The organism is Burkholderia sp. L-4 (genome assembly GCF_056856535.1).
In genome coordinates this window covers 849,263-904,910 of the sequence record NZ_JBXEOX010000002.1, presented here as the reverse complement: position 1 = coordinate 904,910, position 55,648 = coordinate 849,263, and the positions used below count along the sequence as shown (strand labels likewise).

Here is a 55,648-nt window from a genome sequence, read left to right as displayed (position 1 = left end):
TCCTTTCGGCTTCGATCGTCAGCGCGCCCGTCGTGACGTCGGAAACCTACGTCGACATCCCCGGCCTGTATATCGACATCGCCAAGGCGGAGATTCGCGACGGCAAGCTGCAGGTCATCCTCAACGTGCCGACGCCGTACGCGACCGGCAACAACTTCCCCGGCATCTACTTCGCGATCGCGACCGATCGAGGCGTCGTCGCGGACGGCTGCTTCACGTATTCGTCGAAGGTGCCGGAAAGCACCGGCCGCATGCCGTTCACGCTGGTCGCAACGATCGATGCCGGTAGCGGCGTCACGTTCGTGAAAGGCCAGTGGAAAAGCGTGCGCGGCAGCGCGATGCATATCGATTCGTACGCGAGCCTGTCCGCGATCGGTGAAACCGCCGCGCAATCGTCGTCGCACGGCAGCGGGAATCCGGGCACCGGCAACATCGGTGGAGGGGCCGGCGGCGAACGCGACGGCACGTTCAACCTGCCGCCGAACATCAAGTTCGGCGTCACCGCGCTCACCAACGCGGCGAACGACCAGACGATCGACATCTACATCGACGACAACCCGACACCCGCCGCGACGTTCAGGGGCGCCGGCGTGCAGGACCAGAACCTCGGCACGAAGGTGCTCGACTCCGGCAAGGGCCGTGTGCGCGTGATCATGATGGCGAACGGCAAGCCGTCGCGGCTCGGCTCGCGGCAGGTCGACCTCTTCAAGAAGTCGTTCTTCGGGATCGTCGGCTCGGAAGACGGCGCCGACGACGACTACAACGACGGCATCGTGTTCCTGAACTGGCCGCTCGGCTGATCGGCGGCAGTCACGCAGCTTCGCGATGGCGACGGGGCCAACCACACATTGCGAAACTTTCAAGCAGTCCCACGCTTTGCGCCGCGCGCGGCACGGTGACCCCGGTCACCGGCTGCGCAACGCGAGATATTCCATCGAGACGAGGACGACATGTCACAACCGTTTACCCATGACGATCTGTATGCGCTGCTGCAACTCGCCGGCAACGACGCCACCGCCGTACAAGCCAACGGCGACCAGGCCGTGCTCGACCGGATGCGTCAGTTCATGACCGCGCAGCTGGTCGAGAAACTGCCGCAATACGACGTGTTCGTCGATATCGCGACGATCCCGTACAGCTTCGACGTCGGCAGCTGGCAGAACAAGGTGAAGACCGATGCGGCGGGCGAAGTCGTCGCCTGCACGGTCACGTGGGCCGGCGCGCCCGGCGTGCTGCCCGGCGCGGCCGCCAAGTTCGGCGTGGGCGCAGTCGTCAACTATTTCTCGAAGGCGACGCCGCAGCCCGTGCAGCCGGCGCCCGCGCCGACCGGCGGCGGCGAACGCGACGGCATCTTCAACCTGCCGCCGAACATCGCGTTCGGCGTGACCGCGCTGGTCAACTCGTCGGCACCGCAGACGATCGAGGTCTTCGTCGACGACAACCCGACACCGGCCGCGACGTTCCAGGGCGCCGGCACGCAAGACGCGAACCTGAACACGCAGATCGTGAACTCGGGCAAGGGCAAGGTGCGCGTGGTCGTGACGGCGAACGGCAAGCCGTCGAAGATCGGCTCGCGCCAGGTCGACATCTTCAAGAAGACCTACTTCGGGCTCGTCGGGTCGGAGGATGGCGGCGATGGGGATTACAACGACGGCATCGCGATCCTGAACTGGCCGCTGGGTTGAACCGCAGCAGCCCGTCGATCATCGCCACGCCGACCGGCGTGGCGATGTGCATTTGTGCAGCCGCCCGATCACGGCTGCCGCGCAAGAACGATCAAATGCCCCGGCCGCCGATACCATATAGTCCACCCGACACCCTCATTGGTACGCCATGCACCCGGTTGGACAAGCACTCTGGTTTATCGAAACCGAACTGGACAGGGAACTGACGCTCGACAGGATTTCCGCCGATTGCGACATGACGCGCTTCGGCTTCTCGCGCCTGTTCTCGATGAATACCGGCTGGCCGGTGATGCGCTATGTCCGGTCGCGGCGGCTGACGCGCGCAGCGCATGCATTGGCGCAAGGCGCGCCGGACATCCTGCACGTGGCGCTCGATGCCGGTTATGGCTCCCATGAGGCGTTTACGCGCGCCTTCCGCGATCTCTTCGGCATGACGCCCGAGGAGGTGCGGGCACGGCGCACGCTCGACGGATTGTCTGTTGTGGAGCCGCTTCGCATGAAAGAACTGAAGATCGTCGACGTGATGCCGTCACGTTTCGAGACCGCCGGCACGCGGCTGATTGCGGGCATGAGCGACCGCTATACGTTCGAAACCAACGAAGGGATTCCAGCGCTTTGGCAGGCGTTCATCCCCTACCTCGGGTCCTTCCCCGGCCAGCTCGGCGACGTCACGTACGGCGTGTGCTGCAATCCCGATGCGGACGGCAGCTTCGAATACATCGCGGGCGTGGAAGTCACGCGCGTCGACCGGCTGCCCGCGCCGTTTCGCTGGGTCGAACTGGCGCCGCAGCGCTACGCGGTGTTCGAACACGCCGGGCATATCTCGACGTTGCACCAGACCTTCCACAGCATCTGGAACGGCTGGCTGCCGACGTCGGGATTCAAGGCGGTGGACGCGCCCGAGTTCGAGCGCTACAGCGGTGACTACGATCCGGTGACGGGTGTCGGCGTGCTGGAAGTCTGGTTGCCGGTCGAACAGGCGGCGTAAGCGGTCGACTTTGGTATCCGCACCTTCGGCTGATCAGCGCCTGACGCCGGCGTGTTCAAGCGAACGAAATGACGAGCTTCTTGCCGCACGCTGCGGCGTACTTGCGCAGCGTCGCAAACGACGGCGAGTGCTTCTCGCTCGAAAACGAAGCTTCGAGCCTGGATACGGCCGATGTCGTAGTGCCCATTCGTTCGGCGACCTGAGCCTGAGTCAGGCCCGCGTCTTTACGCGCGTCGAGCAACGCACGAAGCGCGGTGAACTCCTCTTCCAGCGCATCGTACTCCGCCTTGATCGCCGGATTGGTAAGTAGACGCGCGGTGTCTTCGGCAGTGTGTCGGACCGGTGCATACCGCTCCTCGCTTGCATGCGCGCGGCGGGCCTTAGCCATTGTTACGTACCTCCTTCATTCGCCGGCGGGCGATTCGCAACTCGTCGCCGGATGTTTCCTGGGTCTTCTTGACGAAGGAATGCAGGACGACGAGGTCATACCCCACCTGCATGCAATAGAACACGCGCCCGATGCCCTCGCGACCTCGCGGGCGCAACTCAAACAATCCTTCCCCCATCGCGCGCGAATGCGGCATCCGTAGATCCGCACTGTATTCTTCCATCGTCTCGATCAGTCGGAGGTAGCCAGCCAGAATGCCCTTGGGCAAAGCGAACACATCACGTTTTACTCGTTCGTCGTAGTACAGGATCGTCCACTTCTTCATCGCAATGTTAGCAAATTTGCTAATTCTCATCAAGCTGTCGAGTCCTTCCGGTCAACGCACCACGTACACGTGACCACCCGCATGTATTGAGACTCCCGCGACAACGCGACGTGCCCGTTGCCGGTCACGAGCCCCGATCAGGTCACGCTCGTCAGGCCAGGTGAGCCGGGTATCTGGCTTCGGCATGTCAATGCGTCTCTACACGCTTCCTTCGGACTCTAAGGCGACCTCCTCGCGATTCGTCAGTTAGCTAAACGATCTAATTCTTGCGTTGCACGTACTCTGAAGAAATCCGCCGTCATCGACAATGGCAGCGGCGTGACCGGCTCGCACACGCTTACTGCTGAATCATCGTCTGCGCGGCCAGCTCGTCGATCAGCGCCGTTATCGCGTGCTGCGGCGCCCGCGCTCCAAGTCGCTGACACACCACTTTCTTCGCGGCATCGAAGGTCGGCACGACCATCGGGCACTTCTCGTCGAACTTCACGATCGCAAACGCATCGCCTCTCCGGATCGGGCTCGCTGCAACGAGCTTCAAATGCTGCATTGCTGCTAGTTGCGATACGCATGCCCCATGCGAGCATCGATTGCCCGCGCCGCAGCCGAATCGCTGCCACGGCGCGCCCTCACCACGCCCACCGCACACCCGCATTCCCCGTGATCGTGCGCTGGTGCTCGCCGCCCAGGTTCGTCAGATAGCTGACCGTCGCATACACGCTGCCGCGCTTCGTCAGTTGCGCGACCAGCCCCGCGCCGACCTGACCGGCCGTCTGCGCGACCTGCGTTCCGATCGTCGTCGAACCGCCGAATGTCGTCTTGTCGTCGCTGCCGAACGAACGCAGCACGTTCACGCGCAGGTATGGCTTCCAGCTCACGCCGTTCGAATCGAACGCGTATTGCAGGCGAGCGCCGATCCGGCCGAGGAATGTGTTGCCGTTGTTCCACGTGACATCCGACACGCCGTCGTTGAACTTGTCCAGCGACAGGTACTGCCACACCAGTTGCGCCTGCGGCTCCAGCGTCAGCCCGTAACCGAGCGCGATCGGGAAGCCCGCTTCGACCGAACCCGTGAACGCGTTGCCGTTCGTCGAGCCGCTCACGTTGTCGTTCGAATGCGTGCGCACCGTGAGTGCACTGCCCATCACGACCGCATCCGTATACCAGCCGCCCGGGCCGATATGCGTCCAGTAACCGCCGAGGTTGTACGCATTGACCTGCAGCGAGCCGACGCCCATGTCCTGCTGTGCAAGAGCAAAACCGTTCACGTCACCGACCGCGCGCGAGAAGCCGAGGAAGAAGCCGTAGTGATTGCGATGGCCACCGGCAGTCGTATCGGCGTAGAGATCCTGCCCGACCTGCATCCCCCACACCGTGCCGTCGAACGACGGCGTCACGTCGCCCTTCTGCTTGATGTCGCTCTTGCCGCCCCACACGCGTGCCCATGACGCGGGCACCGAACCGTTCTCGGCCAGCAAGCCCTGTTCGCCCTGCCGGTCATGGAACGTGTCGATCTGCAGCAGGCCGAGCTGGCGCGCGACGGCCGGCGCTTCCGCGTACAGCGGCACTTCGGGACGGTAGATCGGTTCCGGGTTACCGCCGGTGCCTGCATTGTCGACAGCTTCAACGATCGATCCCGGCGTGCCTTCGGCCGGCGTGACCGGCGGTTCGGTCGGCGGCGTCGGCTGGCCGGGCTCGACCACCGGCGGCTGCGGTTTGGGCGGTACCGTGTTGCGCAGGTACCAGTTGTCGCCGGTGCCGTTCGCCGTGCCGCCCTTCGCGAGGAAATACGAATACGCGCCCGCGCTCACCGTGCCGCCCGACAGCGAGAACGCGCCCGCGCCAGACGTCCCGCCATTGTTCAGCTGCACGACCTGGATGCCGTCGCCCGTTGTCTGCGCGCCGGGGCCGCCCACGTTCGTCACCTTCAGCATCGACGAGCCGCTGACACCGCCTGTGCCGACAATCAGCCGATCCGATGCAGCGCCATCCCCGGCCAGATAAGTATTCAGCGCAACCGTCCCGTTCTGCCCGATGTAGCCGCCACCGACGATCGTCAGCGTGTTGCCAACGCCGGCGCCACCCAGTTGCAAGAGCCCCGCGTTCGTCAGCAGCCCCTTGATCTCCAGGTTGCCGTTGCGGCCGCTCGCGAGGCCGGTCAATGCGTTCGCGACGGCAACCGTGCCATAGTTCACTACGTCGCCCGCCACACTGCCATAACCGCCGAATGTTGCACCGGGCTCGATCCTCGCCCCGCCGCCACCGGTCATCGTGGCAGGTCCACCCAGTCCATCGCCAAGCACCAGCGTTCCCGCCTTGATTTGGGTGAAACCTGTGACATTGCTGGGGCCGTTCAGCGTCAACGTGCCGCTGCCCAGCTTCGTCAGGGAGCCATTACCTGTGAAGTTCTGCGTCAGTGTCGTGTTGAAGCCCTGCGTATCGATCGTGCCGGTGCCCCCGGGCGTGATCGACACCATACGGCTCGACGACAGGTTGAACGAGCTACCAAGCTGCAATGTGCCGCCGTTGAACGTCAAGCCTCCCGACGCCGCACCGAGCGCGTTGTCCGCCGCGACCGACAGCGTGCCCTGCATAATCGTCGTGCCGCCCGAGTACGTGTTGCCGCCGGCAGAAGAAGGCGTGACCGTCAGCGTCCCCGCACCGGTTTTCTCCACCGCGCCCGAGCCGCCGATCGTACCCGTGTACGTGCCGGGGCTGTCCTGCTGGAAGCGCACGAGCCCGTTGTCGGTGACGGACAGCGGCAGGTTCGACGCATTCGCCTGCAGCGTCGCGCCCGCGTTGACGGCCGCGACGACCGACGCCGTCGTCGTGCCGAGCGTGCCGGTCAGGTTCAGCGTGCCGCTCTGCACCAGCGCGGTCGAGAACGTGCCGGTGCCGGCCCACGTCCAGTCGGTGCCGGCCATCGTCAGGCTCTGGAAGTTCGTGAACGCGTTCGACGCGGTGCCCGTGCCCTGCAGCGTCACCGTGTTGGCGCCGGCGCCGCCGTTCGCCGTGCCGACGATCTGCGAGCCCGTCTGCAGGATCAGCGCCACGTTGCCGTTGCCGCCCTGGATCGCGGTACCGCCGCCGCCCTGGATCAGCCCCGCGTTGGTAATGGTGGTCGCGCCGTTGGTCGACCGCACGCCGATCCCGTTGTTGCTGATGATCCTGCCGCCGGCCTGGTTCGCGATCGTCGCCGTGAACGAACTGCCGAGCGTGTTCGATACGACGGCGTCGACGCTGCCGCCGCTCGTCGCGGTACCGGTCGTCTGGATCGTGCCGCTGTTGACCAGCGTGTCGTTGTTGCCCTGCATGTAGACGGCCGGCGCATCGCGGCCGTTCGACGTCAGCGTGCCGCTGTTGGTGATCGTGCCGTTGCCGCCGAGCAGCGACGCCGCACGCGCGTTGTTGCCGGACGTCGTCACGGTGCCCGTATTGACGATCTGGTTGCCCGCCGCGCCCGGATTGCTCTGCCCCCACGCGGCCGTCATCCCGTACGCGTTGTTGCCGGTGGTCGTGATCGTGCCGTTGTTGACGAGTGTGTTGTTGTTGCCGTTCGCGGCCATCCCGTCGTTGTACTGACCGGTCGTCGCGATCACGCCGGCCGCGCCGTTGGTGAGCGTATTGCCGTTGTTCACGCCCAGCAGCACCGCGCCGCGGTTCGCGACGCCCGTGCCGTTGCCGGACATCGACAGGTTGCCGTTGTTGGTGACCGTGCTCGACGTGTCGACGGAGAACGGTGTCGGCGCGGACGACAGCACGTAGCTGCCCGTCACCGTCGAATCGAGATTGATCGTCACGTTGGTGCTGCCGGCCGTGGCCACGACCGACGGCGCGTTCGCGCCGGTACACGTGACGGTCGTGCCGCTGCCCGGCGCGGTGGCCGAGCATGTCGCATACGTACCGACCGGCATTGCGCCGGTCAGGATCGCCACTCCACCCAAACCCAGATTCCGCGCCTTTCTTTTCATTTTTCCGCTCGCATTTATTGGTGACGTTATTGCTGCAAATCGGTGCGTGAACCGGGTTATATCACCTGTCTCGAAATAATCGCAAGATGCGATTGCGTGATATCGGCAATCACGCGGCGATTCATTTCGGATTGGGAAACAAGCGAAACGGGATGGGCTGCTGCTTTGCAGCAACCCTTTGCGCGACGGCGCGGCGGCCGCGCGGCGGGGAAACCGGTTGAATTTGCCGGTTTGGACGAAAACGCTGAAAGTGCGGATGACGGATTTCGGGCGATTCGGAAATACTGACGCAATGCCGCCATTCGTTGGCCATGCATTGGCGATATGCCGCTCGACGATGCTGCTCTGCACGATGCGGACGACCAGCATCCGGTACACCCGCTCGCCGATTCGATTGTCGAACTGGCCGATACGTATTCCAGCTTGCCGGACGACTGTCGCCGGAGCCGTCATTCGACAGGCTCCGGCGACAGTCAGACACTGGGCCGCTTATCCGCGTCGGCGCTCGCCTCGTGCCATGCTCGAGAAAACACCGTCCCGGTAGATCCACGCATGAACCAGGGCAGCCGACAGATGGCCCACGACGACGACGAACAGCAGTCGCGCCAACAGGCCATGCGCATCGCGCAGCCATGCGAAGAGGGTCGGACTGGCCGGCACGATCGCCGGCAGGTTGACGCCCTTGAACAGGACGATCGGGAAACCGCCCGCCGACGGCAGCGCCCACCCGATCAGTGGAAGCGCCAGCATCAGCGCATACAACATCCAGTGCGATGCCTTCGCGGCCAGCCTCTGCCAATGCGGGAGATTCTCGGGCAGTGCGGGCGGCCGGCTGTGCAACCGGTTCGCGACGCGCAGCAGCGCGAGCACGAGGATTGCGATACCCAGCGGCCGATGCAGGTCGATCAGCCAGATTCGATGATGCAACGACGTCATCATGCCCGCACCGATGAACAGCATGGCCAGGATCATCGCGGCCATCAACCAGTGCAGACCTCTCGCCAGCGCATTGAAATGGCGCGGCACGCCGCCGCTCGCGCGCTTTTGCGTACTCATTTGACCTCCTGCTTGCCGACCGCCTCGGTCGCCTTGCCGTAGCCGATTTCCCGCTCGCGGCGATTGAACGAATGCGCGTATGCGCCCGAACGCGCATTCAGGATCGGATCGTTCGACACCTCGACGCCCGCGGGCACGATCGAAGGATCGAAGTTGATGTCCCGGCAGGCGCCCTCCGCCTGCTCGACGACGCCCGTCATTTCCAGCGTGCCGGCGACGATCTGCTTGCGATCGGCCGGCCACGGCTGCGATGCGTCGTCCACGGCATCGCCGGGCTGCGCGAGCTGCAGTACGTAGTCCCAATAGAGCGGCTTCTGCGCGAGCCGCGCGCGCACGCCTTCGAACAGGAAGTCGTGGTCGGCCTTCCGCCGTTGAACATCGCTCAAGGGCACGAACGGATCATGCGGGCGCATCATCCAGCGCACCGCTTGCCGGTGCCCGTCGGCGGCCACGAGATAAAAGGCGTTGACGCTATGGAACGTCGCGCCGGCGAAGCTGCCCGGTGCCGGTTCCCGTGCCGCCCATTTCATGAACTTCTCAGCCTCCGGGTACGCCTTCAGAAAAGCGGCTAACCGCTCCGGGTCGGGTTGGCCGGTGGCCGGATCGGGAGCCGTTGCCCGCTGCATCGCCAGAAAACCTTCCGGTTCGTGTGTCGCGAAGTACGGCTGGTTGTTCATGGCCATCCGCCATTGCTGCTTGTCGTCGGTCGTCAGCAGCAGGGCCATGCTCAGCGTCGTCGTGGAACTGTCCGCCGCATGCGGACTGCCGGTCCCGATCGAGAGCCGCCCGACGACGGGAATATCCGCCTGCGTGAAGACGCGCGCGGTCGACAACGGCACCGCCGCGCTGTCGGGACGAAAGGTGCCGGCAAAACAGATGCCCTTGCCGTGCGCGCGGCGAAAGCCCGGCGGAAACGGCTGCGGCGTCTCGGACACCAGCGATGCGCTCGTCGTGCGCGATCCGATCCAGCCCGCCGCCCACGCGAGCGCGGACGTCAGTGCGCCGGCCACGACCGCGATCGCCGCCAGTGCGCTCCAGGTGCGTTTCGATGTGAGGTCAAGTTTTGACATAGATGGTTTTTCATCCCGTTGTGTCGTCGCGCATTCCGCGCCGCGGCCGTCGACACATGAAGCGTCGACACGCCTGCGGACACCATCCGGCGCGCGCGATCGAGCCGATTGACGCGCGAACGCGACAGCGACGATCACCTGCGGAAATCGCCATGCGCGTTGCATACGAAAATCTTAGCGACGGGACGAAGACGGGTACATCGGACTGGGCTGAAAGCACCGGACGGACGTAGGCCCCGTCCTGCCGTACGAGCGCCGGCGACGCGCACATTCGGTGGCGACGGAGCACCGGTTGGCCCACGCAACGATGCCGGTCATTGCGACCGGCATCGACGGACTTCGGAGGCTGGCGGTCAACCCGCCCGCGGCGCATCGACCTTCGACATTGCCACCGGCTGCGCCAGCGCCGCCAACGCCAGTTGCGTGCGCGCATCGCGCGCCACGCGGCGGAACGCCACGCGTTGCTCCCCCTTGAGCTTCGCCGCTTTGGCCGCCTGCACCAGCGCGATCGGATCGACAAGGCGGGCATGCCTGCGCACCTCGAAGTGCAGATGCGGGCCGGTGGCCGTCCCCGTGCTGCCGACCGCACCGACGCGCTGGCCGCGCACGACCCGCATGCCGGTTCGCAACGCCGGGTCGAACGCCGACAGGTGCGCGTAGTACGACGCATAACCGCCGTCATGACGGATCACCACGTACTTGCCATAACCGCGCGGCTCGGTGCCGATGAACGTCACGACGCCGCGCTCCGACGCATGCACCGCGCGCCCGGCCGGCGCCGCGAGATCGACGCCGGAATGCACGTGACGCGCGCCGCTCACCGGATGCACGCGCGCACCGAAATGCGAGCTGATCCGCGTCGCGGCGACCGGCATGGCAAACCGCGAACCAGCGAGCGGCATGCCGTCGAGGTCGTAGTACGCGCCGGGCGCGCGCGCATCGGGCACGAACCATACGGCCGCGACCCGCTGCCCGCGAAAGCGGATATCGAGCGCCGTCACGCGTGCACGGCCCGGCTGCTTCGCCCTGCCGTCGGATTCGAAGGCGACGCGGAAGGTGTCGCCGGCCGCACCACGCTGCGTCGGATCGACGCGTCCGGCCAGCAAGCGGGTGATCTGCGCGGCGACGCCGGCCGGCAGTTCGGCGCGCGCCAGCGACGCCCGCAAGGTGCCGGTGATCGCGCCGGCACGGGTGCCGCGGCTGGGCGGCGCGAGCGTGAACGCCTCGGCCGATGCGAGATCGACGGCGGGACGCCCGGGCACCGATGGCGGATCCAGCGCGGGCAACGGCGACGCAAGGCCGTAATCGAACCGCGCTGCATAACTGCGTTCGACCGCGCCGCGTGCCGCCTCGCACAGCACGCGGTAAGCCACGCATGCACCGAAGCGGGCAACGGGGCCGTCGCGCTCGGCGGCCGGCGGCCCGTGCAACGCGTACGATGCGTACGCGACGTCGAGCGGCACGACCGACGCGCGCAAACCGCCCCACGTCGTTCGGGCGGAACTGAAAAAAGGCACGCCGGCAAGGTCGCTGGATTCCGCGGTCGCCGGTGCGAAGGCGGCATCGTGCACCGCTTGCGCCGCCGACCCGTGCGCGCCGGCCACGCAGGCCGCCGCGGCGACACCGCGCATCAGCGCGCGGAGCGTCGGAAAACATCGGACGCCGCGCTCGGCGGGTCGACCTTGTTCGCGTGCGAGACGGGAACGCAGGTCTAACCGCATGACGTCGTCACTCGCTATCAATGAAAAATCGGGAAAAAACACGGAAAAACCGGGCATCACGAACCATGATCGGCGCGGCCCGGCAACTTGAAACCGAGTGTATCGGCGTACCCACTTCGGCTAAATAGGACCAATCTTATTTTTGGAAAATGCCTTTTAGTACACGAACGAAATTGCGTTTCCACCGTCCGACCCCGTGCAATCGCGCGAACCGCCGTGCGCCGGGTAGAGTCGAAGGCTGCCTGCGCACGATATACCGCGCCCCTGTCTTCAACCCGGAATCCCGTCATGTTTCTCGATCAATTTCATCCGGAACGCTGGACGTTCCTGTGGAACGCGTTGTCCACGCTCTCCCTCCGGCTCTGCGCCGGCCTGGCGCTGCTCGTCGCCGGCTGGTGGCTGTCCAAACGCATCGGCCGCTGGCTGAACCGGCTGCTCGCGAACAAGGAACGCGTCGACGACACGCTGCGGCCGATCCTCTGCGACGTCGCCGTCTGGGGCATCCGCATCGTCGCGATCGTCGGCGCGCTGTCGCAGCTCGGCATCGAGACCGCGAGCCTCATCGCGGTACTCGGGGCCGCCGGCCTCGCGATCGGGCTCGCGCTGCAGGGCACGATGCAGAACATCGCGGCGGGCATCATGCTGTTGCTGCTGCGGCCGTTCAAGGTGGGCGACTACATCGACGGCGGCACCGGCGTCGCGGGCACCGTCGACGAGGTCGGGCTCTTCATGACGCGGCTGACGAAGCCGGACGGCATCTGCGAATACGTGCCGAACAGCGCGCTGTGGGGCAGCGCGATCCGCAACTACACGCGCAACCCGACGCGCCGCCTCGATCTCGAAGTGGACGTGTCGGTACACGACGATATCGATCGCGCGCTCGACGCGCTGCGCGCGCTGGCCGCGGCCGACCCCGACGCGCTGCAGGATCCCGCGCCCGACGTGATGGTGATGCGCTTCGACGACAGCACGGCCGTCGCGAACCTGCGCGTGTGGACCCATACCGACACGTTCTGGGCGATGCGCTGGCGCCTCGCGCGCCAGGTGCGCAAGACGCTCGCCGACGCGGACTGCGCGCTGCCGATCCGCACGCGTGAACTGCACATCGTGCACGACGCCGAACGCCGCACGGACGGCGCACGCGCGCAGCGGGTGTAAGCGGCGGGGACATCGCTCCGGAGCGATGCGCCCGCTGGCCGCGCTCAAATCAGACTTGTCTGATTCACTGCGCGTGCGACGCTCGCCACAATGAGCGTGCCGGATGAAGCGGTCATCCCGTCCGGCACACGCCAGTATCCATCTCCGTTCTTCGCCGCTCTTGCCGAGCGGCGTTTTTTTGCCCGTCGATTCGACACACGGGCATTCAATCGGGAAACCCGCATGAAAGAACGCGCCACCGTGCTGTGCCGACGCGGCGACCGGATCCTGCTGGTCGCCCGGTTGAATGCCCGCTGGGTACTGCCCGGCGGCACGCCGCGGCCCGGCGAATCGTTGCGCGACGCCGCGCGCCGCGAGCTGCTCGAGGAAACCGGGCTCGCGTGCGGCAATGCCCGCTATCTGTTCCGGATCGCAGGCGCGCACAAGGTGCACCACGTGTTTCTCGCCGAGATCGATCCGGATGCGATCGCGCGCCCGATGAGCGAGATCGCGCATTGCGTGTGGATCGACCGCGAGTCCGTCGGGTCGCTGCATTGCAGCCGGCCGACACCGCTCGTCGTCGAACTCGCGTTCGACTGGCTGCGGCAGCCGCGCCTCGTGCCCGGCGTGATCGACCACGACGTGTTCGCCGATATCGCGGCCTGAGGTCCGCGCGTGCGACGGGCGCACGATACCGGCGCGCACCGCGTCACATCTTCACGATGTCGAGCAGTGCCTTCTTGCCGCCCCTGTACGTGAATACCGAGATCCCGCCGTGCTTCAGGTCGCCCTGCGGCGTGAAGCTCGTCTCGCCGATCACGCCGCGATAGTCGGTGGCCGGCATCGCGGCCAGCACCTTCGCCGGGTTCGTCGAATTCGCGCGCTTCATCGCGTCGACGATGATGTACACCGCGTCGTACGAGAACGGCGCATACACCTGCATCGGCTGGTGATAGCGCGCTTCGTAGCGTTTCGCGAATGCCGCGCCGCCCGGCATCTTCTCGAGCGCGATGCCGGCTTCGGAGCACACGACGTTGTCCGACGCCGGGCCCGCGAGCTTCGGCAGGTCGGTCGAGCACACGCCGTCGCCGGCGAGGAGCTTCGCGCGCAGGCCGAGCTGGCGTGCCTGCTTCGCGAGCGGGCCGCCCGTCGCATCCATTCCGCCGTACATGATCGCGTCCGGGTTCTCGCTCTTGATCTTCGTGAGGATCGCGCGGAAATCGATCGCCTTGTCGTTGGTCGCGTCGCGCGACACGACCTTCATCCCGGCCGATTGCGCGGCCTTCTCGAACTCCGTCGCGAGTCCCTGCCCGTACGCGGTCGCATCGTCGACCACGGCGACCGTCTTGATGCCCAGGTGCTTCGCCGCATACATCGCGAGCGCCGGCCCCTGCTGCGCGTCGGTCGCGACGACGCGATAGGTCGTCTTGAACCCCTGCTGCGTGTACGTCGGATTGGTCGCGGCCTGCGAGATCTGCACGATGCCGCCGTCGCGATACACGCGCGACGCCGGGATCGACGTGCCCGAGTTGTGATGGCCGACGACGCCGACGACCCTGTCGTCGACGAGCCGCTGCGCGACCTGCGTCGCGGTGCGCGGATCGCCCGCGTCGTCCTGCGCGTCGAGTTGCAGCGTGACTTTCCGGCCGCCGATCGTCAGGCCCTTCGCGTTGATTTCCTCGACCGCGAGCCGCGCGCCGTTCTCGCTGTCCTTGCCGAGATGCGCGATCGCGCCGGTCAGCGGCGCGACGTGCCCGATGCGCACGATGTCGTCCGCATGCGCGGGCCATGCAGCCAGCGCGCACGTCAGTGCGGCCGCGGTGGCGAGTGCCGTCTTGTGATGCCGGTTCATGCCTGTCTCCTCTTTAATCACGCTTCGTTCGTGTCCGGATCCGTCGTTCGTCGAAGGCCGCGCATGCGCTCACGCGCGCCCTTCGAATCCCAGCAGGACGTTCACCGCGTTGATGCCGATCTCGTCGACCATGTAGCCGCCTTCCATCACGAACAGCGTCGGCAGGTTCAGGCGCGCGAGCGCCTCGCCGATCCGCAGGAAGTCGGGCGAGCGCAGCTTGAAATGGCTGATCGGGTCGTGCTCGAACGTGTCGACGCCGAGCGACACGACGAGCAGGTCGGGCGCGTGCCGCGCGATCGCCGCCGCGGCGTGGCCAAGCGCCGCCGAGTAGGTGTCCCACTGCGTGCCCTTCGGCAGTGGCAGGTTCAGGTTGAAGCCTGCTCCCGCCCCCTCGCCGCGCTCGTCCGGATAGCCGGAGAAGTACGGGTACGACACCGACGGCTCGCCGTGCAGCGACGCGAACAGCACGTCCGGCCGCGTGTAGAAGATGTCCTGCGTGCCGTTGCCGTGGTGGAAATCGACGTCGAGCACCGCGACGCGCGCGGCACCGCTCGCGATGCCGTGCTGTGCCGCGATCGCCGCGTTGTTCAGGTAGCAGTAGCCGCCCATGTACTCGCGGCCCGCGTGATGGCCGGGCGGGCGGCACAGCGCGAACGCCGCGCGCGCGCCGCCGCCCGACAGCAGGTCGGCACCGGTGAGCGCCGAGTTCGCGCTCGCGCTCACCGCGTCCCACGTGCCCGCGTTGATCGGCGCGCCGGCATCCATCGCGAAGAAGCCGAGCTTGCCGTCGATGAAATCGGGCAGCGCGGCCGACGCCGGCATCGCGCGCACCGGCCACACGAGCGGCAGCGCCTGGCAGGTGCGGCCGGTCGCCGTCCATTCGTCCCACGCGCCGGCGAGGAAATCGACGTAGCGCGCGCTGTGCGCGCCGGCGTAGCTTGCGCGGTCGAACGCACGCGGCGCGATCACGTCGCCGAGGCCCGCCGTGCGGACCTGCGCGAGCACCGTTTCGGCGCGAAGCGGGTTTTCGAACGACTCGGTTATCGCGCCGTCCTTCAGTTCGACGCCGCGATGCAGGTGGTGATCGCTGCTGTAGACCGTGAGCATGATTGACCGTTGCCGTGATGACCAGGGGAATGGGGTGGTAACAGTCTATTGACGCCGGCCGGCAATAACTTTGCTTTTCGCTTCTTCGTTTCGTACAATTTTGAGAAATCTGTCTACGAGACACCGGATATGAGCAAAAATCGCGCTTCGGTTGAACTGGACGGTGTCGACCGCGCAATGCTCCGCCTGCTGCAGGAAGACGGCGCGCTGTCGAACGCGACGCTCGGCGAGAAGCTGTCGCTGAGCGTCACGCCGTGCTGGCGCCGCCGCAAGCGGCTCGAGGACGAGCACGTGATCACCGGCTACCAGGCGAACCTCGACCGCCGCGCGCTCGGCATGAACGTGTTCGCGTTCGTGCAGGTCACGTTCAACATGCACTCGGATCAGGATTCGGATCACTTCGAGGAGGTGATGCGGCGTCACGACGAAGTCACGTCGTGCCACAAGATCACCGGCGCCGCCGACTACCTGCTGCAGGTCGTCGCGGCCGATCTCGACGCGTATGCGGAATTCGTCGAGCGCGTGCTGCGAAAGCAGGCCGGCGTATCGTCGATCCAGTCGAGCCTCGCGTTGCGCGAGGTGAAGTTCTCGTCGCGCGTGCCGGTGCCGGACGCGTGATCGATCACGCGTCCATGCGCCCGTATGCGGGCATCCGCCACCGATCGTCATCCCATGGAGCGCTACCCGATGAAACGCTACCTTCCCGCCGCGTCGTTGGCCGCCGCGATCGCCTGCGCATTCGCATTGAGCGCCTGCGCCGCGCAATCGTCCGCGCCGGCCAGTGCATCGGCGCCGGCCGGTCCCTCCGCGCAAGCGGCTCCGCCGATCGTCGGCGGCGATCGCGACGCACACGGCTGCATCGGCTCGGCCGGCTACGCATGGTGCGAGCATACGCAGCAGTGCGAGCGTCCGTGGGAACTCGCGAAGGCACATGGCTTCGCGAATTCGGCACCGGCCTACGCGCAGTTCTGCCGGAACGGCGAAGCGAAGTGAAGTGATTCGACGTGAACGGGGCGCGGTGCAACGCCGCGGCCCGATGACGTACCCGCGTGGCGCACGGCGTGTCCGTCGCCCGCATTTCGCGCTTCCGACCCCGCCGGTTTTCCCGCCTCGCGCGCCGTCATTCCGGAAACCCGGACACGCAAAAAACCCCACGAAAACAGGGGCATTCGTCGTCTGCGACACGTTGTCCGAGTTCGGTTATATTACGCGCCCCTTGCCACCCCGCCCCCGCAAAAACGCATCGCGCGCGGCGCCTTTCCACGCAGCCTGAAGCGCGTTCCGCCGAGGCTTGCCACAAGGGCCCGGGCACGTTGCGCACCCTCGCGATGCTGCGATTGCCTGCCCGCGGGAAGCCGATCCGAAGGTGTCCTTCCGAACGGCCGCGCGTGCGCAAATGCAACGGCGCATCGCGTCGATCCGGAATTCCGGATTCGCGATCCGGATCTCCGGATCCGCATGCCGGCGCAATGGAACCGCGCGCCGGGCGGCATGGCAAACCGATGTATCCAAGTTGAAAAAGGGATCTGCTGTGATCAAAACGTTACGGGTAATACTGTCGGCGCTCGCGCTGTGCGTCGCGACGTCGTCCGCGCACGCCGCCGATACGAAGAAGGTCGACGTCCTGCTGGTGGGCGGCGGCATCATGAGCTCGACGCTCGGCGTCTGGCTGCACGAACTCCAGCCCGACTGGTCGATGACGATGGTCGAACGCCTCGACGGCGTCGCGCTGGAAAGCTCGAACGGCTGGAACAACGCCGGCACCGGCCACTCGGCGCTCGCCGAACTGAACTACACGCCGGAGAAGGCGGACGGCAAGATCGACATCTCGAAGGCGATCGAGATCAACGAGTCGTTCCAGATCTCGCGCCAGTTCTGGGCGTGGCAGGTCAAGCAGGGCGTGCTGAAGAACCCGCACTCGTTCATCAACTCGACGCCGCATATGAGCTTCGTGTGGGGCGACGACAACGTGCGCTTCCTGAAGAAGCGCTACGAGGCGCTGCAGGCGAGCCCGCTGTTCCGCGGGATGCAGTATTCGGAAGACTACGACCAGATCAAGCAGTGGGTACCGCTGATGATGGAAGGCCGCGACCGCAACCAGAAGGTCGCGGCGACGTGGACGCCGATCGGCACCGACGTGAACTTCGGCGAGATCACGCGCCAGTTCGTCGGCTACCTGAAGACGCAGCCGAACTTCACGCTGTCGCTGTCGAGCGAAGTGCGCGAGATCACGCGCAATGCCGACGGCACGTGGCACGTGTCGTGGGTCAAGCTGCACTCGGATGAACCGCCGCAAGCCGTCGACGCGAAGTTCGTGTTCATCGGCGCGGGCGGCGGTGCACTGCACCTGCTGCAGGCGTCGGGCATCCCCGAGGCGAAGGACTACGGCGCGTTCCCGGTCGGCGGCTCGTTCCTCGTGACCGACAACCCCGAGGTCGTGAAGCAGCACCTCGCGAAGGCCTACGGCAAGGCGTCGGTCGGCTCGCCGCCGATGTCGGTGCCGCACCTCGACACGCGGATCATCGACGGCAAGAAGATCATCCTGTTCGGGCCGTTCGCGACGTTCTCGACCAAGTTCCTGAAGAACGGCTCGTACTTCGACCTCGCGAAGAGCACCAACCTGCACAACGTCGCGCCGATGATGCGGGTGGGCGTCGACGAATTCCCGCTGGTCCAGTACCTCGCCGGCCAGCTGATGCTGTCGGACGACGATCGCTTCAACGCGCTGAAGGAATACTTCCCGAACGCGAAGAAGGAAGACTGGCGCCTGTGGCAGGCCGGTCAGCGCGTGCAGATCATCAAGCGCGACCCGGTCAAGGGCGGCGTGCTGAAGCTCGGCACCGAGATCGTCGCGTCGCAGGACGGCAGCATCGCGGGCCTGCTCGGCGCATCGCCGGGCGCGTCGACGGCCGCGCCGATCATGCTGAACCTGATGAAGAAGGTGTTCAAGGACAAGGTCGCGACGCCCGAGTGGCAGCAGAAGATCCGCCAGATCGTGCCGAGCTACGGCACGAAGCTGAACGACAGCCCGGCGAAGGTCGTCGAGGAATGGACCTACACGAGCGACGTGCTGCAGCTGTCGCCGCCGCCGAAGATCGACCTCGGCGTGCCGTCGCAGCCGGCCGGTAACGCGCCAGCCCGCCCGGCGAAGGCGTCGGCCGACATGGCGCTGTAACGCGCCCGGCCCCGTTTCGCCACGCCGCACGGCCGCCCTCCGGGGCGGCCGTTTTTCTTGGCGCGCGCCGGGCGGACGCCCCCGCATCCGCTAGAATTGCGGCACGCGCGACCCCGTCGCCGCCCGATCCATCATCCGCATCGACACAACCCGAGCCACCGCCGGTGCGGCCCGCGCCCGAGCCGCGCGAGCGCCGCCCGCCGTTGCCGCGCCCGCCCGGGCGCGCCATCAACCGAATTCAGCTGGAGAAAGACCGTGTTTACCTGCAGAAACCAGAGCTGCGGCACGCAGTGGGAGCAGTCCGACGTCGTCATCAAGGACGAAGGCCAGGGGCTGCTGTTCCGCTGCCCGCTGTGCGGCGCGCGCAACTACCTCGAACGCTTCGAGGACGACGAAGGCAACGTCGTCTACGAGCAGATGGAAGGCCGCCCCTACCTCGGAGACCTGTCCTGACATGACCCAATCGACGCCCACGCCCTTCAGCGCGCTGCCACTGACGCCCGCCACGCTCGCGAACCTCGCGCAGCTCGGCTATGTCGACATGACGCCGATCCAGGCCGCGAGCCTGCCGGTCGCGCTGGCCGGCCAGGACCTGATCGCCCAGGCGAAGACGGGGAGCGGCAAGACCGCCGCGTTCTCGCTCGCGCTGCTCGCGCGCCTCGACGCGCGCCGCTTCGACGTGCAGGCGATGATCCTGTGCCCGACGCGCGAGCTGGCCGACCAGGTCGCGCAGGAAGTGCGCCGCCTCGCACGTGCCGAAGAAAACGTGAAGGTGCTGACGCTGTGCGGCGGCACGCCGATGCGCCCGCAGGCGCAAAGCCTCGAACACGGCGCGCACATCGTCGTCGGCACGCCCGGCCGCATCATGGATCACCTCGACCGCGGCAACCTGAAGCTCGACGCGCTGAACACGCTGGTGCTCGACGAAGCCGACCGGATGCTCGACATGGGCTTCTTCGACGACATCGCGAAGGTCGCGCGGATGTGCCCGACCACGCGCCAGACGCTGCTGTTCTCCGCGACCTATCCGGACGGCATCGCGAAGCTGAGCCAGCAGTTCCTGCGCAACCCGAAGGAAGTCAAGCTCGAGGAGCGCCACGACGACAGCAAGATCCGCCAGCGCTTCTACGAGGTGACCGAGAACGAGCGGCTGCACGCGGTGGGCCAGCTGCTGAACCACTACCGGCCGGTGAGCACGATCGCGTTCTGCAATACGAAGCAGCAGTGCCGCGACCTGCTCGACGTGCTGCATGCGCAGGGTTTCCACGCGCTGGCGCTGCACGGCGAGCTCGACCAGCGTGAGCGCGACCAGGTGCTGATCCAGTTCGCGAACCGCAGCTGCTCGGTGCTGGTGGCGACCGACGTCGCCGCGCGCGGGCTCGACATCGCGCAGCTCGAAGCGGTGATCAACGTCGACGTGACGCCCGACCCCGAAGTGCATGTGCACCGCATCGGCCGCACCGGCCGCGCGGATCAGCAAGGCTGGGCGCTGAGCCTCGCGAGCATGGACGAGATGGGCCGCGTCGGCGCGATCGAACAGGCGCAGAAGCGCGACGTCGAATGGCATCCGCTCGCGGAACTGAAGCCGGCGGACGACAGCGTGCTGCTGCCGCCGATGGAAACGCTGCAGATCCTCGGCGGGCGCAAGGACAAGATCCGCCCGGGCGACGTGCTCGGCGCGCTGACCGGCGACGCCGGGTTCGACGGCAAGCAGATCGGCAAGATCAACGTGACCGAGTTCTCGACCTATGTCGCGATCGAGCGCGGCGTCGCGCGCGACGCGTTGCGCAAGCTCAATGCGGGGAAGATCAAGGGCAAGCGGGTCAAGGTCCGGTTGATGGACGAAGACGACGCATGACGCGCGACGCGGCGCGCCATGCCGCGCGCCGCGCCGCGCTTCACGCCAGTTCCGGATAGCCGTGCGCGGCCGCGTCCTCCGCGAGCCGCGCAATCGTGTCGTAGTCGGCCGGCGACAGCCGCTCGAATCCCTTCAGCCGCAGCACGCGCGCCCGTTCCGCGTCGGCGGCCACCGCCCGATCGAGCGCCTCCCGCAATGCGCCGACCTGCGTTTCCGGCAGTGCCCGCGACGCGATGAACGGCAATCCCGGCGCGGAGGCCGTCGTGCCGATCACCCGGATGTCCTTCAGCAGATCGGGCAGCGCATCGCGCACATAGGCAAACGTCACGCAGTCGATCGACGCGCAATCGGCCTCGCCCGCCGCCAGCGCACGCAGCACGTTCACGTGCGAGCCGAACGGCGTGACCGCGCCGAAGAAGCGTCCGTCATGCGCATGCGGCGCGACCGCGTGCCGGAATGCGTTCATCCCGCTGTGTGAATCCTCGCCGTTGAATGCGGCGCGCAGCCCCCGGCATGCGGCGAGCGTCGTCGCGCCGCCCGCGTGCACACGCGCCGACACGACCAGCACGCTGCTGTAGCGCGCGCCGTCGCAGCCGTCCGCGTCGAAGGCGGGCGTCGCGATCAAGCGCACGACGTCGCGCAGGCCGAGCATCCGGTACGGATAGCCGCAGGTCTGCGACAGCAGCAGATCGTCGCGCCGCCACAGCGCGTGCAGGTCGTCGAACGGATCGTCGGGCAGCGCGACGTCGGCGGGGCCGCCCGCCTGCGCGAACGCATCGAGCGTGTCGCGCAACAGCGCACGCCACAGGGCGGCGTGGCGCGGCGTCACGTTGTACATCGGGAGTACGGCGATCGATGGGCTCATGCGGGCATTCTACGCATCGGCGGCGGCCCCGATGCTTATCGGCCGCCCGCCGATAAGCAAATACGAATCGATTGGTTGGCCATGACGCGCCCGCCGGTTACCGTTGGCGGGCCTGCCGGCGCCGCACCCTGCGCGATGCCTGGCGGGCCGACCGTGATCCGCGAGACACCTGCGCACCCGGGCCGAGCGCCCCGGTTCCACCGCTCGTTCCCCGCACTGCCCGATCCATCCCGCCTCAACGCCATGGCCGAATACTTCGACGTCGATCATGCGCGCGCGATTGCCGCGCTCGACGCCCGCTTCACCGCCCGCACCGAGTGGCCGACCTGGCTGCTGGTCGCCGTCATCTACGGCGGCTGGCTCGCCGTGCTGCTGCTCGTGCGCGACGGGCGCCTGCCGCTCGCGGCCGCGACGCCGCCGCTGATCCTGCTCGGCGCATGGCACATGTCGCTGCAGCACGAACTGCTGCACGGCCATCCGACGCGCTCCGCGTTCATCAACAAGCTGCTCGGCTATCCGCCGCTGACGGTCTGGTATCCGTACACGCTGTATCGCGACACCCACCTCGACCATCATCGCGACGAAGATTTGACCGTGCCGGGCGTCGATCCGGAAACGAACTACGTGACGCGCGAACGCTGGGCGCGGCTACCGCGCTGGCGCCGTGCGCTGACGGTCGCGCGCAAGACTTTCATCGGACGAATCGTCGTCGGGCCGCCGCTCTCCGTCGCGGCGACCGCCGGCGATGCCTTCGCCGCGTTGCGGCGCGGCGACTTCCGTTATCTGCCGATGTGGGCGACGCACGCCGCCTGCGTGATCGCGCTGCTCGCATGGCTGCAATGGGCGATCGGCGTGCCGTGGTGGTACTACCTGCTGGCCGTCACGTGGCCCGCGCTGTCGCTCGCGATGATCCGCTCGCTGTACGAGCACCGCGCCGCGCGGCATCCGAAGGCGCGCATCACGATCAACGAAGCCGGTTTCGCGATGCGGCTGCTGTACCTGAACAACAACTATCACCTCGTCCATCACGACCTGCCGAAGCTGCCGTGGTACGACCTGCCGCGTGCATACCGGATGCGGCGCGACGCGTATGCGCGCAAATGCGGCGGCTTCGTGATCCGCGGCGGGTATCGCGCGTTGCTCGCGCGCCATGCGTGGACGCCGACCGACCCGCCCGTGCATCCGTTCGACGAAGGCACGGCGTCGCTGTCGACCGGAAGCGGCGTGAAGGTGGCCGTGGTCGACACGGTGCTGCAGATCAGTACGTGACGGCCGGCGATCCCTCCGCTTTCGCGCCAATCCTTACAAAAAGCCGACAACGTCGATCTTCGCCGGCGAATTGCCAACCGGGCCGGCAATGGCCAGAATGGCGGCTCATCCGGGGCTTCCAACAATCATTCGCCCCGGCTCCGCCCGACGGCCGCGCGCCGCATTTCCCGACGACGATGCAACCGAACTCCCCGCCCGGCGCGATCCGCACGATCGGCAACGACTGGTCCGTGTCCGCGATCACCGCGGGCTTTCTCGCGGTCCTGATTTCCTATGCGGGCCCGCTCGCGATCTTCTTCCAGGCGTCGCAAGCCGCGCACGCGTCCAATGCGATGGTGTCGTCGTGGGTCTGGGCGATCTCGATCGGCGCGGGCGTATCGGGCCTGTTCGCGAGCTGGAGGCTGAAAGTACCGGTCGTCACCGCGTGGTCGGCGCCCGGCACCGCGCTGCTCGTCGGCCTGTTTCCGCAACTGACGCTCAACCAGGCCGTCGGCGCGTACATCACGGCCGCCGTCATCATCCTGCTGATCGGCGTCACCGGCTACTTCGACCGGCTCGTGCGCCACATCCCGCGCGGCATCGCGTGCGGGATGATGGCCGGCATCCTGCTGCCGTTCGGCATGCATGCGTTCTCCGCCGCGTCGGCGCAACCCGTGCTCGCGTTCGGCATGATCGCGGCCTACGTGATCTTCCGGCGCCTGCTGCCCCGCTACAGCATCGTGCTCGTGCTGCTGACGGGCGCCGCGCTCGCGACGCTGCTCGGGATGACGCATCTCGGCAACGTGTCGCCGAGCCTCGCGCGGCCGGTCTTCATCGCCCCCGAATGGACGCTCGGCACGACGCTCAGCCTCGCGTTGCCGCTCGTCGTCGTCAGCCTCACCGGCCAGTTCCTGCCGGGGATGACGATCCTGCGCGTGTCCGGCTATCCCACACCGGCGCGCCCGATCATCGCCGCGACCGGCGTGATGTCGCTCGTCGTCGCGTGCTTCGGCGGGATCACGATCGTCGTTGCCGCGATCACCGCCGCGCTCTGCACCGGCAAGGACGCGCACGAGGATCCGGACCGGCGCTACGTCGCCGGCCTCGCGAACGGCGCGTTCTACCTGCTCGGCGGGCTGTTCGCGGGCACGATCGTCACGGTGTTCTTCGCGCTGCCGAAGGCGTTCGTCGCGATCCTCGCGGGGCTCGCGCTGATCGGCGCGATCAGTGCGAACGTGCACGGGATCTTCGAGGACGAGCACCACCGCGAAGCGTCGGTGATCACGTTCCTCGCGACCGCGTCGGGGATGACGTGGCTCGGGCTCGGGTCGGCGTTCTGGGGAATCGTGATCGGGTCGGTCGCATATGCGGTGCTGAACAAGGTGCGCCGCCCCGCGTGATGCGCGCCGCGTGCGGCTGCTTCACTCAACGCGCATGCCGGCGCACCAGTTGCGCGAGCGCGTCCTCCGGTGCCGTCGTCCCGTAAGCCCGCTCCGACACGTCGGCCTCGACGTCGATCCGCCCCGCGTTGTGCACGTCGTACAGATCGACGATCAGCTGCGCATGGCGCTCGCCGAGCCCGGCGCGCAACAGTGTCGCCTGCCATGTCTCGCGCGGCAGTTCGTGCGCGACGACCGCACGGCCGGCCGCCGCGCCGAGGGTCTCCGCGATCGCCGTCACGCTCACGCGTCGCGGCCCCTCGACGCTGACGATGCGCGGCCCGTTGCCGCCTTCCGGCGCATCGAGCAGCAGCCGCGCCGCGACGACGCCCACATCGGGCGCCCACACCGTCGGAAACACCTTGCCGACCGGATGATGGAAGCTCGGCAGCACGCCGGCGCCGAGCGCGACCGGCAGCACGCGTGCCCAGTTCTGCAGATGTTCGGCGGCGCGCAGCAGCGTCAGTCGCGTCGGGATCGTCTTCAGACGTTCCTCGAAATCATGGAACAGACGCGTAATACCCGTATTGCCTTCGAGCTCCGCTCCGTAGTCCGACAACGCGAGCAGCGCAGGCGGCGGGTTCGCGGCGAGCGCGGCGGCCGCCACGTCGATCGTCCGCGCCATCGTCGTGGCCGGATCGGGATCGGCGACCGGCACCGGGCACAGGATCTGCACGGCCTGCGCACCGTCGATCGCTGCGGCGACGGCATTCTCGTCCGTCAGGTCCGCGATCGCGACATCGCAGCCGAGTTGCACGAAACGGTCACGCTGGCGCGCGTCGTGCAGCACCGCGCGCACGGCATGGCCGGCCTGGCGCAAGGTCGTCACGGTCGACAGGCCGACGTTGCCTGATGCTCCGAAGATCACGAACACGATCCGCTCCTGGGGGATGAAGGTGTCGTGATTGTCGGCATGCGCGGCCGGAAAGGCGCGCAGGGAGGGATGAATCGCGCAGGAAAGGATGACGGGATGCGGGCGCCGTTCGTGCAATCCGCCCGCCGGGCCGCTATCGGCGCGCAGGCTTCACGTCGTCCTCCCCGTCATAAGCCAGCCGCAACCGGCCCCGCGCGCCCGAGCGCGCAATCTCCGTCGGCGTCGCGCCGAGCACGCGGTTCATCCAGTTCGCCATGTGGCTCTGGTGCGCGAACCCGGCTTCGAGCGCGATCTGGCTGATGCTGAGCCGGCCTTCGAGCAGCAGCGCCTTCGCGCGCTCCACCCGGCGCCGCACGACGTACTGGTGCACGGGCATCCCGAGCGTTTCGCGGAACAGCACCTTGAAATGCGGCACGCTGATCGACACGAGCGCCGCGAGTTCGGCCAGCGTCATGCGCCGCTCGAGGTTCGCCTCGACATAGTCGATCACGCGCGCGGCCGCCTTCGGCGCCAGCGTGCGCCGGCGTTCGCGGAACGCCGGCTGGCCGTCGACCAGCCGCGCGACGAGCGCCGTGCACAGGCTTTCCGCATAGAGCGGGTCCGACGCGTCATCCGCTTCGAGCTCGGCGGCCATCGCCCACGCGATGTGCTGCAGCCGCGGGTCGCGCACCTGCAGCCGCCGGCGGATCTGCGCGTGCGACGGCTTCAGTTCGAGGTGCTCGACAGTGCGTCGCACGAACGTGTCGCTGAGCATGATGTGCAGGATCCGACAGTCGGCGCTGTCGGTCCACTGGCCGGGCAGGCCGGCCGGAATCACGTCGACGTCGCCGTGCGCCTGGATCCGCGACACGCGCTCGCCGTCGCACACGCAATCCGCGCGGACGGGCCCGCCGATATGCACGCCGATGCGGTGATGCTCGGCCGCCGGAATCCGGTACGTGCCGGCGCGAATGTCGAGCAGCGCCGCGCCGAAGCCCCGCCAGCCGAGCCCGCGGCTGGAACGCAAACTGACCGGCACGCCGTTGTCCGGCGGCGCGGCGGGGATCGGATCGCTCATGGCTGGGCTCCACCCATTCGTGGTTCGAACGCGCATTGTGACGCGTTTTCGGGCCGCGCGCCGGGCCTGGGCGGCCGTCCCGGCACCGAGCGGAAAAAGATCATCCGTTTCTGCTCGGGACGATCCTTGCGTGCGCGCCAGCGGGCGCCGCGGCGCTTACGATCGCCCCATCCGACACCTACGGAGCCCGCCATGCCCCATTCCTGCCCGCTGCGCGCGACGTTCGTCGCGCCTTCGCCTTCCGGCGCCGCCCGCCCGGCATCCGATCCCCGCCCGCGCACCCGCCGCACCGCCATCGCCGCCTGGTGCCTGCGCGTCGTCGGCGGGTACCGGCTCGAACGGCTGCTCGCGTCGATTCCCGACAGCAACGACGACTTCGGGCTCGTCTGACCGGCAGTCGATGCGTTCGCCTACTTGCGCCGCCGATCGTGCGGCGCCACCGTCGCGCCTTCGATCACCGGCGCGCCCTGCTTGATCAGGAAGTCGCGGAACAGCCCCGTGACCTGCGAGATGCGCCGGTCGGCGAGCGTGACCACATACCATTCGCGCTCGATCGGGTTGCCGGGGAACGGCAGTTGCCCGAGCAGCCCCGTGCGCAGCTCGAGCGCGCACGCGTGCAACGACAGGAACGCGATGCCGAGCCCCGCTTCGGCCATCTGCTTGATCGCCTCGTTGCTCGACAGTTCGGAGCCCACATGAAACCGGTGGCCCGCGTTCTTGAACAGGCTCTCGACGGTCGAGCGCGTGCCCGCGCCGCGTTCGCGCACGAGCAGGTGCGCGGATTCGAGATCCTTCAGCGCGACGCGCTTTCGCTGCATCAGCGGATGGCCGGGCGCCGCGACGAACACCATCGGATGCTTCGCGAACTCGACCGCGTGCGTGCGCAGTTCCTTGGGCGCGCTGCCCATCACCGCGAGATCGATTTCATGCGTCGCGAGCATGCGGATGATGTCGTCGCGATTACCGACCTTGAAATACGTCTTCACGTGCGGGCGCGTCGCGGTGAACTTGACGAGCAGCGGCGGGATCAGGTACTCGGCCGTCGTGATCGCGCCGATCCGCAACGTGCCGCCGAGATCGCCCGTCAACGCGGCCACTTCGTCGCCGGCCTCGCTCCACAGATGCAGGATCTCGCGCGCATAACGCGCCACGATCTCGCCGGCCGCGGTCAGCTGCACGCCGCGCCCCACCCGCTGCAGCAACGCGGCGCCCGCGGCCTCCTCCAGCAGGCGAACCTGCAGCGACACGGCCGGCTGCGTCAGGTTCAGCTCCTCGGCCGCGCGCGACACGCTGCCGAGCCGCGCAATCATGTCCAGCGCCTTCAGCTGCCGGAACGTCGCGGTCTTTCCTATAAGTGAATACATATGAGTCGCTTATAAACATTAAATTGTTCGAGTGGGTGCCAAACTATATCGTCGGTTCTTGAGCAATGTCATCCGAATCGTCATTCAGCGGGAGCCCCACATGGACAACACCACGCCCAACCTCGCAACGGACCGCGCACCATGCCTGCCGCGCATCGTGATCGTCGGCGGCGGTGCCGGCGGCCTGCAGCTCGCCACGCGTCTCGGCGATACGATCGGACGCCGCGGCCAGGCCGACATCGTGCTCGTCGACCGCTATCCGACGCACTTCTGGAAGCCGCTGCTGCACGAAGCCGCATCGGGCCATCGCGATCCGGCCTCGCACACGATCGAATACGCGGCGCAGGCCAAGCGCCACGGCTTCCGCTTCGTGCAGGGCGCGCTGCAGCAGGTCGACCGCGCGGCACGCACCGTGACGATCGCGGCCGTGCACGACGCGGACGGCACCGAAGTCCTGCCGCGGCGCGAACTCGGCTACGACGACCTCGTGCTCGCCGTCGGCAGCGTGACGAACTTCTTCGGCGTGCCGGGCGCCGCCCGCCATGCGCTGCCGCTCGAAAACCTCGACCAGGCCGAGGATTTCCGCCGCAAGTTCCTCGCGGCCTGCACGAAGGCGAATCACCTGGCCGAGCAGCAGCCCGCGCGGCGCGCGGCACCGATCTGCATCAACGTGATCGGCGCGGGCGCGACGGGCGTCGAACTGGCGGCCGCGCTGCGCCACGCGGTCCAGCAGCTGACGACGTACCGCTTCAAGGCGCTGGTGTCCGCACGCGACGTGCACATCCGGCTGATCGAAGGCGGCCCGCGCATCCTGCCGGCGCTCGACGCACGGCTCTCCGGCAAGATGCACGCGCAACTGCGCGCGCTGAACGTCGACGTGCTGACCGACACGCGCGTGGCGGAAGTGGGCGCGGACGCCGTGACGACCGCGACGGGCGAACGGCTCGCGAGCGACATCACGATCTGGGCGGCCGGCGTCGCGGGCCCCGCGATCCTGCGGGACATCGGCGACCTCGCGCTCAACCGCTCGAACCAGGTGATCGTGACCGACACGCTGCAGACGCCCGACGATCCGCACGTGTACGCGTTCGGCGACTGCGCCGCGTGCCCGTCGACGGGTGCGAGCGGCTTCCTGCCGCCGCGTGCGCAGGTCGCGCACCAGCAGGCCGTGTATCTGGTCAACGCATTCGCGCGGCGCATCGCCGGCAAGCCGGTGGCCGGCTTCACGTTCCACGATGCGGGCACCGTCGTGTCGCTCGGCCATGCGGGCGCCGTGTACCAGGCCGACATCAGCGTGCGCTCGCGCTCGCTGATCGTCGACGGGCTCGCCGCGATCGGGCTGTACAAGTTCCTGTATCGCAAGCACCTGTTCAGCGTGGTCGGCGCGAAGCGCGCGCTGTTCCAGTCGCTGAGCCACTGGCTGCAAAGCCGCAACCAGCCGTCGATCAAGCTGCACTGATCGACGGCACGCACGCGGCATCGCAAGACGGCATGCCGGGCGGCCATCGCTCGATATGCCGTTTTCTTATATGCATATGCCGGATGCATTCAAACCGCGCGCCACGCTGGTGCATCACGTCGAACGCCGTCGATGCGACGTCATGCGCGCGGGAAACACCATGCGGCCCGCACCCCGCGCCCGCTCTGGCGCGCCACCTCATTCATAAGCCATATCATATGAGTCACCTATAAATATTAATTGGTCGTATTTTCAAGATGAACGCTAAGGTGTGTGGCATTCCCGTCGGCGAACGGATCATCACGTCTCTGAAGAGGAATCACCGTGGTCATCGAAGCCATCGTCACCCGTCTCGACGCAGCATTCGCACAAATCGAAGCAACACCGGATTCGCGCGAATCGCGCCATCAGCGCGACGCGATCATCCAGTGGCTCGATCGCGCATCGGAAGAAGGATATCGACTCGGTCTCGTCACGACGCTGCCGGCCGCCCGGCTCAGCGACATGTTCGAAGGCCAGTTCGGCCGCGCGCACCTCGACCGCTTCTCGGTCGTCGTCACCGATTCAGATCAGCAGGACTCCAGATCGAATCAGCATCCGTTCGACGTCGCGCTGCAGGCGCTCGGCGTGCCGCCCGAACGCGCGGTCGCGATCGCAAGCAGCGAACCGGAGCGCCGCGAAGCCGAGCATTTCGGCCTGTCGCGCTGCGTGAACATCACCGACACCGTGCGCTCGATCGCATCGGCCGGGCTCCACTGAACGTCGGCACGGCGGCCGGCGGCGACCGGCCGGCGCCGATCCGGCGGCAATCCGACGATTGCCCGACCGAACCCTGACATTCCGCTGTCAAAGTCGCTTGCCACACTTCCGGGCTCGATCCCACTCTCCCGGAAACGGAACGGCGCGCATCCGCATGCGTCCGTCCGCCGCTCGCCACGATGACACGCCCGACCCGCACCGCCACCGCCCTCACGATCGCCTGTCTGCTGCTCGCCGCCTGCGGCGGGGAAGAATCGACGCCGCCCGCCACCTCGGCCGACAACGGCGGCACGACGCCCGCGCCGACACCGGCGCCCGCGACCTACTACCAGACGAAGACACCGTACCGCCCGCAGCAGGACGCCGCGACGTACGAAGCGCCGCCCGCCGGCTACGCGCCCGTCTATACCGAGCTCGTCGCGCGCCACGGCTCGCGCGGGTTGTCGGGCTTCAAGTACGACGGCGCGATCTACGCGATGCTGCTCAAGGCCGAGGCCGACGGCGCGCTGACCGCGCTCGGCACGCAGCTCAAGGCCGACACGTACGCGATGATGAAGGCCAACGCGCTGCTCGGCTACGGCGTGCAGGGTATCTCGACGCCCGGATACGGCAACCTCACGCAAACCGGTATCCGCGAACACCAGCAGCTCGCCGCCCGTCTCGCCCAGCGGCTGCCCGCGCTGTTCGCGGCGGGCACCCGGCAGGTCGTCGTCGTCAACTCGGGCCAGGATCGCGCGGTGGACAGCTCGACGTATTTCTCGGCGGCGCTCGTCGCCGCCCAGCCGGCGCTGGCATCCGCCATCACGCTGCCGGCCGCGCCGTCAGGCTATCCGGCGAGCGCGCCGGTTGCGCAGCCGGCCGGCACCAACCGCTTCCTGCTGTATTTCCATTCGCTGAAACCGGCCACCGATCTCGTCACCGATACGAGCGATCCGTACTACGCGACCTATCAGGCGAGCCAGGCGTACCAGGCCTATGCGAACGACGCGACGGTCGCCGCGAAGCTGAAGGCGATCAAGGCCGCACCGCAGGCGGCCGACGTCGCGCAGACGGTGCTGTCCGCACTCGTGTCGCCGGCCTTCATCGCCAAGCTCGGCAGCGACGGCTACACGTTCGCGAACACGGGAACCTACGCGTTCACGTCCACGGACGGCAAGTTCACCAATACGCTGAAGGGTGACGGAAAGACGAGGATCGCGACGGCCGTCGATGCGGTGAACGTGCTGTACAACCTGCTGCAGGTCGCGCCCGCGATGACCGCGGAAACCGGCGGCGTCACGATGGAGAAGTACATCGGCGCGGAGCAGGCGCAGTATCTCGCGTACCTGCAGGATGCCGAGGACTACTACCAGAAGGGGCCCGGCATCCAGGAAGCGAACCCGGTCACGTACCGGATGGCAAAGGTGCTGCAGGACGATTTCTTCGGCGAAGTCGACGCGATCGCCCGCGGCGACCTGACGCGCGCCGCGAAGCTGCGCTTCACGCACGCGGAGATCGTGATTCCGTTCGCATCGGTCATGAACCTGAAGAACGTGTTCGTGCCGACGCCGCAGGCGCAGACGTACACCTATGCGAACAACCCGTGGCGCGGCGACCAGGTGTCGCCGATGGCGGCGAACCTGCAGTGGGACGTCTACCGCAACGGGTCGCGGCTGATCGTGAAGATGCTGTACAACGAGCGCGAGACGGATTTTCAGGCTGCGTGCGACGGCGCGAAGATCGCGCCGGCCAGCCACTTCTACGACTACGCGGGGTTGAAGCAGTGCTACGGGTATCAGTGACGCGAGGATGAGGCGCGGTGCGGGTCACGCAAGTCGCATCATCGCGTGCCCGCTCGCTACCTGAGGATCGAGCAGCATGACCTCGATCCGCTCCTTGCCCTTCCCGATGTTCTTGCGCTTGAGCATCAGCATGCCGATCTCGCCGGTCGTCGCCGGGTGTGTGCCGCCGCAGGCCATCGTCGCAAAGCCGTCGACCGCCCAGAACCGGCGCTGTGCATCGACATCGCTGAAGTCGGTCACGATGCGCAGGTCACGCCTCGACAGGTCGGCGGCCGCCGATTCGATCTCCGGGAACAGCGGCGACAGGCTCGTGTCGCTCGCGAAGTCGATGCGCGCCTTGTCCTGCGCGATATGCGCGCCGATACGCTCGATGCCGGGCCTGAGCCGGTAGACCAGTTGCAGCACCATTTCGGCCGCGAAGTGCAGGCGCATCAGCCGGTACCGGCGCGCCCAGTCGATGCGCCAGGTCGCACGATCGCCGACGCGCAGCGCGTGATCATGCGGGAGCGTATAGACGATGTCGAGGCCCTGCTTGTCGGCGCGGATCACCGGATAGTCGCCCAGCGATCCCGCGTCGCTTTCCTGGCCGCCCGAAAACGCGAAGAAGATGGTTGCGTCGACCCGCACGCGATCGCCGTCGACGTGCGTGACGACGGTATCCAGTGTGGTCCGGTAGGGATCGTCCCAGAACATTTTCCTTGTCATCGCCCGCCACGCCTTTCGCCGAGGAAAACGCCCAGCTTAGCCCGAACGCGTCCGGGCGGCTTGTACGATCTTGCGCCCCGTTGCCGTCGCACCCTCCGCCTGTGCGTCGCGCGGCGCCATCGCGTCTTCCTCGCGCTTGCGCTCGACGCGCCACGTGTGGATCGGCCGATGCCCCGGCCGCTCCCACCCGGGCGGCATCCACAGGTGTTTCACACGCTGCATGACGGGCCCCGGCGCAAACACGTCGCGCCACATGTCGACGAATTCGTGCACGTTCAGCACCAGGAAGTTGTACGAACGGATCTGCTGCGTGATCCCGTAGTCGACCGGTTCCGTTTCCTCGACATACGTGCCGAACATGCGATCGAAGATGATCAGCACGCCGCCATAGTTCCTGTCGATATAACGCGGATTGCGGCCGTGATGCGCGCGATGGTTCGACGGTGTGTCGAACACGTATTCGAACCAGCGCGGCAGCCGCCCGATCGCTTCCGTATGCACGAAGTACTGGTATGCGAGATCGACCGCGAGCAGGAACAGCACGACGGCCGGCGGGATGCCGAGCCACACGGGCGGCAGGTAGAACACGAACACGCCGACGAACGCATTCAGCAGCGACTGCCGCATCGCCGTCGTGAAGTTCATCACTTCGCCGCTGTGGTGCGGCACGTGCGCGGCCCAGAACCAGCGCACGCGATGCGACGTGCGATGAAACCAGTAGTAGCAGAATTCCACGACGACGAAAATCGGCACGACCGTATAGCCGTTCACGGGCACGTCGAACAGCCGGTGTCGATGGACCCACGCGAAGATCGCGCCGGTAAACAGCAGCCCCATCACGGTCTCGGCCACCTGGTAGCCGGCACCGAGCGACAGGTTCGCGACGATCTCCTTCCAGCGAAACGGCTCGCGGCGGCCGCGCCCGGTCATCACCGCATATTCGATCGCGAACGCGATCAGGAACACCGGCGTCATGCCGATCAACAGCACCTGCTTCCAGTCCACGTCGTTACCCAGGAACGCGTGGAGCCACGTCATCAACTCGTTCGGCATGTCGGCGGCCTCGATCGGGAACTGCCGCGCAGTATGGTCGCGCACGGGTCCGCTCGCGTTGACACTTGCCGACGATTACTTGACACTTTCCGCCATGCCCGCCGCCTCCCCGCTCGCGACCCAGCGCGTCTACTACTCGAGCACCTACGTGCGGCTGCTGTTCGACTATCTGTCCGGGCAGGGCCAGGATGCCCCGCGCGTCCTCGGCGAGGCGCGGCCGCCCGAGGACGATCGCGGGCTGACGCTGTACGCGAGCGCGCATTGGCGCGGCCTGCTCGAACGCGCGGCCCGCGCGCTCGACGATCCGCTGCTCGGCCTGCACGTCGGCCAGCGGATCACGCCCGCGCATCTCGGCGCGCTCGGCTATGCGCTGCATGCGTGCCGCGATGCCGGCGCCGCGCTCGCGCGCTGGCAGCAATACGAACACCTGATCGCGAACGTCGCGCGCATGGAAGTGCGCGTCGAGGCGACGTCGGTCGCGATCGAATGGCACGATGCGCCCGAGCCGCTCGGCCCGCTCGTCGACGAAGTGGCACTGACCGCCATCGTCCAGTTCGCGCGCAATATCACCGGCACGCGCCACGGGCCCGACGAAGTCTGCTTCGTGCATCCGTCGCCCCGCGACGCACAACCGTACCTCGACTACTTCGGCTGCCCGGTGCGGTTCGGCCAGCCGGTGAACCGTCTCGCGTTTCCGTTGCACCTGCTGACGCAGCCGCTGCAACGGCCGGACGACGCGCTGCGGCACATGATGGAGCGCCAGGCGAGCGCGCTGCTCGCCGAGCTGCGGCAGGCCGACGACCTCGAACAGTCGGTGCGCGAAGCCGTCGCGCGCTTGTTGACGCACGGCGAAGCCGGCATCGAGCCGATCGCGGCGGCGCTGCACGTGTCGTCGCGCACGCTGCATCGCCGGCTGGCCGAACTCGGGCTGAATTTCAGGACCCTGCGCGAGGACACGCGGCGGCGGCTCGCGATCGACCACCTGAACGATCCGCGGCTGACGCTCGCGGAAGTCGCCTGGCTGCTCGGCTATTCCGAACACAGCGCATTCACGCGCGCGTTCCGGCGCTGGACCGGCGAATCGCCTCAGCAGTGGCGCGCCCGACAGCCGCTGCGGGCGGCCCGCGTCGCGCGCGGCTGACGAACTCGCGCCCGCCGGCACGGTCGAACGGACATCGCCGGAGAATCCTCATGAAACGCGTTACCGCTGCTGCTGTCCTGACCCTGCTTGCCGCCGTCAGCGTGCCGGCCGACGCCGGCGCGCTCCCCGGCGCCGCCGCGCCGGTTCCCGTTCAGGCGCACGCGAAAAACTGCGTGCCGTCGCGGGAGGCCACGCAGGACGTCCGCTCGCCGTCGAAGGCGCCGCCGATCCGCGTATGCGTCGGCGATTCCGATACGCAACTGAACCTGCCATGGTTCCTGACCGACGTCCTGACCGCGGTCGACACGCACCAGTCGCCCGGCGCGCTGCTTCACAAGATGCGCAACGATTTCTGAGTCGCGGCCGGCGCCGCGCCGGCGCCGCTCATTCCGCGTCAGGCCGCGACAGCACCTCCACGAACGTGCTGACGATGCCCGCCCACATCGCGGGGTCGGCGATACGCGCCAGCCATCCCCGCAATTCCTTTCGCTCTCCTTTCGACAGTACCCCGTGCGCGCCGCAGATGGTGTCGTAGCGCGGCGTACCGCGCGACGCGAGTGCGCGATCGAGCAGATAGTTGCGGACCTGTCCGTCGATCGAAATCTGGATCCACAGCGAGCCGCCATCCGCGGCGGCAGCGCCATCGGTCACCATGACCGTCGTAGGAGCGGTATCTTCTTCCATCATTGCGAAACTCCGGCATGACGCGCGAACAGCCCCCCGCGCGCTCGCGGCGACCCGCCTAAAACGGTATGTCGCGGCAATGTTTCTTTTTTAGACGCAATCACAAAACTGCACCAATTTTTAATCAATAATATTTCGTAATAGCGCGCCACATCATATACTTGCCGCGCACCATCCTCGTGCCAAGAGACGGTGTCTTTCGACCCGGCCGCATGACCATGCGGCCGGGGGTTTTTTCGGTGTGCTACGTCAATATGGATGCGCGAAATGCACTCGTCAGAGACGTGAGCCGTCGGATCGAACGGCCGATCGCGACGGGCCTGCCGCCGCTGCCCAGCGCGATCGTCGCGCCGGTTCGCATCGCGATGCCGATACGCGAACCGGATCGCCCGGACCAGGCATGACGCATGCGCACCGACCGGTTCGACATGCCTCTCCATGCGTACAACATCAAGGGCAACCGCGGGAATGTCGGCGCTCATACCAGGCTCGAAGTCCGTTTTCCAGCGTAGCGGTACATGGCCGCGGGCGGTCTTTTTCGTCGCGGTAATCGTTTGCGTGCTCGTGCCCGCCTGCGCGATCGTACTGGCCGATCGCTACGCACGCGACGCCGTCACCACGCAGGAACGCGTCGTCGCGAACGACATCGTGGCGACGGTGAACCGCATCCTCGACGGCGTCCGCCTGCGACATGCGGACGAGCTGACCGCGCTCGTCGGACGCCCTTGCGCGTCGGTATTCCGGACGCTGGCCGAAGTGGGCACTCGCCTGCGCTACCTGCGCGCCGTCGCGCTGGTGAACGACGGCCGCGTCATGTGCTCGTCGGCGCTCGGTGCGATCGACCTGCCGCTCGACGCATACTCGCGCGAGCCCGAACCGGGCGCGACGATCGTCACGCTGCTGCGCCAGACGCCGTTTCAGCGCGGCATTCCGGTGCTGGCCGTGTATCGCGCCACCGCGCGTGGCGCGGGTGTCCTGTACCTGATCGAAGGCGACTACGTGGTCGATGCACTCGCGCCGAGCGCCCGCAGCGGGACGGAATCCGCCACGCTGTCGATCGCCGGATCGGGCCGTCTCGACCAGCAAGGCAAGTTCGCGCCGGAATCGGACCTCGCTCCCGCCGGCGGCACCACGATCGCGTCGCAACGCTGGCCCTTCACGGTGTCGGTCGCCGCATCGGCTCAGTACGCCTCGCACGTCCAGGGCCACTACCGGTTGATCGGCATGACGATCGTGCTGTTGGCCGACGGTCTCGTGATGGCCGCCTACCTGCTGGCGATGGCGCCGCGGCGGCTGTTGCTGAAGGCCGTTCGCCATGCGCTCAGGCGCAACGAGTTTCACGTCGTGTACCAGCCGATCGTCGACGTGCAGACGCGCCGGACGGTCGGTGTCGAGGCGCTGCTGCGCTGGCAGCATCCGAAGTGGGGAGTCATCAGCCCGGCCGTGTTCATCCCGCAGGTGGAAGCGAGCACGGTACTGCCGAAGGTGACCGAATTCGTGCTGCGGACGGCCGTGTCGGAACTGACCGCGCTGACGCCGTCCGCGCCGCTGCGCATCGCGGTGAACATCGCGCCGAAGGATCTCGAGCGCGCGCGCTTCGTATCCGTCGTCGAGGAAGCGATCCGCGCGCTGCCGCCGGGCTTCACGCTGGTGCTCGAGGTCACCGAACGCATCCTGCTCGAGAAGAACGCGCGGACCACCGAGGTCTTCAACGCGCTCCGGTCGAAAGGCGCGAAGTTCGCGATCGACGATTTCGGCACGCATCACAGCAATCTCGACGTGCTGTCGCGTTTTCCGTTCGACTACGTGAAGATCGATCGCCAGTTCGTCGCCCAGCTGAACGACGGCGGCGCAGGGCTGATCGAGGGGATCGCGGCCGTCGCGCACCACTACGACCTGAAGATCATCGCGGAAGGCGTGGAGACGGAAACGCAGCATCGCGCGCTGCATACGATCGGGATTCAGTATGCACAGGGCTATCTGTATCGGCGGCCGCAGCGCGCGGAGAACCTGAAACGCGATTTCGCTTGGGTGTCATCGTAGCGGCACCGGGCCCGACACGCATCGCCGGCGGTTACTGTGCGCCGTATTGACCGCCGAGACGTACGCGGCCCAGTTCGACCCAGCCCTCGAAGTCGTCGCCGGTCTTGCCGTTCACGTACATGATGTTGTACCAGCGCCCGTGCGACTTGTAGACGGTCACCGAATCGCCCGGGACGATGAAGGTTCGCTTCGTCATGCACTGCGCGTCGGGTGCCGAGTAGAAATATGCGCGCCCGGCGCCGATGACCGTGCCGGACGCCGGCGGCCGGAAGTTGTCGTCCGGGCCGCTCGTGGCCGCATCGAGCTTCCCGCAATCCACCGCGCTTTTTGCCTGCGCGCCGTTCGCGACGAGGCTCGCGCCGATCGCCAGCAGCGCGATGCACGTGCGCATCCACATGTTCATTCGCATGGTTCGTCCTTCAGGTCGTCGTGTTCGGGGTTCGCCGGCGCGCGACCGGCGCGGCACCGATTGTAGCGCCGCCCGCGGCGTGTTCAGTCGTGCACGACCGCGGCCGCCTCGACGGCCGCCGCGTGCGGGCGATGCCCGAGCCGCGCGGAAATCGCCTGCCCGGCTTCCTTCAGCAGTGCGACATAATGCGCTTTCGTGTCGGCGCCGCAACGCATCGTCGGGAACGACAGCGACAACCCCGCGATCACGCGATCGAAACGGTCGAACACGGGTACCGCGAGACACAGCAGGCCGTCTTCCTGCTCTTCGTTGTCCTCGCCGTAGCCCTGCTGTCGCACGTGCGGCAGGATGCTCATCACCGCATCCGCCGACGCGAGCGTCTTCGCGGTCGACTTCCTGAACTCGATGCCGGCCAGCACCGCGCGCGCTTCGTCGGGTGTCATCCAGGCGAGCAGCACCTTGCCGATCGCCGTGCTGTACAACGGATTGCGCCGGCCGATCCGCGACTGCATGCGCAGCCCGTAATCGGCGTCGATCTTGTGGATGTAGATGATCGCGTCCTCGTCGAACGCACCGAGGTGCACGGCTTCGCGTGTCAGCTGCCCGATGCGGCGCATCTCGAGATCGGCCTCGCGCACGAGGTCCACGCTCTCCAGTGCCTTGCTGCCCAGCTCGAACAGCCGGATCGTCAGGCGGTAGCGGTCGGTCTCGCCTGCCTGCGCGACGTAGCCGAGCGTCTTCAGCGTCTGCAGGAAGCGATGCACCGTGGTCTTCGACATGCCGAGATGCTGCGACAACTCGCTGATGCCGATCTCGCGGCGATCGCCGAGCGCGGCGAGGATCGTGAAGACCTTGCCGACGGCCGCGACCGAATCGGCCTTTTCGGCGGCACCGGCCGCCGACGGGTCGGCTTCGGCGCCGAGGTTCGCCTGATCGCCTTTGCGCTGCCTGGGCGTTGCTGTCATGTCCTTGAACCCGTGAGTGCGAATCGGGAGAGCATAACGCGTCCGCCGCGAAGCGCGATCAGCGCGCGAGCCACCCGCCGTCGACGGCGAGCGTGTGGCCGTGCACGTAGTCCGACGCAGGCGACGCAAGAAACACGGCCGCGCCCGCGAGGTCGTCGGGCACGCCCCAGCGGCCGGCCGGGATGCGTCCGAGGATTTCGTCGCTGCGCCGGCTGTCCTCGCGCAGTTGCGCGGTGTTGTCGGTCTCCATGTAGCCGGGCGCGATCGCGTTCACGTTGATCCCGCGCGCGGCCCATTCGTTCGCGAGCAGGCGCGTGAGCCCCAGCACGCCGCTTTTCGATGCGGTGTACGACGGTACGCGGATGCCGCCCTGGAACGACAGCATCGACGCGACGTTCACGATCTTGCCGCCGCGCCGCTGCCTCACCATCTGCCGCGCGACGGCCTGCGACAGGAAGAACACGCTCTTCAGGTTCACGTCGATCACGGCGTCCCAGTCGGCTTCGGTGAATTCGAGCGCATCGCAGCGGCGGATCATGCCCGCGTTGTTGACGAGGATGTCGACGCGACCGAACGCATCGACCGCGCCGCCGACGATCCGCTCGACCGGTTCGAGCGTCGACAGGTCGGCGCGCACGTCGGCGAAACGCCGGCCGGCCGCCTCGACGCGCGCCGAGGTCTCGGCCGGGGCCGAACGGTTCGCGCCGACGATGTCGCACCCGGCCGACGCGAGCGCGACGGCCATCGCGGCGCCGAGCCCCGTATTGCAGCCGGTGACGATCGCAACCTTGCCGGTCAGGTCGAACAGGCCGGCGCGCGCGGGGCGCGCGTCGACGGCGGGAAGATCGGGCGTATCGCGTTTCATGGTGTCAGCGCAGGTCCGCAACGGCGATGTGATCCATGTCCTTGAACACCTGGTTCTCGCCGACCATGCCCCAGATGAACGTGTACGCCTTCGTGCCGACGCCCGAATGGATCGACCAGCTCGGCGAGATCACCGCCTGCTCGTTGTGCACGACGATGTGACGCGTTTCCCGCGGCTCGCCGAGCAGGTGGAACACGGCCGCATCGTCGGCGAGGTTGAAGTAGAAATACACCTCCATCCGGCGCTCGTGCGTATGGCACGGCATCGTGTTCCACAGGCTGCCGGGCTCGAGTTTCGTCATCCCCATCGACAGCTGGCAGGTGGGCAGCACGTCGGGCACGATGAATTTGTAGATCGTGCGGCGGTTGCTCGTGGCCGCATCGCCGAGCGTTTCGGGCGACGCCTGCGCGAGCGTGATCGTGCGTGTCGGCCAGGCCGTGTGCGCGGGCGCGCAGTTCAGGTAGAACTTCGCGGGACGCGTGCGATCGTCGCTGCCGAACACGACGCCCTGCCCGCCTTGCCCGATGTAGATCGCCTCCTCGGTGCCGACCGCATGGCGCTGCCCGTCGACCTCGACCCAGCCGGGGCCGCCGATGTTGATCGCCCCCAGTTCGCGACGCGCCAGCAGATGGCTCACGCCCATCGCCGCGCCGAGCGACGCGGGCACCTCGACCGGCCGCGTGGCCGGCCACGCGCCGCCGACGATGATCCGGTCGATGTGGCTGTAGGTGAGCGACAACGCGTCCGGAGCGAACACGTTCTCCACCAGGAAATGCCGGCGCAGGCCGGCCGTATCGAGCGTCTTCGCGTGTTCGCCGTGTATGCCCTGTCGCACTTCCATGCCGGCTCTCCGTTGGGGAAGAAGACGCCGCCGACGCGCGTGCCGGCGGTGGTCATACGATGAATTGAAGCACAGATTCCGCAAATTCGGAACGTCGATCCGAAAATAGCTCGCCGTACAACGATAGCGCAATTCCCTTTTTATCAGCTATTTATAGTGATACGGGTATACGATTACCGTTCCAAACAATAAAAACGGACCGACGTTCCGAATCATGTCCTATAGTCAGTCAGCAGACATCATTCGACAACGGGACGCATCGACGTCCACGGAGGAGACGTGAAGCTGAAACAGGCCATCGACCGCATACCGGGCGGGCTCATGCTGGTCCCGATGCTGCTCGGCGCGTGCGTGCACACGTTCGCGCCGAACGCCGGGAAGTACTTCGGCTCGTTCACCAACGGCCTGATCGCGGGCACGGTGCCGATCCTCGCCGTCTGGTTCTTCTGCATGGGCGCGACGATCAACCTGCGCGCGACCGGCGTCGTGCTGCGCAAATCGGGCACGCTGCTCGCGACCAAGATCGTGGTCGCGTGGCTGGCGACCCTAATCGCCGCACGGTTCATCCCCGACGACGGCATCCGCACGGGCCTCTTCGCGGGCCTGTCGCTGCTCGCGATCACGACGTCGATGGACATGACCAACGGCGGCCTCTATGCGGCCGTGATGCAGCAGTACGGCAGCAAGGAAGAAGCCGGTGCGTTCGTGCTGATGTCGATCGAATCGGGGCCGCTCGTCAGCATGCTGATCCTCGGCGCGGCGGGCGTCGCGGTGTTCGAGACGCGGCTCTTCGTCGGCGCGGTGCTGCCGTTCCTGATCGGCTTCACGCTCGGCAACCTCGATGAAGACCTGCGCGAGCTGTTCGGGCGCTGCGTGCATCCGCTGATCCCGTTCTTCGGCTTTGCACTCGGCAACGGCATCGATCTCAACGTGATCGCGAAGAGCGGGCTGCCGGGCATCGCGCTCGGGCTCGCGGTGATCGTCGTGACGGGCGTGCCGCTGATTCTCGCGGACAAGTTCGTGGGCGGCGGCAACGGGACAGCCGGGCTCGCCGCGTCGTCGACGGCGGGCGCCGCCGTGGCGAACCCGGCGATCATCGGCGAGATGATTCCGAAGTTCAAGCCGATGGTGCCGGCCGCGACGGCGATCGTCGCGACGGCTTGCCTCGTGACGGCGATTCTCGTGCCGATCCTGACGGCGATGTGGGCGAAGCGGGCGGCCAGGATGTCAGGCATGCCGATCATCGTTGCGGCGCGGGCCGGGCATGGCGCGCCGATCGAACATGAAGGGCATGTTTGAGAGGGAAGGTTCGAGCCCGCCTTTCAGGCTCCGGCTGCGGGTCGATCCATGTTCGACGACATGAAAACCCCGGGAAATCGACGCGTTTCCCGGGGTTTTTTCGTTGATGTCGGCGCGCGCTCCGGACCCGGACGCGCGTCAGCCGCGCGGCGCTACGCCACGTTTCAGTCGAACGTATGCACGATGGCGGACGCCTTGGTGGCGATCAGCCAACTGCCGTCCACCTTGTGCATGACGAAGTGATCGTTGAACAGCCGGCTTCCGATCCGCACCCGCACCGTCGCCGTCGAAAGGCCGTCCGAGACGTGCGCCATGGAGAGGATCGCGTCGTCTCGGGGTGCGCCGGTTGACCGGGGGCTCGGTCTCCCGTTGACGAGCGCCTCGTACTCCGACGACGACAGCGTGCGCAGCCGGCCTTCGTCCAGCCACTGAATCAGGCAGCTCGGGTGAAAGACCTTGTTGAAGTCACGGCTCCTCGGCTCGTAAGCCAGATTGAAGTAATCCTCGATCAACGCGACGACGGCTTGGGTCTGGGTCATGACTGGCTTTCCTCGAGAGTGAACGGCTCGTATAGTGAGCGATCGTCCTCGCCTCGGCTACGGCGGCCCGGTTATCGCTGCCATTACAGGAACTCATGGATCATGGAAGACCTCGACGGAGGACTTGTCGGCGGCTTGCTCGTGCTTGCGGCCATCGCCGAATCCGGGAGCTTTGGCCGTGCGGCATCTCGTCTGGGCAGGACTCAGCCGGCGGTCAGTCGCGCCATTCAGCGACTGGAAGACCGCCTGCACGCGAAGCTCGTGCATCGCACCAGCCGGCACGTCGAAGTGACGGACGCAGGCCACGCGCTGTTGTCGAAAGTGCGGCCGTTGCTCCAGGGAATCGAAGAGGCGACCGCCGAAGCCGCCGGCCAGACCTCGGTCGTCAACGGAACGCTCCGTGTGGCGTGCGACGCGGCGTTCGCTCGACTTGTGCTGGCGCCGGAGCTGGCCCAGTTCATGAAGGATTACCCGGCGCTTCATGTGAAGCTGGAAACCCGGAACGACCTGTCGGATCTGGTAAGCGACGGTTTCGATCTCGCGATACGATTCGGGCCGCCGTCCGTTTCCACGTTGGTCTGTCGCAGGCTGTACAGCCCGCGGGTCCTGACGGTGGCCGCGCCGTCCTACCTGGCGCAACGCGGCCGGCCGAGGTCGCCGCAGGATCTGGTCGATGACGGCCATGAATGCATCCTGGCCATCGATCCGGCTACCGGTCGGCCCTTCGACTGGGAATTCTGGCGCGACAACGAGAAAGTGAAAGTGGCTGTCAACGGGAATCTGACCGTCACGGATGCGGGAACCAAAATCGGCGCGTGCGTTGCAGGCTTCGGGATCGCCCAGCTGATCGACCTCGGAATCGACGCGCACCTGCGTGCCGGCACGCTGGAGCCGATCCTGACGGACTGGAGCGACGAGACGTTCCCGCTTTATGTCTATTACCCCAGCCGGAGTCACGTTCCGGCCAAGGTACGAGCGTTCATCGACTTTGTCGTCGGCATGATGCCCGGGCTGCAGTCGAAGGGCCATGGCGCTGGCGAGCGGCCGTCATCGGCCGTGCTCGAAACGCTGCATCGCGCATAGTTTTCCGGCGTTCATGCCGAGGGTGCCGGCCGCGACAGTATGGTATGCCTTGGGGTGGCGATGTGGGCAGCCAGTGTCAGGGGTACCGTCCGCACCCGCGTTCGGCTTCTACAGCGAAGGCATTCCCCGAGGCGCTTCGACAGTGTCGCGGCTCACGGTAGTGTAGAACACGTGGAACCACACCCAATGGGTGGCAATCCCGTCGCGGGATCGAGATGCTTGGTTTTCGCTATCTTGCCGATGCGTTCGTCCGAGGGCTTCTGCGGCGGCGTCCGCCGCGCATTGAAACATTTGACGAGCAATATCCCGCGCGGCGTCAGCGGGTCGAGCAAGTTTGCCATGTAATACTGCGTGTCGGCATTCCCCAGATCCGCAGCGTTTTGAATATACCGACGCGCCGCATCTTCATCATGCTGAAGGCGAGATTCGGCCGTACGTCACTTACATCAGGCAACGGACTGAGAGCGTTTTCGCTCTTCGATCAAGTCGCCAGCAGGCACGAAGCAGAACTATAGAAGCTCTACGCATGACTAATGGAGCCCACTTCGTGGCCGAATTCGAGCGAGAGATTGGCCACGCGGAGTTGCTGAATAAGTCGATCAAGTCTGATCAAGATACGCAATGAGTTCCCATGCCACTTGTTCGACGTGCTGGCGTGTACCCATCATACTGTCGAGCACTGCCAGCTTTCTCGGCTCATGCACAACGACAGACGGCAACGCATCGCCCTTGAGAAACCGGCGCTGCGTATCACCAATCTGGCCGGTCGCGAGTTTCGCGCACCAAACGCCGTCCTCCGGGCAGGATTGACCGGTGTGAGCGATCGTGCCCAACGGCAGGCGGGACGCGACGCTTTCCGGTTGCTCGGTCTGTGACGTCTTGTCTACCGCTCCCTGAACTGGCAACCCCGTCGCAGGATCGAGATGCTTGGCTTTCGCCATCTCGTTGATGAAATCATCCGAAGGCTTCGGCGGCGGCGCGGCTGCATCTTGCTCCTTTTGCCACTGGAATGTCCCATCCCACGCCGGGAGCTTCGCTGGAGGCAACGGAACAATCTTGTCGAGGTCGGGAACCTTGGGATTGCGGCTCTCGTTACTATCAAGAAATTTTCCGATCAAACGATAACGACGCGAGCGCTCTGGATCATGCGCGAGCGCCAGGTACGAAAGACGATTTGATGTCTCTGGACCATTGAATCCATCTTCGAGAGCCAACGCAGCCTGGGCATTCCCTGCCTTTACACCTTGTTGAAAAAATGAAACAGCATCCGAATATTTTGAATCGTTTTTTAAATTGATCCCCAAATAATTGGCGGCGTCTCCGTATCCTTGATCGGCAGCACATTGTCTCATTTGAAGCGCAACCTCGGGAGCTCGATCATGTGGCGCCAGTTGCTCTGCAACATATGTTTGCGCCTCAGGACTTCCCATGTCGGCAGCCTTCCTGAAATACCGTAAAGCCATCTCGGTGTCTTGTTTCAAGCCGTATCCAATTTCGAGATAGTGCCCGATATCATAATAACCACCAGGAACTCCATCTTCGATTAGCTTTTTTGCTAGCTCAATGGTTTCCTTTGCTCCATCGGGGGAGTTGGCTAGCCCTTGAGAAATCAGCTTCTGTGCATTGGTGTTGGCTTTGTAGTGACCATACGCCGAAGCGACTCGATAGTATCGGACGATTTCATTGAAATCCTTAGGACCATCAAGCTTCTGCAAATACCGACCATACTGAAACAATTGATCTGCCCGCGGATCCAGCGGCGGAAGGTGCTCACTCTCGTGCACGCAAGTGAATGCGAGATTGGCCCGCACAGCCGACATATCGGGTAAATTTGATTCCACAGAGTCTTCCTTATGGGTGCATGCACAGCCCAGCAACACGATTGCATAAATTACAAGCGACTTTCTCATTTTTCAGTCTTTGTAGGTGCGTTCGTTTGACGTGCGCATGAAACGAACGATCGAAGCGATGGGTGATTGCTTGCCTCCACCTTGAAGGTCGGCATTGTTGTTGAGGATAATCTCCCACTTATTGAAAGCTTGCCCAGAATCGTCCTGCGCCCCCACCTTATTTGTATGCAGACTCCACAGCTGCTGCCGTAACCTCTTGGTCACGTCACCATTCTCATGACAGATGTTGAGTTCGCTATCTGCCTCCATGCTACGTGTGTTGATGTTCGCCGACCCGAGCGTCATGAACACGTCATCGATCGTCATCAATTTTGCATGAACGTAGACGGGCACCCAGTTGCCTGGCGGAGAATCCGGAGCCACGAGCGTACAGACATGAACCTTGAGGCCATCGTATTCCTTGTTCAAGACCGGCTGGGGCACGCTCTTCATGTTCGATGCTATCGATTCTCGCTGCTGTTTCAACTGCTCGATTCTCGCCTTCGCATCGGCAACCCGCTTTGCCGAGTCAGGCGAGTCGACAATGCCTTGCACTTCAAGAGCCCCAAGTAACGCTTGGTTTGCCTGCGACTGCTGATCCGCAACCGCTGCCATCTGATCCTTCAGAGCAGTCTGGCGAGCATCCTCTTGCTCCAACGTCGCGACACCCGGAATGCTCTGCGCCTTTCCCAACGCGTTCAGCATCCGGTAAGTATTGACGGTCCCGGTTCCGACTGCCTCGTCACCGGAATTCGTGATGGCAAACAGATACAGCGGGCCATGCTCGGTGACGTTGCGCCCCCAACTGACGTGCTTGGCAGCGACCGCTTTGATTGCATTCGCAAGCGGCGGCCATCGAAAATATTGATTCTGGATAAAGATGTGTTGCGTTGCGTTGTTCACCGCTTGCAAATAAAGCTTCTCGATATCGCGCCGCCCCTTCTGGGACTGTGTACGCACGATCTGAGCCATCATCGGCGTATCACCGCCCGGAACGTATCGGACCTTGAGGCGGTCCTTAAGACCCTCCCGTGCCTTGCCCAGGCCTTGGCCGGTAGCGTCATCCCATGCCTGACAGAAGTTCGCATTCAGATGCTGCAACACCGGACCGGTCACATAGCTGGAGATGTCCTGCCACGGGCTCGGACCATTACGCCCGGTCGAAGGTGTCTCTGGCTTGTAACTGTGAGCGTCCGTATCCCAGTACTGATCGAGCATGTTGTGCCCCATCACAAAACCGACGGCATTCTCCGGGTTCTCATAATCGACAAGCACCATCTTTTGGTGGTGTGTCGGAATTCCGGCACCCATGCCAACACTGTTCATCGCCTTGGTTTGGAGGTCGCGATCCTTGTCTTTACCATGCCAGAAAGTACGCCATGCAATCTCCGCCCGATTGGAGGGACTGAAGCCACGAGTGGCGAAGTCGATATTCTTCAGCGCATGCTCTTTGTAGTACCGTGCACGCGCTTTTTCGTAGGCCAGCTTCGCCAGCGGCGACAGAGGCGACAGGGGTGATAACAGCGAAGTGCTTGTTACGTTATTCAAGTCAGCGCGCCAATACCATTCCGCGTCGAATTTTCTTTCTTCGTCGGTTTGATAGTCACGGGACAACATCGAGCTCCGACGATAGATATCGTCGGATATATGTTGCTTTAACCCGGTCACTGCGTCGTAGCCGGGCATGTTGTTCTCGCCCAATTCGGTGAGATACAACGGGTCCCGCCAACACAGCAATCGGATTTTGACGCCCTTCTGCCCCTTCTGCTCAAGCAATTCTCCGATCCGAAGCGAGTTACCTTTGCGCCTGAAATACATGGACGGCTGAAACCCCCAGCAAATGATGTCGATGGTATGCTGAGCTCCCATGAGTACATCGTAGAGCGTCCCGAACGCTTCTTCGCCGTTTACCAAGGGCCTGAATGTTGCCTGCTTCGCGGCGTATTCAGTAAATTGCAGAAACCATGGCAGCGTCGCCGTCGCGTTCGACGTATGATTCAGCGCCAGCGGCGTGGTGAAGGTATTGTTCGGCGTTGCCATGAGCTATGCGTCCGAAGAAGGATTCAGCAGATCGTTGTACTGTTGTCGGTGGACAGCCCGATCGGGAGCAACTTCGTCCTCGGGCGAACTCTCGAGGAACTGAAACCCCTGATTGGCGAGTTTCCCGTTCGCCGCATCGCGATACTCGCCCGGCACCGGAATCTCATGCCTCACCCCGTTCGCCATCTCCAGCGTGTACTTCTGCGTGGTGACCTGGTGATCGATCGGCAACTGCCCCGTCTTGTCGAATACGCCCTGTTTGACCAGCGCCCCGTCCGCATAGAGCTTGTAAGGCATGCCGACCGGAACGACACCGGTGGCAGACGGCGAAGCCATCGTATTCAGCATCAACCGACGCGTCGGCAAGTCCTTGAACGCCGGATTGGTCACGTCCATGCTCGTCGGACCACTGAACGCATGCTGCGCACCCTTCACGTCGATCTTGCCCGGCGCATGAATCTCGATATCGCCGCCTTTGAGACGGATGTACGCACCGCCGGACGTCAGCAGGATTTCCTGCTGTGCCGATGCGTGGACCTTCTCGGTAACAGATGCCAGCAATAGTGACTTCTGCGCTGTCACCTCGACGTTGTCCGCGTGAGTCTGGACCTCGATTTTCCCTTTTGCCGCAAACAGCTTCATCCCGGCATTCTGCACGAACAGGCTCAGTTTCTCCGTAATGCTGGCAACGAGTGACTTGCCGGTGGCAACGTGCGTGCTTTGCCCGCTAACGATATTGACATGCTCATCGGCTGCTACGTGTGTCGACTTCTGCGTCGACAGGCCGATGCCGGCAGGTGCCGCAACCAGGATCACGGGCAGCTTGAACGCGCCGGCATCGCCCGTCCCTCCACCCGCTGTCACCCCCCCTCCGCCCGTCGCCCCTGATTCGTGGTGCTGCGTCGCATCGGCGAATGCCTTGAAGGTGTCGTGGCCGTCCTTCAGGCTTTCCGCCGTCGACGTCTCGCTCGCTTGCGACAGGCCGTCGAGCATATTCACCGAACCGTTCAATTGACGCGTCGCCAAGGTGGTATCAAGCGGCTGGCCGGCGACCGGGTGTGTCGTCACGAACAGCCCTCGCCCTGCCCGTAGCGCGCCATAGGCCTCCGAACTCAGATCGAAGCCCTTGCCCAGATAGCTGCCGCGCGTGTTGTCGGTCTGGTCGATCAGGTAGCCCAGGTGCAACGCCGCGTTCGAACTGCTGCTGTACAGGTGCACGCGGTTCTGGCCCGTCGAATCGTCCATCACCATCTGGTTGTAACCGCTCCCCGAGAACTCCTGGGACCGGTAACCCGACAACAGGGCATTCGAATGCCATCGTGGCTTTACGCCCCCGTTGTATACCCGATGTAGTGCAATCGGACGATCGATGTCGTTCCCGATATGGCCAATCAGCAGTTCTTCGCCCGCGCGCGGCATATGAACGCCGCCATAACCGTCGCCGGTATCGGATTGCGCGACACGCACCCAGCACGACGCCCGCTCGTCGCCTTCGTTGTGCCGATCCCAGATGAACAGCACCTTGATCCGGTTCAGGTCGTCGGTATACGCCTGCGCCCCCTTCGGACCGGCAACGATGGCCGATTCGAGCTTTGCTTCGGGCTTTTTGTGTTCGAGGGGGCTGTGATATGGGACCGACGTGCGTTGCGCTTCGATCGCAACGCGATAGAAGCCCGCCGAGCCGTCGACATGCGACACGGTGAACAGCTTCTCGGTGTCGTCCGCATCGGCCTGCTTCACTGCCTGATAGAGACTATGCGGGTAATTCGCTTCGTGCCCGGAAAGCGGAATGTTGTTGACGATGATCCACTCGACGTCGATCACCGCGAACTCTCGATGGTCGGCCGCGTCCTGATCATGCTCGGGATGTCCGGTCAGCGTGAACCGCCGTCCCGCATCGATGCGGCGCACCCCGCCGACGCCGTCATAGCGTTTGGCCTGCGACTCCCATTCCTCCATGCGGATCTTGCTGAGATGGTCGCCACGCTCCTGTTCGGGGTACGTATAGCCGCCCGTGTATTCATACACCTCGGCCTGCGACGGGAGATCGCCCTGATTGGCCATCGTGGGAATCGAAGTCGCCTTCGGATTGGCCGGCGTGGCCGGACTCTTGTAGTCGAACGTTCGCGTCGACAACAGGACGGACTGCAGTGTCCGGGTTCCGGCCCACTGCGTAAGGGCGTTCACTTCACCATGAACGCTCGCGCGGGAAAAATCGACTGTCGGAGGCGCAAGCGGCTCGAGCGCCTGAAGACGATCGGTAATCACCAGTGTATGCGACTTTCCATCCTGAGCCTGCTTCCAGATACCGTACAAGCCCTCGGATTCGAGGAGCCGGTGCACGAAATTCCAGTCGGTTTCATCCTGGCGGCAGTAGGAGCGTGAGGGTAGCGGTTGCGATAATTCAAAGCGATACATTCCGCGCGCCTGCGGATGATCATTGAATACCTCGGTAATGATCGCGTCGACGCTTTTGTCTTGCCAGTGACGCTGGTCGCGGCGAAATTTCAGGAAATGCAGCCACGATGAAAAACTGAGCTGGTAGCAAGCGAGGCCGCCGTCCACACCGAGTTTTCTCGCGGTATGCACATAGCCGTGGTGAGGAAGATAGGTTTTGTCGGTCTGCTGGACCCACAGCGTGATCGGCTGCGAAATCAGTGTCTTGAGCTGAACATCGTTCGATGTCGACACGCAGTCGATCATGAACAGGTAATCTCGACCGATGCGGGACTGTCCGAACACCCGGTGCGGGATCAAAACGTTGCTGCCAAGCGGTGTATCGAGCTTGAGAAGCCGTTCCTGCTGGGCCAGCCCTCCCGTGATTGCCCCGATCATGCTGTGCGCATCCATAGCGCCTCTCTCAGAATTATGTTGTTCTTGATCTGTGATTCTACGAATGACGATTCTGTGACGTCAATCGGGTGGAATTCAAACAATTGAAAACCGTAATCATTAAGTCATGCATGTGAATGCATTTGGTAATATAAATCCAACGGCGAAACGCATTGACCGCAAGACCAGATTACGCCGCGATCGAATTCGCCACAGACGAATACATCACGCAGAAGCAACGCACAGTCATCATGTGTCGCTGACTGTTGCGGCCCGCCGATGCCACGCGTACTGCATCGCACGTCGCCGAAAAACTGCAAGTCGCCAGATATTCCAGCCCGAAGGGCTCCGGCCCTTGCACGACAACACCTGCCTGCCGTCGCTCATCAGGCCACATAACGCCCGAGCGGCGATCCCTGCCCCGTACGCCCTAATGGCGCAGATCGACGTACCGGGGTCGGGATATGCATCGTCCATCTATTCGTTACTGGTGCCCACAGCGAATCAACACCCACCTCACCCCTGAACGCTGAGCGCCTTCTCGAGCGCGGCGATCAGCTTGAACGCATCGTCCCGCCCGATCAGAAAACCGCGGCTGGTGTACTCGCATCCGAACGCATAGAAGCTCGGCAGCAGTGTCACCATGTCCTTCTGCCGATCGAGATCGACTTCACATTTCGTCAACGGGAAGAACGGGGGTGCCTCGGCCGGCATGTTGTACACGATGTTCTCCTAGTACATTTTGCGCGGCGGCAGCATGCGCTTCGCACGCAGGCGCTGCCTGGCCACGGCGCTGGCCTTTTTCCGCTTGCGTTCGGTCGTCGGCTTTTCATAGCCGGTGCGACTGCGCAGCTCCCGGATCAGCCCGGTTTTCTCGATGCCGCGGCGGAATCGCCGCAGCGCGACATCGATCGGTTCGTTGACCTTCAGCGTAATGGTTGTCATCAGGGTCCTGTTTCAGGGAAAGGAAAAGGGAAAGGGGGAACGCAAAACTAGCCAAGCCGTGTCATGACGGCACTCGCGATCCCGTCCGACTCGAATTCCGAATATCCGGCTCCGATCGACAGTGCGCGTACCGCCGCGAACATCTGCAGTTCCTGCTGATGGCACAGCGCCGAATCGGCGACTCCGGCAGGCACGGCCGTGCCCGTCCACGTCACCTCGCGTCGTCCGATCAATCCAAGCAGTTCATCGACAATCATTTCGCTCTCCGAATTCATCACGCATTGCATTGCCCGACCGCGTCGCATCAAAGCGAGGCGGCGAAGAAATCCTGTTTGTCGCGATTGCTGTCGATGATGCTCTCGGCGAAGCGCAGCGAAGCGCGACGCGCGTCGCCGGCGTTGTCGAACGGGCGACGCTCACGCACCATGAAAGTCTGGCTGCGGGTCAGCGTATCGTCGGTGCCGCGAAGGCAAATCTTGACCGCCGCGTCGAAACCGGCATCGTAGTTGTGCGGGCTGCCATTGGGCGCCGGCACGTGAGGGTAAATCAGTGGATAAATCTCGAATCCACGGTAGATATGCATGCTCATGACGAACTCCTGGCGTTCGGCCACGGCGCATCGCATGGGCGAACACATCCGGCCTGCATCCCCGTTGCGGGGCGGGCAGGTAGGGTGAATGGGACAACGTTGCAGCGCGGAGGCGGGGCGATGCAGCAAGCGGGTATTGGGAGGGGCGAGCGGCCGGTGGGCGGATGCCGGCTCGAATGAACCCATCATACGCGCATCGTTTGTCGGACGCCCAACTAATTCCGGGTTGCGCGCGACCAGGCGCGCGGGTGCAGCCGGACGGCACACGGTGTCCGGCCACGAAGCCGACACTCGCCGCGCCATCCGATCCGGATCGCGATTACGGCGCCGGCAAGCGCTTCTTCGGGCGCGATTTCGTGAGTGCGGCGGGTTTGGGCGGCACCCAGTTCAATGCGGTGCCGAGCCTGGGCAGCATGATGGCCGGCTTGGCGCGCGGCGGCGGCTTGTTGCTGCGGGACTGACTTCGGGTCATGCGGGTTCTCCTGCCGCACCGCTTGCGCGATCCGATGAGCGTGACGCGTCAAATCGCGCGCGCGGCCGAACACGCGCACGGCGATGCATGCCCGGGATCGGCATGCGCGCGAGTTCGACGGCGGTGCGTCACCCGTGAAGCGGCGACGACGCGCCGCCTCATGAACGATGCTGACGCACCCGGGCAATGAATTACAGCGGGGTGATGTTCGCTGCCTGCAGGCCCTTGGGGCCCGTCTTCGTCTCGTAGCTGACCTTCTGGCCCTCGGCGAGCGTCTTGAAGCCCTCACCGCGAATCTCGGAGAAGTGGGCGAACAGATCGTCGCCGCCGCTGTCGGGCGTGATGAAGCCGAAACCCTTGCTGTCGTTGAACCACTTGACGGTACCGTTATCCATGTTAGATCTCCTGAAAGTATGGACGAGCGCACGCATCCGAAAAGACGCGGACACAAAAAAATAATCAAGGAGGGAGAGGACAACGAATACCGCAGGCTGCGGTCGATGATGAGCAGCAATCGCGCTTCTTGAATACTTACGCGGCCGACAGTACGCCTCGTCAACAGGTGTGTCAAGCGCTTTCGGTCGAGGGGCAGAACGCGCGGCCGTCGTTCGCACCGTCCCGACGACACGCTCAGAGGGACGCCAGCAAGCGCAACTGATGTTCGGTTTCGGTACCGTTGATCAACGCGAAGAACGCGGTCTCGCGACGCTCGATCGCCGACAGACCCTCGGTGTCGGAGAAGATGTTCCATGCGACGCCGTCGACATGCGCGAACCGGCCGCGCGACCGTGCAAACGCCCGCAACAGCGGGCTCGCCTCGCGGCGAAGCACCCGGCGATCTTCATTCAATACGTACGGCGCCCAGCCGGCACGCAGGACGAGATAACAGGGAATGGCACTGCGATCGATTTTCATGGGCACGCCGTTTCTTCCGGAGGTACGTTGCCGATCTCGCTCGTGTCGACGCGAACCACTGAACAGCGCTTGCTCCACTATACGCGCTACCGCTGCCGTGCATGCCGTCGCCGCGGCGCGAAGGCCCGTCGCGGCTGCGGAAATCCGCTCGAAATTTCGCTATACAAACGGATTGAACGGCGTACGATCGAGGCGACGGATGACCGGCGGCCGATTCCGGCGCGTTGCGCCGCGTCCCTCCTTGAATTCGATCGGGCCCCTCACCGCGACCGATCGCCCCGGCGCCGTCGAGCGGCCGTGATGCCCCCTTCCTGTCCCGTCGCTTGAGCGTGGCTCCGAAGCAGTTCCGGAGCAGCGGGCTTTCTCCTCTCCCTGCGGGCGGCATCCGGTTTGCCGGTCCATTCTTCCCCCTCCCGCGCCAGCCCACTCGCGGTAACCCGACAGGGAGGCGCCCATGCGCTTCGACACGACACGTTTCCGGATCGACCCGACACCGCGCAGGGCGGACGGCGAATACATCGCGCATGCGCGGATCACCACGATTCTCCTGGACGGAGATGAACGGGAAGTGCACGCCAGCGGCGATCTCGCCGGCTTCGATGCGCGCGATGATGCAGTCGCCTACGCGACCCAATGGGCCAAAGGATGGCTGAGCGCGCAGTTCGGTTGAGCACGGACGATCCGCAACCGGGCAGGCAACCCGCCGCCGCGGAACGCGAACCGTTCGAGCGCTGCCGGCTTCGCGCGCGGCCGGCGCGAGCGTGAACCCGGGCCAGGCGCTAAAATCCGCCGCCTGGGCATTCACGACGAGCAAGCGTTTTGACGGCGTTCGAGCAGGGTTTCATCCTCACCCGCCACTGGCGGGACACCGCATCCGGCATCGAGATCGAGTTCTGGCTGGCAACCGAACACGGTCCGCGCCGCGTGCGCTTGCGCCCGCAGGAAGCCGTCGCGTTCATTCCGGCCGAACAGCAGGCACTCGCCGAACGCGCGCTGGCCGGCGAGCGCGAAGCCGAATTGCGTCCGCTCGCGCTGCGCGACTTCCGGCAGCGCCCGGTCGTCGGCCTCTATTGCAAGCGCTACCGTCATCTGTCCGCGCTCCAGAAGCGCCTGGCCGCCGCCGGCGTCGACGTCTACGAGGCCGACGTGCAGCCGCCCGACCGCTACGCGATGGAGCGCTTCATCACGGCGTCCGTGCAGTTTCGCGGCCAGCCCGGCCGCGACGGCACGCTGACCGTCGCCGAGCTGAAGCCCGCCGACGGCTACCGCCCGACGCTGCGCTGCGTGTCGCTCGACATCGAAACCAGCGTCCACGGCGAACTGTATTCGATCGCGCTCGAAGGCTGCGGGCAACGCCAGGTCTACATGCTCGGCCCGCCCAACGGCGATGCAAGCGGCGATGCCGGCCCCCTCGATTTCGACCTCGACTACTGCGATACCCGGCCCGCGCTGCTCGCGCGGCTCAACGAATGGTTCGACGCGCACGATCCCGATGCGGTGATCGGCTGGAACCTCGTGCAGTTCGACTTGCGCATCCTGCATGCGCATGCGGAGCAATACGGCATCCCGCTGAAGATCGGGCGCGGCGGCAGCGTGCTCGACTGGCGGGCGCACGGCCAGCAGCCCGACCACTTCTTCGCGGGCGCGGCCGGCCGGCTGATCCTCGACGGCATCGACATGCTGAAATCCGCGACGTGGACCTTTCCGTCGTTCAGCCTCGAGTACGTGTCGCAAGCGCTGCTCGGCGAAGGCAAGTCGATCGACAACCCGTACCAGCGGATGGACGAAATCCAGCGCCGCTTCGATCACGACAAGCCGGCGCTCGCACGCTACAACCTGAAGGACTGCGAGCTCGTCACGCGTATTTTCGACAAGGCCGACCTGCTGTCCTTCGCGCTCGAACGCGCGAGCGTCACGGGCCTCGCGGCCGATCGCACCGGCGGCTCGGTCGCGGCGTTCACGCACCTGTACCTGCCGCGCATGCACCGGCTCGGCTACGTCGCGCCGAACCTCGGCGACGTGACGGGACAGAACAGCCCCGGCGGCTTCGTGATGGATTCGCGCCCCGGGCTGTACGACTCGGTGCTCGTGTTCGACTACAAGAGCCTTTATCCGTCGATCATCCGCACGTTCCTGATCGATCCGGTCGGCCTGATCGAAGGACTCGCGAACCCCGGCGACGACGCCTCGGTGCCCGGCTTTCTCGGCGCGCGTTTCTCGCGCACCGCGCATTGCCTGCCCGATGTCGTGCGCCGCGTATGGGAAGGCCGCGACGATGCGAAGCGGCAGCGCAACGCGCCGCTGTCGCAGGCACTGAAGATCATCATGAATTCGTTCTACGGCGTGCTCGGCTCGACGGGTTGCCGCTTCTTCGACCCGCGCCTCGCGTCGTCGATCACGATGCGCGGCCACGAGATCATGCACCGCACGCGCGAGCTGATCGAGGCGCAGGGTTACGAAGTGATCTACGGCGATACCGATTCGACGTTCGTGTGGCTCGGCCGCGCGCACGACGACGACGAGGCCGGCGCGAAGGGCCGCGCGCTCGTCGGGCACGTGAACCGCTGGTGGCAGGCGCACCTGCGCGACCGCTTCGGGCTCGAGAGCGCGCTGGAACTGCAGTACGAGCGGCACTACCGCCGCTTCCTGATGCCGACCGTGCGCGGCGCGGAAGAAGGCAGCAAGAAGCGCTACGCGGGCCTCGCGGCCGCGGCCGGCGGCGGCGAGGACCTCGTCTTCAAGGGGCTCGAGACGGTACGCACCGACTGGACGCCGCTCGCGCAGCAGTTCCAGCGCGAGCTGTACCGGCGCGTGTTCCGGCGCGAGCCGTACCAGGATTTCATCCGCGACTACGTGCGGCGCACGCTGGCCGGCGAATTCGACGACCAGCTCGTCTACCGCAAGCGCGTGCGCCGGCCGCTGCGCGAATACGAACGCAACGTGCCGCCGCACGTGCGCGCCGCGCGGATCGCCGACGAGTTCAACCACGCGCAGGGCCGGCCGCTGCAGTATCAGCGCGGCGGCTGGATCAGCTACGTGATGACGACGGCCGGCCCCGAGCCGCTCGAAACGATGCGCTCGCCGATCGACTATGCGTTCTACCTGAGCCGTCAGCTCCAGCCCGTCGCCGACGCGATCCTGCCGTTCCTGCGGGACGATTTCG

56 protein-coding genes and 1 pseudogene (2 of these 57 cut by a window edge) are annotated in these 55,648 nt (G+C 65.6%); 24 read left to right on the top strand and 33 right to left on the bottom strand.

Going from position 1 to position 55,648, the window contains the following annotated elements:
- The 3 genes from AC1VVG_RS20905 to AC1VVG_RS20895 form a co-directional block, all read left to right on the top strand.
- Window positions 1-800, top strand: the 3' portion of a protein-coding gene (locus tag AC1VVG_RS20905; protein WP_482836121.1) for a fucose-binding lectin II. It extends 7 nt beyond the left edge of the window; the window shows 800 of its 807 coding nt (coding positions 8-807); its start codon lies off the left edge, out of view; its stop codon occupies window positions 798-800.
- Window positions 801-950: 150 nt separating this feature from the next.
- On the top strand, window positions 951-1,685 hold the full coding sequence (locus tag AC1VVG_RS20900; RefSeq protein WP_034189647.1) for a fucose-binding lectin II: 735 nt from the start codon (window positions 951-953) through the stop codon (window positions 1,683-1,685).
- A 148-nt stretch (window positions 1,686-1,833) separates the two neighbouring features.
- Complete coding sequence (locus AC1VVG_RS20895; protein WP_200086946.1) at window positions 1,834-2,673, top strand: AraC family transcriptional regulator; 840 nt, start codon at window positions 1,834-1,836, stop codon at window positions 2,671-2,673.
- 55 nt (window positions 2,674-2,728) lie between these two features.
- Here the strand turns inward: AC1VVG_RS20895 and AC1VVG_RS20890 are convergent, their stop codons facing one another.
- The 8 genes from AC1VVG_RS20890 to AC1VVG_RS20855 form a co-directional block, all read right to left on the bottom strand.
- A complete protein-coding gene (locus tag AC1VVG_RS20890; RefSeq protein WP_482836120.1) occupies window positions 2,729-3,061 on the bottom strand; it encodes a helix-turn-helix domain-containing protein in 333 nt (110 codons plus the stop codon).
- Complete coding sequence (locus tag AC1VVG_RS20885; RefSeq protein ID WP_482836119.1) at window positions 3,054-3,416, bottom strand: type II toxin-antitoxin system RelE/ParE family toxin; 363 nt, start codon at window positions 3,414-3,416, stop codon at window positions 3,054-3,056. The genes AC1VVG_RS20890 and AC1VVG_RS20885 overlap by 8 nt, the downstream gene beginning before the upstream one ends.
- 307 nt (window positions 3,417-3,723) lie before the next feature.
- Window positions 3,724-3,873 (bottom strand): hypothetical protein, encoded by a 150-nt coding sequence (locus tag AC1VVG_RS20880; protein ID WP_154233778.1) that lies wholly within the window; start codon window positions 3,871-3,873, stop codon window positions 3,724-3,726.
- Window positions 3,874-4,012: 139 nt separating this feature from the next.
- Window positions 4,013-7,354: an autotransporter family protein gene (locus AC1VVG_RS20875; protein ID WP_482836118.1), complete on the bottom strand. Its 3,342-nt coding sequence runs from the start codon at window positions 7,352-7,354 to the stop codon at window positions 4,013-4,015.
- 121 nt (window positions 7,355-7,475) lie between these two features.
- A complete protein-coding gene (locus AC1VVG_RS20870) occupies window positions 7,476-7,667 on the bottom strand; it encodes a hypothetical protein (RefSeq protein WP_156444716.1) in 192 nt (63 codons plus the stop codon).
- A gap of 176 nt (window positions 7,668-7,843) precedes the next feature.
- Window positions 7,844-8,410 (bottom strand): cytochrome b, encoded by a 567-nt coding sequence (locus AC1VVG_RS20865; protein WP_482836117.1) that lies wholly within the window; start codon window positions 8,408-8,410, stop codon window positions 7,844-7,846.
- Window positions 8,407-9,645, bottom strand: coding sequence for a catalase family peroxidase (locus AC1VVG_RS20860; protein WP_482836115.1), 1,239 nt, complete (start codon window positions 9,643-9,645; stop codon window positions 8,407-8,409). The genes AC1VVG_RS20865 and AC1VVG_RS20860 overlap by 4 nt, the downstream gene beginning before the upstream one ends.
- A gap of 188 nt (window positions 9,646-9,833) precedes the next feature.
- On the bottom strand, window positions 9,834-11,201 hold the full coding sequence (locus tag AC1VVG_RS20855) for a M23 family metallopeptidase (protein ID WP_124609164.1): 1,368 nt from the start codon (window positions 11,199-11,201) through the stop codon (window positions 9,834-9,836).
- Between the two features lie 288 nt (window positions 11,202-11,489).
- Between AC1VVG_RS20855 and AC1VVG_RS20850 the strand changes: the two genes are divergently transcribed.
- Window positions 11,490-12,359, top strand: a complete 870-nt coding sequence (locus AC1VVG_RS20850; RefSeq protein WP_034189655.1) for a mechanosensitive ion channel family protein — start codon at window positions 11,490-11,492, stop codon at window positions 12,357-12,359.
- 222 nt (window positions 12,360-12,581) lie between these two features.
- On the top strand, window positions 12,582-13,004 hold the full coding sequence (locus AC1VVG_RS20845) for an NUDIX hydrolase (RefSeq protein WP_301741272.1): 423 nt from the start codon (window positions 12,582-12,584) through the stop codon (window positions 13,002-13,004).
- 43 nt (window positions 13,005-13,047) lie between these two features.
- Here AC1VVG_RS20845 and AC1VVG_RS20840 read toward each other — a convergent pair whose 3' ends face one another.
- The gene (locus AC1VVG_RS20840; RefSeq protein WP_482836112.1) at window positions 13,048-14,190 is read right to left on the bottom strand and encodes a branched-chain amino acid ABC transporter substrate-binding protein; all 1,143 of its coding nucleotides are present in this window, start codon (window positions 14,188-14,190) and stop codon (window positions 13,048-13,050) included.
- Between the two features lie 69 nt (window positions 14,191-14,259).
- Entirely contained in the window at window positions 14,260-15,297 is a 1,038-nt protein-coding gene (locus tag AC1VVG_RS20835) for a histone deacetylase family protein (RefSeq protein WP_034189658.1), read from the bottom strand.
- Between the two features lie 129 nt (window positions 15,298-15,426).
- On the opposite strand from AC1VVG_RS20835, the gene AC1VVG_RS20830 reads away from it, so the two are divergent.
- From AC1VVG_RS20830 to dbpA, 5 genes are all read left to right on the top strand, one after another.
- Window positions 15,427-15,915, top strand: a complete 489-nt coding sequence (locus AC1VVG_RS20830; protein WP_034189659.1) for an Lrp/AsnC family transcriptional regulator — start codon at window positions 15,427-15,429, stop codon at window positions 15,913-15,915.
- A gap of 69 nt (window positions 15,916-15,984) precedes the next feature.
- On the top strand, window positions 15,985-16,290 hold the full coding sequence (locus AC1VVG_RS20825) for a hypothetical protein (RefSeq protein ID WP_059556397.1): 306 nt from the start codon (window positions 15,985-15,987) through the stop codon (window positions 16,288-16,290).
- A 538-nt stretch (window positions 16,291-16,828) separates the two neighbouring features.
- On the top strand, window positions 16,829-18,472 hold the full coding sequence (gene mqo / locus AC1VVG_RS20820) for a malate dehydrogenase (quinone) (protein ID WP_034189660.1): 1,644 nt from the start codon (window positions 16,829-16,831) through the stop codon (window positions 18,470-18,472).
- 255 nt (window positions 18,473-18,727) lie between these two features.
- Window positions 18,728-18,925 (top strand): hypothetical protein, encoded by a 198-nt coding sequence (locus AC1VVG_RS20815; RefSeq protein WP_006483193.1) that lies wholly within the window; start codon window positions 18,728-18,730, stop codon window positions 18,923-18,925.
- A gap of 1 nt (window position 18,926) precedes the next feature.
- On the top strand, window positions 18,927-20,330 hold the full coding sequence (gene dbpA / locus AC1VVG_RS20810; protein ID WP_034189661.1) for an ATP-dependent RNA helicase DbpA: 1,404 nt from the start codon (window positions 18,927-18,929) through the stop codon (window positions 20,328-20,330).
- 40 nt (window positions 20,331-20,370) lie between these two features.
- On the opposite strand, the gene AC1VVG_RS20805 is transcribed toward dbpA, so the two are convergent.
- Window positions 20,371-21,195, bottom strand: a complete 825-nt coding sequence (locus AC1VVG_RS20805) for a phosphate/phosphite/phosphonate ABC transporter substrate-binding protein (protein WP_482836110.1) — start codon at window positions 21,193-21,195, stop codon at window positions 20,371-20,373.
- A 243-nt stretch (window positions 21,196-21,438) separates the two neighbouring features.
- On the opposite strand from AC1VVG_RS20805, the gene AC1VVG_RS20800 reads away from it, so the two are divergent.
- On the top strand, window positions 21,439-22,464 hold the full coding sequence (locus AC1VVG_RS20800; protein WP_175027249.1) for a fatty acid desaturase: 1,026 nt from the start codon (window positions 21,439-21,441) through the stop codon (window positions 22,462-22,464).
- A gap of 176 nt (window positions 22,465-22,640) precedes the next feature.
- Window positions 22,641-23,843: a benzoate/H(+) symporter BenE family transporter gene (locus tag AC1VVG_RS20795; protein WP_482836109.1), complete on the top strand. Its 1,203-nt coding sequence runs from the start codon at window positions 22,641-22,643 to the stop codon at window positions 23,841-23,843.
- Window positions 23,844-23,868: 25 nt separating this feature from the next.
- Here the strand turns inward: AC1VVG_RS20795 and AC1VVG_RS20790 are convergent, their stop codons facing one another.
- Entirely contained in the window at window positions 23,869-24,756 is an 888-nt protein-coding gene (locus AC1VVG_RS20790) for an NmrA family NAD(P)-binding protein (protein ID WP_034189665.1), read from the bottom strand.
- Window positions 24,757-24,889: 133 nt separating this feature from the next.
- Window positions 24,890-25,813: an AraC family transcriptional regulator gene (locus tag AC1VVG_RS20785; protein WP_034189666.1), complete on the bottom strand. Its 924-nt coding sequence runs from the start codon at window positions 25,811-25,813 to the stop codon at window positions 24,890-24,892.
- Between the two features lie 192 nt (window positions 25,814-26,005).
- On the opposite strand from AC1VVG_RS20785, the gene AC1VVG_RS20780 reads away from it, so the two are divergent.
- Complete coding sequence (locus AC1VVG_RS20780; protein ID WP_034189667.1) at window positions 26,006-26,203, top strand: hypothetical protein; 198 nt, start codon at window positions 26,006-26,008, stop codon at window positions 26,201-26,203.
- Window positions 26,204-26,223: 20 nt separating this feature from the next.
- Here the strand turns inward: AC1VVG_RS20780 and AC1VVG_RS20775 are convergent, their stop codons facing one another.
- Window positions 26,224-27,177, bottom strand: a complete 954-nt coding sequence (locus AC1VVG_RS20775) for a LysR family transcriptional regulator (RefSeq protein ID WP_482836108.1) — start codon at window positions 27,175-27,177, stop codon at window positions 26,224-26,226.
- 100 nt (window positions 27,178-27,277) lie between these two features.
- On the opposite strand from AC1VVG_RS20775, the gene AC1VVG_RS20770 reads away from it, so the two are divergent.
- The 3 genes from AC1VVG_RS20770 (at window position 27,278) to AC1VVG_RS20760 (ending at window position 31,176) form a co-directional block, all read left to right on the top strand.
- Window positions 27,278-28,636: an NAD(P)/FAD-dependent oxidoreductase gene (locus AC1VVG_RS20770; RefSeq protein ID WP_482836107.1), complete on the top strand. Its 1,359-nt coding sequence runs from the start codon at window positions 27,278-27,280 to the stop codon at window positions 28,634-28,636.
- 324 nt (window positions 28,637-28,960) lie between these two features.
- Window positions 28,961-29,395 (top strand): HAD family hydrolase, encoded by a 435-nt coding sequence (locus AC1VVG_RS20765; protein ID WP_034189670.1) that lies wholly within the window; start codon window positions 28,961-28,963, stop codon window positions 29,393-29,395.
- A 179-nt stretch (window positions 29,396-29,574) separates the two neighbouring features.
- On the top strand, window positions 29,575-31,176 hold the full coding sequence (locus AC1VVG_RS20760) for a histidine-type phosphatase (protein WP_482836106.1): 1,602 nt from the start codon (window positions 29,575-29,577) through the stop codon (window positions 31,174-31,176).
- 24 nt (window positions 31,177-31,200) lie between these two features.
- Here AC1VVG_RS20760 and AC1VVG_RS20755 read toward each other — a convergent pair whose 3' ends face one another.
- Window positions 31,201-31,881 carry an alanyl-tRNA editing protein gene (locus tag AC1VVG_RS20755; RefSeq protein WP_482836105.1) on the bottom strand — a complete coding sequence of 227 codons (681 nt, stop codon included), beginning with the start codon at window positions 31,879-31,881 and terminating at the stop codon, window positions 31,201-31,203.
- 36 nt (window positions 31,882-31,917) lie between these two features.
- On the bottom strand, window positions 31,918-32,934 hold the full coding sequence (locus tag AC1VVG_RS20750) for a sterol desaturase family protein (protein ID WP_482837194.1): 1,017 nt from the start codon (window positions 32,932-32,934) through the stop codon (window positions 31,918-31,920).
- A 94-nt stretch (window positions 32,935-33,028) separates the two neighbouring features.
- On the opposite strand from AC1VVG_RS20750, the gene AC1VVG_RS20745 reads away from it, so the two are divergent.
- Together AC1VVG_RS20745 and AC1VVG_RS20740 are read left to right on the top strand one after the other, a co-directional pair.
- Window positions 33,029-34,075, top strand: coding sequence for an AraC family transcriptional regulator (locus AC1VVG_RS20745; protein WP_301741282.1), 1,047 nt, complete (start codon window positions 33,029-33,031; stop codon window positions 34,073-34,075).
- Between the two features lie 50 nt (window positions 34,076-34,125).
- Window positions 34,126-34,431, top strand: a complete 306-nt coding sequence (locus AC1VVG_RS20740) for a hypothetical protein (protein ID WP_034189673.1) — start codon at window positions 34,126-34,128, stop codon at window positions 34,429-34,431.
- A gap of 28 nt (window positions 34,432-34,459) precedes the next feature.
- Here the strand turns inward: AC1VVG_RS20740 and AC1VVG_RS20735 are convergent, their stop codons facing one another.
- Both AC1VVG_RS20735 and AC1VVG_RS20730 read right to left on the bottom strand, forming a co-directional pair.
- Window positions 34,460-34,759 (bottom strand): hypothetical protein, encoded by a 300-nt coding sequence (locus AC1VVG_RS20735; RefSeq protein ID WP_059556351.1) that lies wholly within the window; start codon window positions 34,757-34,759, stop codon window positions 34,460-34,462.
- Window positions 34,759-35,241, bottom strand: coding sequence for a hypothetical protein (locus tag AC1VVG_RS20730; protein ID WP_482837245.1), 483 nt, complete (start codon window positions 35,239-35,241; stop codon window positions 34,759-34,761). The genes AC1VVG_RS20735 and AC1VVG_RS20730 overlap by 1 nt, the downstream gene beginning before the upstream one ends.
- Between AC1VVG_RS20730 and AC1VVG_RS20725 the strand changes: the two genes are divergently transcribed.
- Entirely contained in the window at window positions 35,198-36,802 is a 1,605-nt protein-coding gene (locus AC1VVG_RS20725; RefSeq protein ID WP_482836104.1) for an EAL domain-containing protein, read from the top strand. The genes AC1VVG_RS20730 and AC1VVG_RS20725 overlap by 44 nt on opposite strands.
- A gap of 31 nt (window positions 36,803-36,833) precedes the next feature.
- On the opposite strand, the gene AC1VVG_RS20720 is transcribed toward AC1VVG_RS20725, so the two are convergent.
- The 4 genes from AC1VVG_RS20720 to kduI form a co-directional block, all read right to left on the bottom strand.
- Window positions 36,834-37,211, bottom strand: a complete 378-nt coding sequence (locus AC1VVG_RS20720) for an SH3 domain-containing protein (protein ID WP_167361892.1) — start codon at window positions 37,209-37,211, stop codon at window positions 36,834-36,836.
- A gap of 83 nt (window positions 37,212-37,294) precedes the next feature.
- A complete protein-coding gene (gene kdgR, locus AC1VVG_RS20715; protein ID WP_069705920.1) occupies window positions 37,295-38,176 on the bottom strand; it encodes a DNA-binding transcriptional regulator KdgR in 882 nt (293 codons plus the stop codon).
- Between the two features lie 58 nt (window positions 38,177-38,234).
- On the bottom strand, window positions 38,235-39,041 hold the full coding sequence (kduD, locus tag AC1VVG_RS20710; protein WP_124609174.1) for a 2-dehydro-3-deoxy-D-gluconate 5-dehydrogenase KduD: 807 nt from the start codon (window positions 39,039-39,041) through the stop codon (window positions 38,235-38,237).
- A gap of 4 nt (window positions 39,042-39,045) precedes the next feature.
- Entirely contained in the window at window positions 39,046-39,882 is an 837-nt protein-coding gene (gene kduI / locus AC1VVG_RS20705) for a 5-dehydro-4-deoxy-D-glucuronate isomerase (protein ID WP_482836103.1), read from the bottom strand.
- 279 nt (window positions 39,883-40,161) lie between these two features.
- Between kduI and kdgT the strand changes: the two genes are divergently transcribed.
- The gene (gene kdgT / locus AC1VVG_RS20700; RefSeq protein WP_034189680.1) at window positions 40,162-41,181 is read left to right on the top strand and encodes a 2-keto-3-deoxygluconate transporter; all 1,020 of its coding nucleotides are present in this window, start codon (window positions 40,162-40,164) and stop codon (window positions 41,179-41,181) included.
- Between the two features lie 164 nt (window positions 41,182-41,345).
- Here kdgT and AC1VVG_RS20695 read toward each other — a convergent pair whose 3' ends face one another.
- Entirely contained in the window at window positions 41,346-41,720 is a 375-nt protein-coding gene (locus AC1VVG_RS20695; protein WP_059556355.1) for a nuclear transport factor 2 family protein, read from the bottom strand.
- A gap of 102 nt (window positions 41,721-41,822) precedes the next feature.
- On the opposite strand from AC1VVG_RS20695, the gene AC1VVG_RS20690 reads away from it, so the two are divergent.
- Window positions 41,823-42,803 (top strand): LysR family transcriptional regulator, encoded by a 981-nt coding sequence (locus tag AC1VVG_RS20690; protein WP_059556356.1) that lies wholly within the window; start codon window positions 41,823-41,825, stop codon window positions 42,801-42,803.
- A 152-nt stretch (window positions 42,804-42,955) separates the two neighbouring features.
- Here AC1VVG_RS20690 and AC1VVG_RS20685 read toward each other — a convergent pair.
- The 8 genes and pseudogenes from AC1VVG_RS20685 to AC1VVG_RS20650 all read right to left on the bottom strand — a co-directional run.
- Window positions 42,956-43,084 (bottom strand): annotated as a pseudogene (locus AC1VVG_RS20685) (DUF6396 domain-containing protein); the annotation flags it as partial.
- A 318-nt stretch (window positions 43,085-43,402) separates the two neighbouring features.
- Window positions 43,403-44,713, bottom strand: a complete 1,311-nt coding sequence (locus AC1VVG_RS20680; protein ID WP_176730062.1) for an SEL1-like repeat protein — start codon at window positions 44,711-44,713, stop codon at window positions 43,403-43,405.
- Between the two features lie 3 nt (window positions 44,714-44,716).
- A complete protein-coding gene (locus tag AC1VVG_RS20675; protein ID WP_034189684.1) occupies window positions 44,717-46,732 on the bottom strand; it encodes a phospholipase D-like domain-containing protein in 2,016 nt (671 codons plus the stop codon).
- 3 nt (window positions 46,733-46,735) lie between these two features.
- Entirely contained in the window at window positions 46,736-49,582 is a 2,847-nt protein-coding gene (locus AC1VVG_RS20670; protein WP_069705924.1) for a type VI secretion system Vgr family protein, read from the bottom strand.
- A gap of 498 nt (window positions 49,583-50,080) precedes the next feature.
- Window positions 50,081-50,287, bottom strand: a complete 207-nt coding sequence (locus tag AC1VVG_RS20665; RefSeq protein WP_034189686.1) for a hypothetical protein — start codon at window positions 50,285-50,287, stop codon at window positions 50,081-50,083.
- Between the two features lie 9 nt (window positions 50,288-50,296).
- Window positions 50,297-50,509: a 30S ribosomal protein S21 gene (gene rpsU, locus AC1VVG_RS20660; protein ID WP_034189687.1), complete on the bottom strand. Its 213-nt coding sequence runs from the start codon at window positions 50,507-50,509 to the stop codon at window positions 50,297-50,299.
- Between the two features lie 47 nt (window positions 50,510-50,556).
- Entirely contained in the window at window positions 50,557-50,766 is a 210-nt protein-coding gene (locus AC1VVG_RS20655; protein ID WP_034189782.1) for a hypothetical protein, read from the bottom strand.
- Window positions 50,767-50,813: 47 nt separating this feature from the next.
- Window positions 50,814-51,098 carry a hypothetical protein gene (locus tag AC1VVG_RS20650; RefSeq protein WP_034189783.1) on the bottom strand — a complete coding sequence of 95 codons (285 nt, stop codon included), beginning with the start codon at window positions 51,096-51,098 and terminating at the stop codon, window positions 50,814-50,816.
- Window positions 51,099-51,274: 176 nt separating this feature from the next.
- On the opposite strand from AC1VVG_RS20650, the gene AC1VVG_RS20645 reads away from it, so the two are divergent.
- The gene (locus AC1VVG_RS20645; RefSeq protein ID WP_154233781.1) at window positions 51,275-51,559 is read left to right on the top strand and encodes a hypothetical protein; all 285 of its coding nucleotides are present in this window, start codon (window positions 51,275-51,277) and stop codon (window positions 51,557-51,559) included.
- A gap of 202 nt (window positions 51,560-51,761) precedes the next feature.
- Here AC1VVG_RS20645 and AC1VVG_RS20640 read toward each other — a convergent pair whose 3' ends face one another.
- Together AC1VVG_RS20640 and AC1VVG_RS20635 are read right to left on the bottom strand one after the other, a co-directional pair.
- On the bottom strand, window positions 51,762-51,965 hold the full coding sequence (locus AC1VVG_RS20640) for a cold-shock protein (RefSeq protein WP_034189689.1): 204 nt from the start codon (window positions 51,963-51,965) through the stop codon (window positions 51,762-51,764).
- A 235-nt stretch (window positions 51,966-52,200) separates the two neighbouring features.
- Window positions 52,201-52,485, bottom strand: coding sequence for a hypothetical protein (locus tag AC1VVG_RS20635; RefSeq protein WP_034189690.1), 285 nt, complete (start codon window positions 52,483-52,485; stop codon window positions 52,201-52,203).
- A gap of 454 nt (window positions 52,486-52,939) precedes the next feature.
- Between AC1VVG_RS20635 and AC1VVG_RS20630 the strand changes: the two genes are divergently transcribed.
- Window positions 52,940-53,155, top strand: a complete 216-nt coding sequence (locus AC1VVG_RS20630) for a hypothetical protein (RefSeq protein ID WP_049035401.1) — start codon at window positions 52,940-52,942, stop codon at window positions 53,153-53,155.
- Window positions 53,156-53,304: 149 nt separating this feature from the next.
- Window positions 53,305-55,648: the 5' portion of a DNA polymerase II gene (locus AC1VVG_RS20625; RefSeq protein ID WP_482836102.1), read on the top strand. It continues 41 nt past the right edge of the window; only the first 2,344 of its 2,385 coding nucleotides appear in the window; the start codon lies at window positions 53,305-53,307; its stop codon lies beyond the right edge, outside the window.

What these genes read in the sequence shown, in the direction of transcription:
- AC1VVG_RS20795 (WP_482836109.1), top strand. Translation starts at nt 22,641, where the DNA reads ATGCAACCGAACTCCCCGCCCGGCGCGATCCGCACGATCGGCAACGAC.
- AC1VVG_RS20895 (WP_200086946.1), top strand. Translation starts at nt 1,834, where the DNA reads ATGCACCCGGTTGGACAAGCACTCTGGTTTATCGAAACCGAACTGGAC.
- AC1VVG_RS20760 (WP_482836106.1), top strand. Translation starts at nt 29,575, where the DNA reads ATGACACGCCCGACCCGCACCGCCACCGCCCTCACGATCGCCTGTCTG.
- AC1VVG_RS20735 (WP_059556351.1), bottom strand. Translation starts at nt 34,759, where the DNA reads ATGGAAGAAGATACCGCTCCTACGACGGTCATGGTGACCGATGGCGCT.
- rpsU (WP_034189687.1), bottom strand. Translation starts at nt 50,509, where the DNA reads ATGACAACCATTACGCTGAAGGTCAACGAACCGATCGATGTCGCGCTG.
- dbpA (WP_034189661.1), top strand. Translation starts at nt 18,927, where the DNA reads ATGACCCAATCGACGCCCACGCCCTTCAGCGCGCTGCCACTGACGCCC.
- kduD (WP_124609174.1), bottom strand. Translation starts at nt 39,041, where the DNA reads ATGAAACGCGATACGCCCGATCTTCCCGCCGTCGACGCGCGCCCCGCG.
- AC1VVG_RS20825 (WP_059556397.1), top strand. Translation starts at nt 15,985, where the DNA reads ATGAAACGCTACCTTCCCGCCGCGTCGTTGGCCGCCGCGATCGCCTGC.
- AC1VVG_RS20655 (WP_034189782.1), bottom strand. Translation starts at nt 50,766, where the DNA reads ATGATTGTCGATGAACTGCTTGGATTGATCGGACGACGCGAGGTGACG.
- AC1VVG_RS20740 (WP_034189673.1), top strand. Translation starts at nt 34,126, where the DNA reads ATGAAACGCGTTACCGCTGCTGCTGTCCTGACCCTGCTTGCCGCCGTC.
- AC1VVG_RS20805 (WP_482836110.1), bottom strand. Translation starts at nt 21,195, where the DNA reads ATGAGCCCATCGATCGCCGTACTCCCGATGTACAACGTGACGCCGCGC.
- AC1VVG_RS20900 (WP_034189647.1), top strand. Translation starts at nt 951, where the DNA reads ATGTCACAACCGTTTACCCATGACGATCTGTATGCGCTGCTGCAACTC.
- AC1VVG_RS20695 (WP_059556355.1), bottom strand. Translation starts at nt 41,720, where the DNA reads ATGACCCAGACCCAAGCCGTCGTCGCGTTGATCGAGGATTACTTCAAT.
- AC1VVG_RS20850 (WP_034189655.1), top strand. Translation starts at nt 11,490, where the DNA reads ATGTTTCTCGATCAATTTCATCCGGAACGCTGGACGTTCCTGTGGAAC.
- AC1VVG_RS20720 (WP_167361892.1), bottom strand. Translation starts at nt 37,211, where the DNA reads ATGCGAATGAACATGTGGATGCGCACGTGCATCGCGCTGCTGGCGATC.
- kduI (WP_482836103.1), bottom strand. Translation starts at nt 39,882, where the DNA reads ATGGAAGTGCGACAGGGCATACACGGCGAACACGCGAAGACGCTCGAT.
- AC1VVG_RS20755 (WP_482836105.1), bottom strand. Translation starts at nt 31,881, where the DNA reads ATGACAAGGAAAATGTTCTGGGACGATCCCTACCGGACCACACTGGAT.
- AC1VVG_RS20725 (WP_482836104.1), top strand. Translation starts at nt 35,198, where the DNA reads ATGCGTACAACATCAAGGGCAACCGCGGGAATGTCGGCGCTCATACCA.
- AC1VVG_RS20800 (WP_175027249.1), top strand. Translation starts at nt 21,439, where the DNA reads ATGGCCGAATACTTCGACGTCGATCATGCGCGCGCGATTGCCGCGCTC.
- AC1VVG_RS20845 (WP_301741272.1), top strand. Translation starts at nt 12,582, where the DNA reads ATGAAAGAACGCGCCACCGTGCTGTGCCGACGCGGCGACCGGATCCTG.
- AC1VVG_RS20830 (WP_034189659.1), top strand. Translation starts at nt 15,427, where the DNA reads ATGAGCAAAAATCGCGCTTCGGTTGAACTGGACGGTGTCGACCGCGCA.
- AC1VVG_RS20775 (WP_482836108.1), bottom strand. Translation starts at nt 27,177, where the DNA reads ATGTATTCACTTATAGGAAAGACCGCGACGTTCCGGCAGCTGAAGGCG.
- AC1VVG_RS20860 (WP_482836115.1), bottom strand. Translation starts at nt 9,645, where the DNA reads ATGCAACGCGCATGGCGATTTCCGCAGGTGATCGTCGCTGTCGCGTTC.
- AC1VVG_RS20670 (WP_069705924.1), bottom strand. Translation starts at nt 49,582, where the DNA reads ATGGATGCGCACAGCATGATCGGGGCAATCACGGGAGGGCTGGCCCAG.
- AC1VVG_RS20855 (WP_124609164.1), bottom strand. Translation starts at nt 11,201, where the DNA reads ATGCGGTTAGACCTGCGTTCCCGTCTCGCACGCGAACAAGGTCGACCC.
- AC1VVG_RS20745 (WP_301741282.1), top strand. Translation starts at nt 33,029, where the DNA reads ATGCCCGCCGCCTCCCCGCTCGCGACCCAGCGCGTCTACTACTCGAGC.
- AC1VVG_RS20675 (WP_034189684.1), bottom strand. Translation starts at nt 46,732, where the DNA reads ATGGCAACGCCGAACAATACCTTCACCACGCCGCTGGCGCTGAATCAT.
- AC1VVG_RS20635 (WP_034189690.1), bottom strand. Translation starts at nt 52,485, where the DNA reads ATGAAAATCGATCGCAGTGCCATTCCCTGTTATCTCGTCCTGCGTGCC.
- AC1VVG_RS20785 (WP_034189666.1), bottom strand. Translation starts at nt 25,813, where the DNA reads ATGAGCGATCCGATCCCCGCCGCGCCGCCGGACAACGGCGTGCCGGTC.
- AC1VVG_RS20875 (WP_482836118.1), bottom strand. Translation starts at nt 7,354, where the DNA reads ATGAAAAGAAAGGCGCGGAATCTGGGTTTGGGTGGAGTGGCGATCCTG.
- AC1VVG_RS20770 (WP_482836107.1), top strand. Translation starts at nt 27,278, where the DNA reads ATGGACAACACCACGCCCAACCTCGCAACGGACCGCGCACCATGCCTG.
- AC1VVG_RS20690 (WP_059556356.1), top strand. Translation starts at nt 41,823, where the DNA reads ATGGAAGACCTCGACGGAGGACTTGTCGGCGGCTTGCTCGTGCTTGCG.
- AC1VVG_RS20630 (WP_049035401.1), top strand. Translation starts at nt 52,940, where the DNA reads ATGCGCTTCGACACGACACGTTTCCGGATCGACCCGACACCGCGCAGG.
- kdgR (WP_069705920.1), bottom strand. Translation starts at nt 38,176, where the DNA reads ATGACAGCAACGCCCAGGCAGCGCAAAGGCGATCAGGCGAACCTCGGC.
- AC1VVG_RS20780 (WP_034189667.1), top strand. Translation starts at nt 26,006, where the DNA reads ATGCCCCATTCCTGCCCGCTGCGCGCGACGTTCGTCGCGCCTTCGCCT.
- AC1VVG_RS20650 (WP_034189783.1), bottom strand. Translation starts at nt 51,098, where the DNA reads ATGAGCATGCATATCTACCGTGGATTCGAGATTTATCCACTGATTTAC.
- AC1VVG_RS20885 (WP_482836119.1), bottom strand. Translation starts at nt 3,416, where the DNA reads ATGAGAATTAGCAAATTTGCTAACATTGCGATGAAGAAGTGGACGATC.
- AC1VVG_RS20865 (WP_482836117.1), bottom strand. Translation starts at nt 8,410, where the DNA reads ATGAGTACGCAAAAGCGCGCGAGCGGCGGCGTGCCGCGCCATTTCAAT.
- AC1VVG_RS20870 (WP_156444716.1), bottom strand. Translation starts at nt 7,667, where the DNA reads ATGGCCAACGAATGGCGGCATTGCGTCAGTATTTCCGAATCGCCCGAA.
- AC1VVG_RS20645 (WP_154233781.1), top strand. Translation starts at nt 51,275, where the DNA reads ATGAACCCATCATACGCGCATCGTTTGTCGGACGCCCAACTAATTCCG.
- AC1VVG_RS20750 (WP_482837194.1), bottom strand. Translation starts at nt 32,934, where the DNA reads ATGCCGAACGAGTTGATGACGTGGCTCCACGCGTTCCTGGGTAACGAC.
- AC1VVG_RS20890 (WP_482836120.1), bottom strand. Translation starts at nt 3,061, where the DNA reads ATGGCTAAGGCCCGCCGCGCGCATGCAAGCGAGGAGCGGTATGCACCG.
- AC1VVG_RS20680 (WP_176730062.1), bottom strand. Translation starts at nt 44,713, where the DNA reads ATGAGAAAGTCGCTTGTAATTTATGCAATCGTGTTGCTGGGCTGTGCA.
- AC1VVG_RS20840 (WP_482836112.1), bottom strand. Translation starts at nt 14,190, where the DNA reads ATGAACCGGCATCACAAGACGGCACTCGCCACCGCGGCCGCACTGACG.
- AC1VVG_RS20640 (WP_034189689.1), bottom strand. Translation starts at nt 51,965, where the DNA reads ATGGATAACGGTACCGTCAAGTGGTTCAACGACAGCAAGGGTTTCGGC.
- AC1VVG_RS20835 (WP_034189658.1), bottom strand. Translation starts at nt 15,297, where the DNA reads ATGCTCACGGTCTACAGCAGCGATCACCACCTGCATCGCGGCGTCGAA.
- AC1VVG_RS20730 (WP_482837245.1), bottom strand. Translation starts at nt 35,241, where the DNA reads ATGAGCGCCGACATTCCCGCGGTTGCCCTTGATGTTGTACGCATGGAG.